Raw genomic sequence first — 54,902 nt, forward strand, 5'->3', positions numbered from 1 at the left:
GAGCACGGTCTCGCCGAGATCGTCGCCTCGTTCGTCGGCGCCGGTCACCTGCCCGAGTGGGCGTTCACCCCGGCGCGGGCGAGCGCTACTTGACGAGCGGGAAGAGGATCGTCTCGCGGATGCCGAGACCGGTGATCGCCATCAGCAGGCGGTCGATGCCCATGCCCATGCCGCCCGTCGGGGGCATGCCGTGCTCGAGCGCGCGCAGGAACTCCTCGTCGATGCGCATGGCCTCGACGTCCCCGCGGGCGGCGAGCTTCGCCTGCTCGACGAAGCGCTCGCGCTGGATGACGGGGTCGACGAGCTCGGAGTACCCGGTGGCCAGCTCGAAGCCGCGGACGTAGAGGTCCCACTTCTCGACCACGCCGGGGATCGACCGGTGCTCGCGGACCAGGGGGCTGGTGTCGAGCGGGAAGTCCATGACGAAGGTCGGGCGCACGAGATCGCGCTTGACGAAGTGCTCCCACAGCTCCTCGACGAGCTTGCCGTGGATGGGGTGCGGGGGAAGGTCGACGCCGGCCGACTCGGCGAGCGCGACGAGCTCGTCGAAGGGCGTCTCGGGGGTGATCGTCCGACCGGCGGCCTCCGAGAGCGAGGGGTACATCGACAGGCGGTCCCACTGCCCGCCCAGGTCGTACTCCGTGCCGTCGGCCCACGTGACGGTGGTGGTGCCGGCGACGGCGGTCGCGGCATCCTGGATCAGCTGCTGGGTGAGGTCGGCGATGCCGTTGTAGTCGCTGTAGGCCTCATACGCCTCGAGCATCGCGAACTCGGGGCTGTGGGTGGAGTCGGCGCCTTCGTTGCGGAAGTTGCGGTTGATCTCGAAGACGCGGTCGATGCCGCCGACGACGGCGCGCTTGAGGAAGAGCTCGGGCGCGATCCGGAGGTACAGGTCGGCATCGAAGGCGTTCGAGCGTGTGACGAACGGCCGTGCGGAGGCCCCACCGTGCTGCACCTGCAGCATCGGCGTCTCGACCTCGACGAACCCGCGCTCTGCGAAGGTGCGGCGGAGGCTGGCGTTGACGGCGGAGCGGGCGAGCACCGTCTCGCGAGCCCGGTCGCGCACGATGAGGTCGAGGAAGCGGCTGCGCACCCGGCTCTCCTCGCTGAGTTCGGCGTACATGTTCGGCAGCGGCAGGATCGCCTTGGCGGCGATCCGCCACTCGGCCACCATGATCGACAGCTCGCCCCGGCGACTCGAGATGACCTCGCCCGACACGAACACGTGGTCGCCCAGGTCGACGAGCTCCTTCCACGCCTGCAGCGAGTCCTCGCCGACCGCGGCGAGCGAGACCATGGCCTGGATGCGACTGCCGTCGCCGGCCTGGAGCGTGGCGAAGCACAGCTTGCCGGTGTTGCGGCTGAAGACGATGCGGCCGGCGACGCCCGCGGTCACGCCGGTCTCGGCTCCCGCTTCGAGGTCGCCGAAACGCCGTCGCAGCGCGGGGATGGTGTCGGTGACCGGCACCGCCACCGGGTAGGCACCGCCCGCGGCGTCGGCCCGCTCGTCGATCAGCCGCTCGCGCTTGGCCAGACGGACCGCCTTCTGCTCGAAGACCTCTTCCTCGGTGGGTTCGGTATCGGCGGGCGCGGCGGGATCGGTCATGGGGTGAGCTCCTCGAAAAGTCCGGGCAAGTCTACCGGCGCGGGCTCGTGACCCTTGATGGCAGCAGGTCGCTCGCCAGGGTGCGCATTCCGCCCGCGAAGCGGGCGTACGCGCCGATCCGCGCTTGACCGAACACGGCGCGCAGCCGCCCCCCGGCGCCCCGGGGCATCGCGCGTGCCGTCAAGAACGCTTCGAGCGCCTCGAGCTCCTCTACCCGCGCCGGGTTCCACCCGGCATCGGGGTGCTCTCGAACGCGGCTCAGCACGAGCGTGATGCGCGCGAGATGGCGTCGCACCCGGTCCGCGCGGTCCCGACCTTCGAGATCCTCGGCCGCGGGCCCCTCGGACATCTGGCCGGCGTGTCGTCGATATCGGAGAAGGGGTCGGGGATCCGCCACGATCTCTCCAAGGAGCCTGGCGATGATCGCCAGCCAGGCGTCGGCGAAGAAGTACGGATACGCGCCTTCGCGATCCTCCGGTACGGGCAGTGCGAGCTCGACCACCTCCGAGCGGACCGCCATCGTCCCGTTGCTGATCGTGCCGCCGTGGAGCAGCCGGCGGACGCCTCCGCCCGCCTCAAGGTGCGCGAGCGCGGCGGCGTCGAGCGACACGAGCTCGGACAGCAGCACGCCCGTGTCGAGCTCGTTCTCGTCCATGAGCTCCGCGTCCGAGAACCACAGCGCAGCCGCCGGACGGGTCCGGAAGGCGTCTTCGATCGCCGCGAGCTTTCCGGCCGGCCACACGTCGTCGTGGTCGCACGGGGCGACCACCTCGGCGAGCGTCGCCGCCCGCGCGAGAGCGGCACTCACGTTTCGGGCGAACCCCTGCCGGGTGATGTTGACGATGACCTCTACCGGGAAGGGCGCGTCGCGGGCGAAACGCTCGAGGATGTCGAGCGTTCCGTCTTCGGAGGCATCATCGCTGACGACGAGGACGTCGGGCACGCGCTCCTGGGCGGCGAGGGATTCCAGCTGCCGGCCGAGGTGACGCGCACCGTTGCAGGTGGTCATGGCGACGGCGATGCGCATCTCATCCTCCCGAGGATCGTCAGACCAGGCCCGCGGGGGGCTCCGCGGGCCCGGAAGGCGGGTCGGCCAGTGCGTGGTCGATCGTGGAGTGCACGAGCGCCGATAGGTACAGGCCGGGGCTCGGAACGCCGACCTGGGCGAGGAGCCCTGCGGCCTGCCCGACGATCGATCGCGAGAACTCGGTGGCGGTGGCGATCGCCTCCGCATACGCCGCACGGTCTGCCTCCGCCACGACGACCGGCTCGCACCCGAGCTCGACTGCGAGGGCCTGGGCGATGGGCAGCACGGGCCCGGGTGCCGTGACGGCGGCGAAGGCGTTGGTCAGCTGGCGCAGATCCATCGACGTCCCGGTGAAGGCGATGGCCGGGTGGATGGCGAGCGGGATGGCTCCGCGCGCGACGGCGGGGGCGAGGATGCCGGTGCCGTGGGCCGCATCGGTGTGGAGCACGAGCTGTCCCGGCTGCCACGCGCCCACGTCGGCGAGGCCGGCGATCAGGCCCGCGAGCTCCGCGGAGGGCACGGCCACGATGACGAGCTCGCTGCGACGGGCGACCTCGACGGCGTCGAGCACCGGCACGCCCGGAAGGATCGCCTCGACCCGCTCGGGGTCCGAGCCCGCGGTGACGCCGACCAGGGCATGCCCGGCGCCGGCGAGCGCCGCCGCGATCACCGGCCCGACCCGGCCGGCGCCGATGACGCCGACGCCGAGGCGTCCATCGCGGTTCATGTCGCGCTCTCTTCGGTGGCCCACCATCGGTGGGTCCGATCGCTGCCGGCTGCGCGCACGGCGCCGTCGGCCGCCGCGCCGAAGGCGGCCAGGGCGACGTCGCGATCGACCGCCGCCAGGTCGGTGGTGACCGGCCCCGCGACGACGTTGCCGCGCAGCGACGCCACGCGCAGCATCCGATCGACCGGGCCCTGGTGGACGGCGAGGCTCTGCAGGCGGGCGAGCGGCAGGATGGCCAGCGTCCGCCAGATCGCGCCGCGGCGAAGCAGCAGCGCGTCGGCGGTGAGGCGGAAGCCGTTGCGACGCCACGACAGCGGACGGATCGGCCAGGCTCGTCGGGGCGAGGTCGTGAACGAGTCGGCGGCGCCGGTGCCCCGCACTCCCTCGTGCACGATGAGCGGCCATTCCGTCTCGGGCACGTGCGGCAGGACGAGACGCAGCACCGCCTCGACATCGGCCGTCGTGCCTACCGGCAGCACGGTGGTGAACTGATCGGTGCTGCCGTCCGACGCGCTCCGGCCCGAGAGGCGGTTGATGCGCACGGACCACCAGCCGGCGGGGCGCCAGAGGATCGACTGCGACACCTCGATGGCGTGGATGCGGCCGGGTGGCACGATCTCGGTCACGGTGGTCAGCAGGCCGAACGTGATGCGCACACCGTCCTCGGTGGGCGCGATGGAGTACCGGAGCGACCGGGTGATGGAGCGCACCCAGTAGGCCCCGACGCCGATGATGGCCGGGATGAACCCGAACAGCAGCCACGGGGTGCTGTTCGCCACGCCGATGACGACGGCGACGAGCCCGGCCAGCAGCCACAGCGTGGTCGGACTGAGGACGTGCGAGGCGATGAGGCGCCCGACCGGGATGCGCACGACCGAGGCGGGCTCGGCGACGGGGGCCTCCTCGCCTTCGATGAGACCGGTGATGCCACGGCTCACGGTGTGGCCCAGGGCGGCCACTCCGCGGGATTCGGCCGTCGCGGCATCCACCCCCGCGGCCCCCAGCCGGCGACCGGAGGCCAGGCGGAGGATGTCGGCGCGGATCGTCTCGGCGTTCGCGGTCGAGAGGTACTCGAGCTTGACGTTCGCGTCGGCGCCGGCGCCCACGACCTCGAGCTTGGCCAGCCCCACGAGGCGCGCGATCATCGGCCGGGTCAGGTTGACGCCCTGCACGCGGTCGAGCGGTGCCCGCCGCTGGGTGCGGAAGAGCACGCCGCTTCGCACCTCGACGTCGTCACCGGTGATGCGGAAGGAGTGGAACCGCCACGAGAGGTAGAACAGGCCCACGAGCACGGCGAGGACGACCAGCACGGCGACGAACGCGACGATGTAGAGGTCGTTCTCGATGACGAAGTCGATGGGGTCGTCGCCGTTGAAGTCGGTGAACTCGTCGCCCGACTCGGGGATCAGCCACGGCAGGAATGTCGCGGTCAGGCGGTCGCGCAGGTTCGCGACGATCACGCCGGCCACGACCAGGAGGGTCAGCCCGCCCCGCAGCAGCGGTGTGAGGGGGTGCAGGCGATGCCACTCCCCGTCGCTGAGCGGAGACCGTACGAGCGCGGGCGGCGGGGCCGGCGCCGGCGCGGGCGCTGATTCGGGGGGCGGCGGGGCGACGTCGGTCATAGTCCGGTGCGCCGACTCTCGGCCACCGCCACGAGGTGGTCGCGGAGCGTCTCGGCGGTGCCCTGCGCGAGCCCGGGGATGACGACTCCGGTAGACGCGGCCGCCGTGACGAACTTCAGCTGCGCGATCCCGAATCCGCGGTCGAGCGGGCCGTGCGTGATGTCGACCAGCTGCATGCGCCCGTACGGCACGGCCACCATCCGCTGCCACAGGATGCCGCGGCGGAACACGAGGTCATCGTCGCGCAACTGATAGCCGATGGCGCGGGCCTGGCGCGGCAGGATCGCGAGCGTCCACACCATGATCACCGTCATGACCCCGCCCGGGATCCATGCCCACCACTGCTGCAGCCCCAGGGTGAGGACGAGCATGGCGGCGACGACGAGCAGCAGGAATGAACCCGTCGAGATCAGCTGCACCCGCACGTACTTCGGCGAGATCTGGTGCCAGACACCGTTCTCGAGCACAAGCCGGTGGGGCGAGCGCGGTTCGACCAGCCGCGGGAAGGTGCCGTCGTCCAGCCCGGCCGGCGCGGGAGCGGCGGCCGGGGCGGCGCCGGCGGCGGGGTCGGGGGCGGCGGAGGAAGCCGCGGGCACGTCGCCGGTGTCGATCAGCGCAGGCGGCGACGCGGATTCCGGCGCCGCCGATGCCTCCCGCGCTGCGGGCTCAGTCGTGGGGCTCGGGGGCGATCCCACCGGCTGCGCGTCCGGGCTGTTCGTCATCGTCGTCCTTCCGGATCGTGCAGAGGTGCTCGGCGTAGAGGGCGGCGGCGACGAGGATGCCGCCGGCCGCGGCCGTGCCCACGATCGCCACCATCGAGCCTACCGAGGGCGGCACGGGGCGGGTCAGCAGGAACAGGGCGAGCCCCAGCGCGAGTCCGGCCACGGAGGCCCCGACGATGCTCGACGCCTTCGCCAGCATCGCGACGCGGACCGCGCGGAACGGGTCGATCCGCGCCGGCGCGTCGCCGCGCGCCGCGCGGTGGATCGGATACGCCAGCGCCACGACAGCGCCGCCGAGCGCGATCAGCAGGATCGGCAGCGTCACGGCGGGGGTGAAGGTCGGCCGCCCCGACGCGGTCAGCATCTGGTCGAGCGCGAACCCCACCGCGGTGCCGATGACGGCCGCCACGAGCAGCACGCCGGCGCCCGTGCGCTTCACGAGCGCCCCTCGAGCCGCGCGAGCAGCTCGTCGACGCGGCCCGCGCCGGGGAGGACCGCGTCGGGGTCGACGGCCAGCCACGGCACGAGCACGAACGCCCGCTCCGCGGCCCGCGGGTGCGGCAGGACGAGCCCGGGTCCCGAGCTGCGCGCATCGCCGAAGGCGATCAAGTCGAGGTCGAGCGTGCGGTCTCCCCAGCGCTCCGCGCGCTCGCGCCCATGACGGGCCTCGATCGCGTGCAGGAACCCGAGCAGCACGGACGGTGCGAGGCGGGTGGTGAGCAGGGCGACGGAATTCAGGTAGGCGGGAGCCCCGGCATCCGGCCCGTCGGGCTTCATCGCGACCGATTCGATGGGCTCGGCGGCGACGACCTCGGTGGTCAGGGGCATGCGCGCGAGATCCTGCACGGCGGCGGTTATGGTCGCGCGACGGTCGCCCAGGTTCGCCCCGAGCGCGACGACGGCGTGCCCGGCCGGTAGCCCGTGCACCGTGCCCTCGCGGTCGATGCCGTGCGCGAGCCGGCGGCTCATCGCCCACCCCGCTCGCGGCGGATCGTGACGGCGACATCGCCGAACGCGACGGGGATGGGCGCCTGCGGCTTGTGGACGCCCACCTGCACCGCATCCACCAGGGGATGCTTCAGCACGACGCCGGCGATGCGGGCGGCGAGCGTCTCGAGGAGGTTCACCGGTTCGCCGGCGACCACGGCCGCGACCTGCTCGGCGAGCTCGCCGTAGTGGACCGTGTCGGCGACGTCGTCGGATGCCGCAGCCGGCGTCGTGTCGAGATCGAGCACGAGGTCGACGACGAACTCCTGCCCGTCCCGGCGCTCGTGGTCGTAGACCCCGTGGTGGCCGACGACGGTCAGCCCGGTCAGCGTGATCTGGTCGGTGCCCATCGGCTCTCCCCCTCCCATGCGCGGCGGACCGCCAGCGCGTCGCGCGATGCGCTGATGTCGTGGACGCGCAGGCCCCATGCCCCGGCCTGTGCGGCCAGGACCGTGGTGACGGCGGTGGCGAGATCGCGGCGATCCTCGTCGACCGAGGCGGGGTCGGACGGATCAAGCGTCTCGGCCAGGAACCTCTTGCGGCTCGTCCCGACCAGCACGCGGGGGCCGAGGCGCGTGATGCGCTCGGTCGCGCGCAGCACCGCCCAGTTCTGCTCGCCGCGTTTGCCGAAGCCGATGCCGGGGTCGACGATCACGCGGGCGGGCGGGATGCCGGCGGCTCCGGCGGCGTCGATGCGCGACGCCAGCTCGCCGACCACCTCGCCCGCGACGTCGGCGTACTCGGCCGCCGCGTACATGTCGGCGGAATGCCCCCGCCAGTGCCCGAGGACGATGTCGGCACCGGTGGCCGCGACGACGGACAGCATCTCGGGATCGGCGAGCCCGCCCGAGACGTCGTTGACGATGCGGGCACCCGCGTCGACGGCAGCCCGAGCGGTCGAGGCGTTCATGGTGTCGACGCTCACGACGGCGCCCGCCTCGGCGAGCGCGCGCACCACCGGGAGGATCCGCTCCTGCTCGACGGCGGGCTCGACCCGCTCGGCGCCCGGGCGGGTCGATTCGCCGCCGATGTCGAGGATGTGGGCCCCCGCGCGGCACAGGGCGAGGCCGTGGGCGACGGCGGCGTCGTGATCGAAGAAGCGCCCCCCGTCGCTGAACGAGTCGGGGGTCACGTTGACGATCCCCATGAGAAGGGTCATGGTCGGGGTGCTCCCAGCAAGGCGATGAGTTCGGCGCGGGCGGAGGGTTCGGCCAGTTCGCCCCGCGCGGCGATGGTCACGGTCGAGGCGTCGGACTGGCGGTCGCCGCGCATGGTTACGCACTCGTGCGACGCCTCGAGGACGACGAGCACACCGCGCGTGTCGAGGGCGCTCGCGATCGCGTCGGCTATCTGCTCGCCCAGGCGCTCCTGCACCTGCGGGCGCGAGGCGAGGATGTCGACGACCTTCGGCAGCGCGCCCAGGCCGACGACCTGCTCCCCCGGCAGGTAGGCCAGGTGGGCGGTGCCGCGGAACGGCAGCAGGTGGTGCTCGCACACCGAGCGGAAGCGGATGCCGCGGAGCATCACCGCGCCCGACGGCAGCGTCTCGGGGGCGGGTCCCCGCGTCACCGAGATCGTGCTGGCCAGTGGCGCCCCCGGATCCTCACCGACACCGCCGAAGAAATCGGCGTACGTGTCGGCGACCCGGTCGGGGGTCAACCGCAGGCCCGGACGATCCGGGTCCTCGCCGATCGCCTCGAGCAGCTCTCGCACGAGCGCGGCGACGCGCTGTCGGTCTACGGCCACGGGCCGAGCCTACGCGGTCGCGGGGCGCGCCTGACCGCTCGTGCGGCGCTGGGTCGCGCGCTGCGCGGCGGGCTGCTCCGCTTCGACGGATGCCGCGATCCCCGCGGCCTCCTCGACACGGCGCGGCACATCGACCGGCGGCAGCGTCGAGACCGGACGTTCGTCGCTCGAGAGCCACTGCGGGCGCGGCGGGAGCTTCTTCACGTCTCGGAAGATCTCGGCCAGCTCGAGGTGATCGAGGGTCTCCTTCTCGAGGAGGTTCAGCGCGAGGCGGTCGAGAACCTCGCGGTTGGCGTTGATGACCTCGTACGCCTCGTCGTGGGCCTGCTCGATGAGCGCGCGCACCTGCGAGTCGACCTGCTCCGCGACGCGCTCCGAGAAGTCGCGGCCGTGGCCCATGTCGCGGCCCATGAAGACCTCACCCGAGGACTGCCCGAGCTTGACCGGCCCGACGTCGGTGGTCATGCCGTACTCGGTGACCATCTTCCGGGCGATGCCGGTGGCCTTCTCGATGTCGTTGGAGGCACCGGTGGTGGGGTCGTGGAAGACGATCTCCTCGGCCACCCGGCCGCCCATCGCGTACGCGAGCTGGTCCTGCAGCTCGTTGCGGGTGACGGAGTACTTGTCGTCCAGCGGCAGCACCATCGTGTACCCGAGGGCCTTGCCGCGCGGGAGGATCGTCACCTTCGTGACCGGGTCGGTGTGGTTCATCGCCGCGGCCGCGAGGGCGTGTCCGCCCTCGTGGTAGGCCGTGATGAGCTTCTCTTTGTCCTTCATCACCCGCGTGCGGCGCTGGGGACCCGCCAGCACGCGATCGATCGCCTCGTCGAGCGCGCGGTTGTCGATCAGCTGGGCGTTCGAGCGCGCCGTCAGCAGGGCGGCCTCGTTCAGGACGTTGGCGAGGTCGGCTCCGGTGAACCCCGGGGTCTTGCGGGCGACGACCTCGAGGTCGACCCCGTCCGCGAGGGGCTTGCCTCGGCCGTGCACCTCGAGGATCTTCTTGCGGCCCTTCAGGTCGGGCGCGTCCACCCCGATTTGGCGGTCGAAGCGGCCCGGACGCAGCAGTGCCGGGTCGAGGATGTCGGGGCGGTTGGTCGCCGCGATCACGATCACGTTGACCTTGGGGTCGAACCCGTCCATCTCGACGAGCATCTGGTTCAGCGTCTGCTCGCGCTCGTCGTGGCCGCCGCCCATGCCGGCGCCGCGGTGGCGGCCGACGGCGTCGATCTCGTCGATGAAGATGATGGCGGGCGAGCTCTCCTTGGCCTGGTTGAACAGGTCACGGACGCGGCTCGCGCCGACGCCGACGAACATCTCCACGAAGTCCGAGCCCGAGATCGAGTAAAACGGCACGCCGGCCTCGCCGGCGACGGCGCGCGCGAGGAGGGTCTTGCCCGTTCCGGGAGGGCCGTACAGCAGCACGCCCTTGGGGATGCGGGCGCCGACGGCCTGGAACTTCGACGGGTCCTTCAGGAAGTCCTTGATCTCTTCGAGCTCTTCGATCGCCTCGTCCGAGCCGGCCACGTCCTGGAAGGTGACCTGCGGCATCTCCTTCGTCACGAGCTTGGCCCGCGACTTGCCGAACTGCATGACCTTCGAACCGCCGCCCTGCACGTTCGAGAGCAGGAACCAGAAGAGCAGACCGAGCAGCAGGATCGGGATCATCAGCGACAGGAACCCGTCGAACCACGTCGCGCGCGGCACGGCGTCGTTGAAGCCGTCCTCGGGATCGGCGGCGTTGATCGCCTCGACGACCTCGTCGGCGCGCGCGGTCACGTAGTAGAACTGCACCTCGGTGGAGCCCTCGAAGGGCTCGGCGAGCGTCATGTCGACGCGCTGGTCACCGTCGGTGGTGAGGACCTCGGTCACCGCACCGCGATCGAGCAGCTCGAGACCCTGCTGGGTGGAGATCTGCTTGGCCCCGTTGAGGCTCGAGATGAGCGTGAAGCCCACGATCAGGAACACCGCGATCAGCAGCACGTAGAGAAGCGGATTGCGCGTGATCTTCTTGAAGTCCATGGTGCGGGCGATGCCCGATCCCTTCGTCGACAGCCGTCGCGGGCGGGATGCCCCGGCGACAGTGGGTTTCAGGGTATCGCGGGTCACCTAGGGGTCATCTGTGCATTCGCCGACGGCGTACACCGCGGCATCCGCTCACGAATAGACGTGCGGGGCGAGCACGGCGACATCGCGCAGATTGCGGTACCGCTCGTCGTAGTCGAGGCCGTAGCCGACGACGAAGTCGGTGGGGATGTCGAAACCGACGTACTTGCACTCCACGTGCACCTTGGCCGCCTCGGGCTTGCGCAGCAGCGCGAAGACCTCGATCGACGCGGCGCCGCGCGAGGCGAAGTTGTCGAGCAGCCAGCTGAGGGTGAGGCCGGAGTCGATGATGTCCTCGACGATGAGGACGTGCTTGCCGGTGAGGTCGGTGTCGAGGTCCTTGCGGATCTGGACGACGCCGCTGGACTTCGTCCCCGCCCCGTACGACGACACCGCCATCCAGTCCATGGGCACGAGGGTCGGGAGGGCCCGCGCGAAGTCGGCCATCACCATGACGGCGCCCTTGAGGACCCCGACCAGCAGCAGGTCCTTGCCCTCGTAGTCCGTCGCCACCCGCGCGGCGATCTCGTCGAGCTTCGCCAGGATCTGCTCCTCGGTCACGAGGACGTCGTTCAGGTCGCTTTCGATGTCGGTCGCGCGCATGGCTTCGAGTCTAGGAGTCGGCGGCGGCGAACTCGATGCGTCCGCCGATGCGCCGGGCGCGGCATCCGGGCAGGTCGATCGGCCCCTGCCCCGACCAGTCCGTGACCAGGCGGGCGACCTCGAGGGTCTGGGTGCGCGAGAGGTACTGGTGGAACTCGCTGGCGACGACGTGGCGGATGATGCGGTGTCGCAGCGCCGCCGGGTTGGCCGCCAGGGCCGCTGCGGACACCGAGATGCCCGCCTCGGCGTGCTCGACGATGTCCTCGATCGTCTCGTCGATCATCTCGTCGAACGCCTCGGCGTCCTCGCGCAGCTGCGCGGCCGTGCGGGCCAGGGCCTCGGCGACGCCGGGGCCGAGCTCGTCCTCGAGGACGGGCAGCACGGTGCGGCGGACGCGCACCCGGGCGAAGGCGGGGTCGAGGTTATGCGGGTCGTCCCAGGGGTCTAGACCCCCGGCCGCGCAGGCGGCTCGCGTCGTGGTGCGGCGGACCTCGAGCAGCGGACGCAGCAGCGGGATGCCGTCGAGGTCGGAGCGGGGCGCCATGCCCTGCAGGCTCGCCGCACCCGAGCCCCGGGCGAGGCCCAGCAGCACCGTCTCGGCCTGGTCGTCGAGGGTGTGGCCCGTGAGGATCGCCGCTGCGTCGAGGTCGTGCGCCACGGCGGCGAGCGCGGCGTAGCGGGCGGTGCGGGCGGCGGCCTCGGGGCCCCCGGCCGAACCGACGTCGACGCGGACGACACGGGCATCGAGCCCGAGGGCACGGGCCTGAGCGGCAGCCGTGGCGGCGACCTCGGCCGATCCGGGCTGCAGGCCGTGGTCGACCGTCACCGCCGCGGCGGCGAGCTGCCGCTTGGGCGCTTCGAACGCGACGGCCGCGGCGAGCGCGAGCGAGTCGGGCCCGCCCGACAGCGCGACGAGGATGCGGCCGCCGGGCTCGAGGGGCTGCAGCGCGGCGCGGACGGCTCGGCGCACCTCGGCGCCGGCGGGGCGCAGGCCCGGGCGGTGGTCGGTCACCCTGCCACGGTACCGGCGGCGCGGGCGGGTCGCCCGGGGTCCGGCGGGTCGCCCGGCGGAGCGGGCGAGTAACCGGCGGCGCGGACGGGTCGCCCGGGGGTTGCGGCGGGTCGCCCGGCGGAGCGGGCGAGTAACCGGCGGCGCGGACGGGTCGCCCGGGGGTTGCGGCGGGTCGCCCGGCGGATCACAACTCCTGCACCCGGGCGCGGGCGCGCGGCGTTCTTCCGCGTGATTCCGCGGCGGGCGACGGCAGGCCCCGCGAGAACTGCAGGAGTTATGCGCCCGCACTAGGCTTGTCGCGGCACCCCACCGTCTTCGAAGGAGCACCAGTATGGGCGCGTACGACGCCGTCATCGAGATCCCCCGCGGCAGCCGCATCAAGTACGAGGTCGATCACGGTACCGGCCGCGTCTTCCTCGACCGCATCCTGTACACGCCGATGGGCTACCCGAGCAACTACGGCTTCTTCGAGAACACCCTCGGCGAGGACGGCGACCCGCTCGACGTGCTCGTGCTCCTGGACCACGACCTCGCGCCCGGCATCCTGGCGAAGGTCCGCCCGGTCGGCGTGCTGAAGATGACCGACGAGGCCGGCGGCGACGACAAGGTCGTCGCGGTGCTGGCGAAGGACCCGCGCTGGGCGCACATCCAGGACGTCACGGATCTGTCGGAGTTCACCAAGAACGAGATCAACCACTTCTTCGAGCACTACAAGGACCTCGAGCCCGGCAAGTGGGTCAAGGTCGACGAGTGGGCCGGTGCCGACGAGGCGGAGCGTCTCGTGACCGAGGCGTTCGAGCGCTTCGAGCAGCACGAGGGCGAGACGCGCACGCAGGGCGAGGGCGAAGCGCCCAACACGCTGTAGCCTCCGACCATGACCCGGCAGGGGGCGGTACGTCGGCGACTGGCCTCGGCGCGCGAGGCCGTCGCCTCACGGCTCTGGCCGGTGCCGCTGGCCGCCGTCGTCCTGGCCGTCATCCTCGGCATCGCACTCCCCCTCGTGGACCGCGCCGTCGACGACGACCTTCCGGCGTCGGTGGCGGATCTCGTCTTCTCGGGCGGGGTGGATGCCGCACGCGCGGTCCTGTCGGCTATCGCGGGCTCGCTCATCACGGCGGCGTCGCTGACCTTCTCGCTCACCGTCGTGGCGCTGCAGCTCGCCAGCAGTCAGGCGTCGCCGCGGCTGTTGCGGATGTTCTCGTCCGACGGGATGGTCCACGCCACGCTCGCGCTGTTCCTCGGAACCTTCGCGTACGCGCTGACGGTCCTCCGCACCGTCGAGGACGCGACGGAGGATGCCGAGGAGTTCGTGCCGCGCCTGGCGGTGACGGCGGCCTCGCTGCTCACGCTCGCGAGCGTGGTGGTGCTCACCTTCTTCCTGGCGCACCTCGCCCGGCAGCTGCGGGTCGAGACGATGATGCGCGACGTCCACCGCGAGGCGTCCCGGACGATCGCGCTCCAGGCCGACGCCGAACCGGGCGTCGCCGTCCCGGCGTCGGCGGCGGGAGCCGCGTCGATACCGGCACGACCGGCAGACGCGCGGCGGGTCATGGCGCCGACATCCGGATTCCTGACCGGGGTGGACCGCGCCGAGCTGGTGCGCCTGGCCACTGAAGCGGACATCGTGGTGCGTGAGCTGCGCACCATCGGCAGCGCCGTGGTCGAGGGCACGCCGCTGGTGGAGTGGTGGCCGGTTTCGGCCGCCTCGGCGGATCGAGACGGGATCGAGGAGCGCATCTCGGCAGCCTTCGCCGCGGCGTACGAGCGGACCGCGAACCAGGACGTCGGCTTCGGTCTGCGCCAGCTCGCCGACATCGCCGCGAAGGCGCTCTCGCCCGGCGTGAACGACCCGACCACCGCCGTGCACGCGCTCGGACACATCGCCTCACTGCTCGGCGACCTCGCCGACGGCGAGCGTCCCGCGCTCGGCTACGCGGATCAGCGCGGTGCGGTGCGACTCATCCCGGCTGCGGACGACTTCGGCGCGCTGGTCGAGATCGGGGTGCAGCAGGTCCGTCGCTACGGAGCCGGGGATCCGGATGTCGTGAGTCGTCTGTTCGGCGTCATCGAGGACGTGGCGTGGCGGGTGCGTCATCCCGAGCATCGGGCGGTGCTTCGCAGTCAGCTCGAGCGGCTGGAGCGGTCGGTCGCCGACGCGGACTACGACGAGCACGAACGGGCAAGGTTCGCGCGCGACGCGGAGAGCGCGCGCACGGCGCTCGATGCGACGCTCTAGAGGCTGACGCCCCGGGCCGACATGAACGGCGACGGGTTGGTGGGCCGGCCCCACTCGTACACCTCGAAGTGCAGGTGGCATCCGAAGGAGTTTCCGGTACGGCCTTCGCTGGCGATCAGCTGACCGGCGCCGACGCGCTGGCCGTACCCGACGAAGATGCCGCCGTCGCGGATGTGGGCGTAGCCGGTGGCCAGCCCGTTGCCGTGGTCGATCTTGATGTAGTTGCCGTAGCCGCCGTTGTAGCCGGCGTACACGACGGTGCCGCCCGCGGCGGCGTAGATGCCGGCGCCGCAGCCGGCGGCGAGGTCGACGCCGAGGTGCCACGTGCTCGAGCAGTAGCTCGACGTGCACTGGCCCGAGCGAGGGCCGTAGCCCGACGAGAAGTAGCCGGACGAGGGCCGCGCCCAGCCGGACCCGGCGACGGAACCGCCGTTGCCGCCGCTGGAACCGCCACCGCCGCCGCCGGACGATCCGCCCCCACCACCGCCACCGCCGGCGGCCGCAGCCGCGGCAGCCGCCGCCGCGGCGGCACGTTCGCGGGCGAGGCGCTCGGCTTCTTCACGAGCGCGACGCGCGGCTTCTTCGCGAGCGCGACGAGCCGCCTCTTCGCGCACGCGGACGCCCTCCTGGTAGTCCGCGATGGTCTTCGACGTGGTGTCCTTCAGCGCGGCCAGCTGCGCCTCGAGGGTGCCGAGGAACTGGGTCTGGCGCTCGAGCGCGGCCTCGGCCTCTTCGGCGGCCTTCCGCGCGGCGGCCATCTTCTCTTCGGCGACCTGCTGCAGTCGGTCGCGCTCGTCCCGCGCGACGACGGCCTGATCGGTGAGGCTCTGGGCGGTGTCGCGGGCGGTGACCGCCTCTGCGTAGATGTCGTTGTTGCGGGCGATGAGACGGTCCATCGTGCCCAGGCGTGCGAGCAGGTCGTCGGCCGACGCCGCGGAACCCGCGAAGAACAGCTCGAGCGACGTGTCATCGCCGCCGTTGCGATAGAGCTGCGCGGCGACACGGCCGGCCTTGTTGGCCGACTCCAGCGCCAGGGCGGCCTGGTCATCGGCCTGCACCTGCAACTGGTCGGCGCGATACGAGGCGTCGAAGAACTCCTGCTGAGCCACGTAGAACTCGTCGGCGGCCTTCTTCGCCGCCGCCTGCTTGGCCGCGACGTCCGCCTTGAGGGACTCGATGAGTCCCTGGATCCTCGAGATCTCGCCGGCCTTGGCCGCCTCGTTCTTCCGCGCCCGCTGGACGTCGTCCCACGTGGGGTAGTCCGCGGCGAACGCGGCCGGGAGCAGGGGAGTCGCGATGGCGCCGATGACGGCGGCGCCGAGGATGCCGAGGCCGAGCGCGCTGCGCCGGGACATGGTCGGCAACCTGAGTCGCTGGGGGCCGTCGGCGGGCGCGCAGCCGCAGTCGTCGAGGTCGTGCCATGAGCTCACAGACCCCTCCTTCCGCGCGACAATGTGTTTCACATTAGCAACACGAGTCACATCCGCAACCCTGCGGCGCGCATACGAAGGCGCCCCAGACGCTCTTCGCGTGTGGGCACGTTACCGCGATGCCCCCCTGCGCACCAGGGGGACGCGCGCTCGATTGGCGAATCGCGGAATGATCTCGTATGCTTGAGCGTCGGCAAGCGAGAGCCCACCGGGTTCATCTCGGCCCCATCGTTTAGCGGCCTAGGACGCCGCCCTTTCACGGCGGTAGCACGGGTTCGAATCCCGTTGGGGTCACTCTTGCCGGACACAACTGAATATGCATGGCCCTGTAGCGCAGTTGGTTAGCGTGCCGCCCTGTCACGGCGGAGGTCGCGGGTTCAAGTCCCGTCAGGGTCGCTCCGAGCGACAAGCCCTTCTCGGAGGGCTTTTCGTTTAGGACGCGGCATCCGCGGATGTTGCGCGGCTCTGTAGCTCAGTTGGTAGAGCGCACGACTGAAAATCGTGAGGTCACGGGATCGACGCCCGTCGGAGCCACTGGCCCTTCTTCAGGCTTCTACTGGAGGAGGGCCTTTTATTTTGCCCGGTCAGGGGCTACAACCGCCTCCCGTCATGCACGCCGAACGAGATGAAACGCCCAGATCGGATGTCACTGGCGACCGCCCGAGAGGCGTCTGGGCCGGTCTGGGGCCGGTTACTGGATCAATTCCGGAGATCGACTGGGATTGTCGCAAACTCTCCATCGACGTTGACTGGCGACAACATGTCAGTCTGACTTGCCCGTCAGACTCAGCCTCTCGCGCGCTCAAAGATCGTCGTCCCGCCTAGCGCTGTCAAGCAGTTGCGCGCTAGTGGTCACGCCGGGAGGCAACTTGCGGGAGTTTGACCGACATCCGCTTCACGCTTCCGACGGGAGACCTCCCCGCACGCGTTGGAGGAGAAGCTGCGCACTCGGCGACGAACAGGGCGAACAGGGCGAACAGGGCGAACAGATGGCGCCTACCGCGGGACGCACCTGACTGACAACATTCCGGGTATCGCGCGTTTCCTGCTTGTATTCTCGGATGATCTTCTCCAGTGAATGGATTGTCGTGTCTTCTGCTGTCAAACGTCCGGCCGAGCGCGAACTTTGGTCATCCACCCGATTCGTCCTTTGGGCTTTTTCGTTTAACGCATTGTGTCTGGTGGTGCTACTGGCGAATCTGCTCACCGGCAACGCCTGGTGGAAGGTTGCTGTGCCGATCGCTGTCGTTTGCCTTGTTTTGGGGGGACTGGCGGGCTTCCTAGCCAGACGACGGCGGCTCAAAGAGCGATAGAAGCGAACCCAGGCTCCTTAGCGCTGTCACCCTGTTGGGTTGGCTTTTTGGAGGCGGCTATCTGGCCCAGCATGAGTGGACTGTGCCGGTCGTGGCCTGGGCGACAGTCGGAATAGTTTCCAGAAGCGCTCGCGTCACCGTCTCCGAGGCGGGGTATTCCACGACTCGCCAACCCACGACGCCGAAGTCTTCGTCCAGGGCTTTGATGGCGCAGGCGAAGGCTGTGTTCGTAGGTGGGGTGACTTGGAACGACACGGTCACAGTGCGTGCGTCGACCAGCTCGAAACCGGTCTCGTCGTATCCGACATCGTCAGCGGAGTTCGAGACGGTCAACCATGAGAGCGCCACGACGGCCGCGGCGGCCGCAACCGTGAGGATGATCCACCACGCGCGGCGGCGGGCGGGGTGCGAAGCGCGGCCGTAGCGTTCGTCGAGCTGTTCCTTTGTTGTCATGCGGCGCCTCCTGCGCGGATCTCGATAGATCCTTTCGATGAGGCGATCATTTGCGGTCGCGAGTGTCGCGCACGGCGAGCTCGCGCAGGCGTGCGTTGTACGTATCCAGTTCGGCTTCGCCGGTGCGGTCAGCGTGCCGGTCGCGGCGCTTCGTCTCGCGTGCGTCGCTACGGCTCCACTGGATCGCGACGGTGATCGCGAGGACGAGGGTCGGGATCTCGCCGATCGACCAGGCGATGCCGCCGCCGATGTACTGATCTTCCAGCGGTGTGGCTCCCCAGGTGCGGCCCATCGCTCCGAACCACTCGGCGACCATCAGCCCCGATTGCATCATGATGGCGATGCCGAAGAAGGCGTGCATCGCCATTATTCCGATCAGCAGCAGTAGCCGGCCGGGGTATGGCAGCCGCCACGGCACCGGGTCTATGCCGATCAATGATTGGACGAACAGGTAGCCGGTGATGAGGAAGTGGGCGATCATCCATTGGTGGCCGAGGTGGTCGTACAGCGACCAACGGAACAGGTCGGTGTAATAGAAGATCCACAGCGACCCGATGAACAGGCCGGCCGCGACAAATGGGTTCGTCAACAGGCGCGCGACTGGGGAGTGCACGGCCCACAGGATCCACTCACGGCCGCCGCGGGTGCCGTCGTCACGCTTGCGGATCGCTCGGGCGGCGAGCGTCACCGGAGCTCCAGCCACCAGCAACACCGGGATCGCCATCGTGAGCAGCATGTGCCCAACCATGTGCATGCTGAACAGGTAATCCTGGTAGACGTTGATTACACCACCGGTGACCCACACCAGCAGTACCATCCCCGCGACCCACACGATCGTGCGGTGGACTGGCCACGCATCGCCACGGCGCCGCAACCGCCACACCCCGGCGAGGTAGAAGAAGACCGCGAAGCCAGCGACCACCGCCCACAACAGGTCAACGTTCCATGCGGTGACCCACCGTTCGATTGTGAGCTCCGGGGGCAACGGTGCACCGGTGAGGCGTTCTGCCGGTGACGGGATCTCGGGAAGTGGGGCTGGGTTCGGAGGCGGGGTGCGCGCCAACGCTGCCGCGGCGCCGCTGGCCACACCCATCAGCGCTAGCTCGAAGGCGATCAGTGTCCAGAAGACGCGGGATGCCGCACCGGAGTCGCGCATCCTGCCGATCAGGCGAGCGCGATACCACACCCCGAAGAGTCCGAGCCCGATGAGCGCGAGGACCTTGACGCCCAAGATCGCGCCATAGGGAGAAAGCAACGCAGACCACTCCTGCAGTCCGATAGCCGCACGGACCGTGCCGGACACCGCGACGAGCACGAACGCGACCAGAGCAATGCTCGAGTACCGGGCGACGACATCCGGGATGCGGCGCCGATCAAGGACCGGACGGATCGCGACAAGCAAGAGCAGCCCGCCGAGCCACACCGCGGCGCCGATGATATGCAGAATGAGCGCCATCATCGCCTCGTGGTGGAAGGCATCGTCGCCGGAGTGTCCCTGCGTCCCCATCGGCACGAGCGAGGCCACCGCGAGCAGCGCAACGACGAACGTGCCGACCCAGGATCGTACGGCGAAGGTGAGCACGGTCAGTGCTGCGCCTGCAACCGTCGTGATCAGCCAGGTGCGGCCCACCTCAAGCTCAACGAGGAACCGACCGAGCTGCGCACCGAACTGCGGTCCTGCGTCGAGCGCGGGGTTGAACACGCTTAGAAACGTGAGGAATCCGGTTGCGCCCGCCGCGACGGTGAACACGGCGGCGGAAATCGAGGCGGTGTCAAGGGCGACGTCGAACTGGCGCTCACCGGCGCGGAGCGTGAAAAGCGCGGTCACGAGAACGCCGACCATACCCGCGGCAGCGAGATTCACCAACAGCTTTGCGACGGGAAGCCCCCAGCGTGCGATCGGGCCGGCGTCGTCCAATGACAGCTCCGCGGCACCGCCGCCGAACCCCAACGCCCAGACCATGACGACGAGTGCGACCGCGACAAGGATCGTCGGCCCAATAGCCCGCAGTCTTCGGTACTTTACATCTGTGGTGGGCGGCATCAGTTGTCCCTCGCGTGCACAGGATTACCGCGCGCTCGCCTGCACGGTTCTTTGGGTGTCAGGGTCACGGGGATTCTTTCGTTTGGATCATGCGCAGCCAGGCGGAGCGGTCGCTACACCAGCCGCGGGTGAGCGATATCGTGTGCTATTCGCAGTCGATTCGCGCCTGCATTAACTTCATCGCGTCGATTTCGGCGGTCTGTCCGTTCTTGATATTTTCTGCGACGGTCAGGGCACGCGAATCTGAGCCGAGTTGGATGAGCGCCTCGGCCATCGGGATGGCGCCTTCGTGGTGGCGAATGAGCAGCCCGAGGAAGAGGCAATCGGCTTGCTGCCCTGTCGCGTCCTGCAGAGCGGTGATTTCGTCAGCTGAAGCCATCCCCATTTCAATGCGTGCCTCTTCCTCTGTCATGGCCGCACCGTCAGACATGTCGTGACCGCTTCCGGCCGGAGAGGCATCCATCCACTTCATCATCGGGCTACCCGATTGTGACAGTCCCCACTGCACGAGCCAGTCGTACATCTCGCCGCGCTGGCCCGCCTGCCCGGTGGCGATGTCGTAGGCGAGGATCCTCAGTTCGTCGTCGGCAGTCTTTCGGTATATCTCCATGGCCATCTCGATGGCCTGCGCGTGATGCACCTGCATGTCACGTGAGAAGCCAGCTTCAGGAGAGTCCGCACCAGGAGTACCGGCGCCCTGCGACCCAAAGGTCGAGAAGCGTCCCATGGCGAACGCGAGCACGCCGATCGCGAGCAGGACAAGGATGACGTTCCACCACCGACGCCGTCCTCGAGCTGGGGCCGCATGCATGTTCTCGCTGCGGTTCATTGCTTTCCGGGGGCGTCGTACGCGCCAGTGCAGGCGGCGTTCGGCTCGGGGGCGTTCTGACTGCGCCAGTACTCCTCGAAGAACTCACCTATTCGCTCATCATCGGCCGAGTCAACCTTCAGCTGCTGGTTCCAATTGGACATCACGATCGGCGCCTCCAGACCCTCATAGGGGGAAAGAACGACATAGGTCGAGGGCAACTGGCTCTTGAGCGCTGCTAGTTCATCGCCCGCGACCTGGTCGGGGTTATAGGTGACCCACACGGCGCTGTGCTCCATGGAGTGGACCGCGTTCTCATTCGGCACCGGTTGGTCATAGACGCCGCAGTTCAGCCAGACAGCATTGTGTGGCCCGCCCGCCGGGGGGCTTTGCTCATATTCCACAACACCCTCGACGTGCTCAGCCGTATTCTCGAAGGTCTCGACACCTTCGATAGTGGCCCCCTCACTACCGGCCTCGTACTGTCGTGGAGGTGACGGCGCGAGCACTACTGACGCGACAACGAGGCCAATGATCACCACAGCCGCCGTCGAACCGACGACCCACCAGACCAGTTTGCTCCGACGGCGTTTGGCGAGCTGCTTCTGATACTCGGCTAATTTCTCCTGGCGTTTCTGCTCGCGCTGTTGCTTGACGGTCAACTGACCGTGCTGAGCGTTGTTGGCCGGATTAGACCGATTTGGAGTCATATGCGCGCTTTCGGTTCTTAGGTCGGGCGGATTCACGGAAGAGGACTCAGCTGAGCCCGGAGTAGGCGTGAAGTCCTTTGAAGAACATGTTGACAATCGTGAAGTTGAACAGCACCGCAACGAACCCGATGATGGACAGCCACGCAGATCGGCTGCCCCGCCAGCCCCTTGTCGCGCGGGCGTGGATGTAGCCGGCGTAGAGCACCCAGATCACGAACGTCCACACTTCCTTGGTGTCAAAGCCCCAGTAGCGACCCCAGGAATCGTTCGCCCAGATCGAGCCGGCGATGAGAGTGAATGTCCAAAACACGAATCCCACGATCGCGAACCGGTAGGCGAGTGATTCGAGCGCGTCGGCAGGGGGCAGAGTGCGCAGGAACCCGGGGCCGGAGGGGCGGGCGGTTTCCGAGGATGCTCCGGCGCGGCGTTCACGGCGTGCTTGCAGGAGCTGGGTGATGGAGAGTCCGCATGCGATTGCGAACAGGGCGGTGGCGAGCGAGGCGACGAAGACGTGGATGACCAGCCACACGCTCTTGAGTGGGTCCATCAGCGGGACGACGTCGACGTAGAACGTGATCGTCGCCCCGCCAAGGAGCAGCACCACCATGCCGATGAGGAAAGCGCCCAGGAACCGGAGGTCGAAGCGGCGGAGCACCGCCAGGTACACCGCGACAATCAGCACGGTGCCGGTCAGCGCGAACTCATACATGTTCGCCCACGGCACCCGTTCGGCGGCGATCCCGCGCAGAATGGTGCCAGCGAGGTGGAACAGGAACGCGAGGACCGTCAGGGAAGTCCCGATCCGCGCCCATATCAGCCGCTGTCGCTGCGAGGGAGGCGTGTGCATGCTGTCGAGCGGCTCCGCCGGAGTGGTCTCGGTCTGAGAGTTCGCGGCTGCGGCGGCGCCGACCAGGAGCGGCTCCCGCTGCGGGATGTTGGCGGGGACGGAGCGTTGGGCGAGGTCGATGGTGTAGGCGATGAACGCAAGCAGGTAGGTGGCGATCGCCGTCCACACCAGCAGCAACGAGATGCCGTCGAGGGAGAGCGCGTCGGGTCCGGTCATGGCAGGGTCGTCCTCTTCATCATTGCGGTCACGGGGTGGGGAAGAGCGTGGGGTGGCAGATGCGTGAGGGGCATCGGTCAGCCTGCGTTCGCTTCCAGCCAGGCCAGCGAATCGACGGCGGTTCCGTCGAGGTAGACCTCGAAGTGCAGATGGTTCGCAGTGGAGCGGCCGGTGCTGCCGACGAGACCGACCAGCTGGCCGGCAGAGACCGACTGGCCGGCGGTGACCTGTCGGCTTCCGGTCTGCATGTGCGGGTATACCGTGCTGATCTGCTGCCCGTTCAGAACGGATTCCACCACGACGGTGACGCCGTACGCGTTGTAGCTGTCTTGCGAGATCCGCACGACGCCGTCGACGGACGCGTAGACGGGGGTTCCGCCGGCGGCGACCATGTCGGTACCCATGTGCGCGCCGCCTCGAGCGCCGAACCTGTCGGTCACGGTGAAGGGACCGCCCACCGGCCAGCGCACGGTCCCGCTGCCCGGGCTCACCATGCTGTAGTCGAACGGCACCGAGGCGACGCGGGCCGCGTCGCGGGCGCGGGCTGCGGCTGCTTCTGCCGCCTTCTTCTGGTCGATCTCTGCCTGGGTGGTTGCGGCGTAGCTTTCTCGGGAGAGCTGTCCTGTGGCTGAGTCGGAGGCCACGACGAGGGATTGTGCGTCGTCCGAGGCAACTCGCTGCAGTGTCGAGATCTCTGCGTCTGCCGGCTGCCAGGCAGCGTATGCGGGTAGCGCGGCGGTGGCGACCAGGCCGGTGACCATCGTGAGGACCGCCAGGGACCGCATCGGGCGGAGCGCATTGGACCCGCGGGGAGCGGACTTACCTGCGGTCGTGCGCCGTAGGGGTGGTGGGGGCAGGATGCCGGCATGTGGCAGGGATGCGGTGTGGCGCAGGCTGCGCCTGGTGGGGGCGCTCTGGGGGTGATCGCCGGCTGGTGAGGTGGGCTGGTCAGTCATGATGTCCTCCTTCGTTTCGGGCTAGATGGAGACGCCGCGGTCGGCGAGGAAGTTGATGGGGTTGACGGGTGACCCGTTGACGTACGCCTCGAAGTGCAGGTTGCAGCCGAACGCGTTTCCGGTGTTGCCTTCGCTGCCGATGAGGTCGCCGGCGTTCACGCGCTGGCCGTATCCCACGTTGAACCCGCCGTTGCGGATGTGGGCGTATCCGGTGCCGATCCCGCCGCCGTGGTCGATTTTGATGTAGTTGCCGTAGCCGCCGTTGTATCCGGCGTAGACGACGGTGCCGGCCGCGGCGGCGTAGATCCCGGCGCTGCAGCCACCGCTCAGGTCGGCCCCGTAGTGGTAGCTGGTCGAGCAGTACCCGTTGCCGCATTGCGAGCTGCGCGGCCCGAAATCCGATGTGCGGCGCCCGGATGTGGGCCGTGCCCACCCGGAACTGACCACTCCCCCTCCGTTGCCTGCGGCGGCGAGACGTTCAGCCTCTGCTCGTTCCGCCGCTCGGCGTTGCTCCTCGGCGATGCGGGCAGCTTCGACCCCGGCCTGATAATCGGCGATGGTCTTCGCCGTGGTGTCTTGGAGAGCGGCGAGTTGGGCTTGCAGCTGACCAAGGTTGAGTGTCTGGGCGTCGAGGGCTGCTTGCGCGGCATCGGCGGCCTGCTGCGATTCGGCCATCTTCTGCTCCGCTAACGTCTGCAGCCGGTCGCGCTCATCTCGGGCCACGACCGCCTGATCGGTCAAACTCTGGGCAGCATCGCGCGCGGTGATCGCGGTGGCATACACCCTCTGGTTGCGTTCCAGCAGTTTGTCCATCACGCCCAGCCGGGTGAGCAGGTCGTCCGCGCCCGCGGCGGAGCCCGAGAAGAACAGCTCGAGAGAGGTCTGGTCGCCGCCGTCTCGGTACAGCTGCGCGGCCACACGGCCGGCTTTGTTCGCCGCGTCGGTCGCGTTCGCTGCTTCCGCGTCGGCCTGGGACTGCAACGTGTCCGCTCGGACGGCCGCCCCGAAGTACTCCTGCTGGGCGGTGTAGAACGCGCCCGCGGCCTGCTCAGCGGCGGTGCGGGTGCGCGCCACCTCACCGGTGAGGCTTTGGATGAAACCCTGGATCCGCTGCACCTCGGCGGCCTTGGTCGCTTCGTTCGCTTTGGCTGCCTCCACGTCGTCCCAGGATGGATAGGTGGCCGCGAACGCTGCCGGCAGCAGTGGGCCACCCACGATCGCAGCGACCAGGCCAGCCGTCCCCACGCCCAGCAGGGTGCGTCGGCTGACACCCGCCCGCAGCGCTCGGCTCTCGGCAGGCGTCGGGGCGCACCCGCATTCCTCGACGCCCCATGCGCCTTCCCCCGTGGCATTGGTGGGGATCACTTGTAGCGTTCGCCGCGCGTGGTCGTGTTGGTATTCGGCATATCCCGTCCGTGCCGCGTTCATGGAAGACTCCTTCGGCCGGTCGGATGATTCGTGGCACTCGCCCGCGTGCGGGCACGGTGAGAGATGCCGGCGGCCGTGAGCGCAACACCGGAGGCGAGGACGATCAACCCGGTGAGCCAGGGACCGAGCACGGTCGATGGGGTGAGCCCGGTGCGCAGCGGGACGGTGCTGACCGCGGCGCCAGCGGTGTCGACGCCGACACTGTCGAGGGTGGTGCCGTCTGGGGCGATCACCTGACTGGTGCCCACCGTTGAGACGTTGACGACGGCGCGGCCCGTTTCGATGGCGCGCATGCGGGCGAATGCGAGTTGCTGGAGGTTCTCGTCGGTGCCACGGAAGTCGGCGTTGTTGGTCTGAAACACGAACAGCTGCGCACCCTGCTGGGCGCCGTCCCAGATGACGGTGTCGTAGATCACGTCGAAGCAGATCGCCAGCCCGACACCGACGTCTCCGACCTGCACGAGCGGGGGGTTGGTGCCGGGGGTGTATTCGCGTTGGATCAGACCGACCATGTCAGGGACGATCAGTTCGTAGAACCACCGGTCGGGCACGTATTCCCCGAACGGGACCGGGTTGACCTTGTCATGCCACTGCCGGTCCGCGGGATCTGCGGTCCACAGCAGAGACGTGTTGAAGATCCTGTCGCCGCGGGTAGTGGCGGCGTTCATCAGCAGCGGTGCTCCCGCTGCCTTCACGACACGGTCAAGCGCCGCAGCGGCGGCGGGGTCGCGGAGCGGGTCGGCGTCGACGCCGCCTTCCGGCCAGGCCAGCAGATCCATCGGCTGCCCGTGCAGAGGGCGCGTCGCGGTGGTCTGAGCGGCAAGGACGTCGCCGGGCGCCTTTACGTCGAAGTACCCGGTCGGGCCGTTGCCCTGCACCCACCCGACCCGGAATACCCCGGCCGCAGTGGTGGGGAACTGCGGCATCACAGCCAGGAGAACCATGACGACGCCGACGGGGAGCAGGCCGCGGGCGAATCGGAACCCGCCCGCACGCAGCCACTGCACCACGGCGGCGCATACCATCACCATCAGGAACGACAACCCGGTCACGCCCGTCCACGACGCGACCTCGACGAACGGCCCGCCCACCTGCGTCATCCCGATCCGCGCCCACGGGAACCCGGAGTATGGCCACGCTCCCATCACCACCTCGCGTACCGCCCACAGCCCCCCGACCAGCAGCGACACCGCGAGCAGCTGCACGGCGCCGCGTGGCCGGTGACGTGTGGTCCACCGGTAGGCGAGGGCGATCGGCACCGCGCCTACGCCGAACAAGATCGCTTCCAGCCCGGCGAGGGCAAGCCACGGCACCGGGCCGAGGAACTCCCCCACCCACACCAAGTGGGCGGTGTAGAACACGGTCCCGAAGACGGTGCCGACCAGCAGTGCACCGCCGATGCTGCGGCCGATCAGGGTCAGAAGGGCGACCGTGACGCTCACGAAAGTCATTGGCCACCACCCGACCGGCGCGGACGCCACATCCAGGAAGAACCCGGCAGCGGCGGCCGCCGCTACCGCAGCCCAGAGCGGCATCGACCATGACGGCGCACGCTGTGGCGTCCCGCGCTCCGGCGCAGCAGTCGGGGCTGGAGGGGGCAGGGTCGTGGGCATCGGTCAGGTGTCTTTCTGGTGCAGTCGGGTCAGGTAGTCGTTGTATGCGTCGAGTTCGGGGTCACCGTGAGCGTCGGCGCGGCGGTCGGCGGCGACGGCTTGGGCGGTGTCCTCGCGGAACCAGCGGTGCATCACGTAGATGAGCATCAGCAGGGTGGGAGCTTCGCCGTAGGACCAGGCCAGGCCGCCGGCGAGGCGTTGGTCTTCGATCGGGTCGATGCCCAGCGCGCTCGTCGGTCCGGCGAACCCTTGTACGAGGGTGCTGGTGGCCATCATCAGGAACACGCCGAAGAACGCGTGCAGGGCGGCTTCGGCGAACACGTCCAGAGCGCGTCCGCCGTGGCTCATCCGCACCGGGAGCGGGTCTGAGGACAGAATCGGGATCGTGAACAGCATCCCGGCAACCAGGAACCCGACCTCGAGAAGAGTATGGCCCGTGACGGTGGAAAGGATCGGGTCGGCGAAATCCGCCAGGTAGAGACCGTAGAACGCGGCCAGGTACAACGGGACCGCCAGCCACGGGCTGAGCAGCCACCGGGCGGTCCGGCTGCGCAGCCCCGCATGTGCTGCACGGAGTATCAGGAGGCCGGCGCCGTGGTGGGGGGTGGCGCGGAGCAGCAGGGTGCCGGGAGAGCCGAGAACCAGCAGCGGTGGGATTGTCATCATCAGGGTGAGCTGCTGGAACATGAACACCGAGAACAGCGCGTACCCGTATCCCTCGACTCCGAGCCCGGTGACCGCGGCGAGGGCGACGCAGCCGAGCAGGAAGCTGACCGTGCGCCATACCGGCCACTGACGCCGAAGCGACCACAGCCGCACCGCGCCGGCCAGGTAGGCGACGGCGAGTATGCCGGCCACGACTGGCAGCAGCGGCAGCGGTAACGGTCCAGGGCTGAGAAAGCCGAGCAGTGTCGGCGGTGCCCCGGGGATCCAGTCGTTCACGGTGTCATCTCGGTTGAGTGATCAGAAGTCGAAGAGGTCGCCGAGGAAACCCTCTCGACGGCGCTTCCCTCCTCGGTCGTGACGGGAATCGCCTCGGTTCGGGTGAGAGTCGCTGCGGCCGTGGTGGGAGTCGCGTGATGGTGGTGCGGGGTATTCCGGTGCGCGGGTGTCGGGGGCGCGGTCGATGATCTTGTCCAGTTCGCCGCGGTCCAGCCAGACGCCGCGGCATTGCGGGCAGTAGTCAATTTCGACACCGGAACGCTCGGTCACCACGAGCAAGGCATCGTCAATGGGACATTTCATCGGTTTCCTCCTTCGGGAAGGGTGTGGCTTGTGGTGCCGGTCAGCGCGGCGGCATGAGTGTCCGCAATGTCGCGGACGGCTTTGTGGAGGGTCGGGTCCTCGCCGCGCGCGAGGCCGGCGTATTCGACGCGGACGCCCGCAGGGGTGGTGTGGGCTTTGATCCACACGCGGCGGCGGGGTACGAACATCCCGGCAATCAGTCCCAATGTGGCGAGGGTGGCGAAGGCGAGCACCCAGGCACCGGAGGGGTCGTTTTGGATCTGCAGCGACGCGAACCGTTTCACCGGTTCACCGACCACCGCGGTGTCGTCCTCCCAGGTGATCGTCCCCCACCCGTTGGGAAGGTCAGCGGTCGCGCCGGGGGTGAGCTCGAGCGACGCGGCGCCGGTGTCGGCGCCGGTGTGCTGGGTGAGCCCGTCGACATCGAGGGTGTAGACGGACCGGGGGGTGCCGTCATCGATCCCGAGGTCACCGCTGAACACATTGAGAGTGAGCACCGGGTTGATCGCATCCGGGTACACCGATGTATACGCGCCGGACGGCAGCACACCCTGGGTGGGGTAGAAAAATCCGACCAGACCGAGCTGCTCAGGCATCCCGTCCGGGATCTTGATGACCCCCAGGGACGTCATGAATGAGTCCTGCGGCAGGAACGGCTGCGATTCGCTGTACACAACTTCCCCCTCCGAGTTCCGGATGGTGAGGGTGGGCGCGTACCCGTTTCCGAGCAGGTAGATCCGGTCACCTTCGACGGTGATCGGATAGTTGACGATGACGCTCTCGCTGCGGTCGTCCTGCCCGGGTTGGCGGATAGTCACGTTGGCGGAGAAGTTCCCTGCTTGCCCCGCGCCGGGGGTACCAGGTAGCTGATAGGTGACCTCGAACGCGTCGAGGGTCATCGAGTACGGGGCGAGGCCGGTCCCGTCGATGAATCGGCCTGGGTTGAAGGAGGAGTAATCGCTGAGGGCGTTCACGAACGTGGTGCCCTCCACCACGACCCGCTGTCCGGTGTATGCGAACCCGCCGCCGATGCCGACGGAGACCAGCACCCCGATCAGAGCGATGTGGAAGACCAGGTTCCCGGTTTCTCGCAGGTAGCCGCGCTCCGCCGAGACCGATGCCCATCCGCGGCCGTCGTACCTGTGCACCCGGTAGCCGGCGCGGCGCAGTTGCCGCTCCGCGAGCTCAACGGCCTCTTCCGCCGCATTCTGGGCCGCCGCCCCTGCGGGTACGGTGACTTCCCGGTAGTCGGGGAGGCGGGAGAGACGGGCGGGGTGCGGGGCGGCTGGGACCGGAGGGCTTTGTAGTGGTGCTTTGCGCGGGGTATCACGCAGCCGATGAGGGAGGTGAACAGCAACAGGTAGATCGCGGAGAACCAGGGCGACTGGTACACGTCGAACAACCCGATCGCGTCCGCGAGAGGGAACACGTCCGGGTTATCGCGTTCCCATTGGATGACGCCGTTGGGGTCGGCGGTGCGCTGTGGGAACAGCGACCCCGGTACGGCGGCGATCGCAAGGAACAGCAGCAGCACCAGGGCGGTACGCATGCTGGTCAGTTGCCGCCACGCCCACCTCGCCCAGCCCACGATGCCGAGCGCCGGGGAGGTCACGTCCGCGGCATTGTCACCGTCGGCGCTGTCGGCGTGGTCGCGAGGTCGGAGCGGATCGACGGCCTCGTTCGTCGTGTCGGTCTCAGAGCGGGAGGGGGACATTGATCACCACCTGTTGCAGTGCCGACATCAGCGCCGTCCACAGTCCGGTGACCATCAGCAGGCCGAGGAGGATGAGCATCACTCCGCCGATGATGTTCAGCGCGCGGATGTGGCGGCGCAGGAATGTCACGGACCGGGATGCCCATCCCCAGCCGGCTGCGAGGATCAGGAACGGGATCCCCAGGCCGAGAGAGTATGCCAGGCCGAGCAGGCCGGCGCGAGCCGGGTCGCCCAGGTTCCAGGACATCGAGATGATTGCCGCGAGGGTGGGGCCGATGCAGGGCGTCCACCCGACGCCGAGCGCGAAGCCGAGCAATGGCGCGCCGATCAACCCGGCCCGGCCTCGGGTGCGGGGGCGGAGGGTGCGTTGGGCGAGCCCGAACAGACCGAGGAAAACCAGCCCGAGAATGATGATGACGACCCCGAACACCCGGGTGAGGACGTTCGCGTACTGCAGCAACAGGAATCCGAGGGTGCCCCCGAGGATGGTGACTGCCACGAAGACGACGGTGAACCCAGCGATGAACAGGGCCACCCCGAGCAGCAGCCGTGCACGCTGTGCCCGCACCGCGACCCCTGACCCGTTTCCGACTGTCGGGGTGTCGGTGGTGGTGCTGCCGAGGTAGCCGAGGTAGCCGGGCACGAGCGGCAGCACGCACGGGGACAGGAACGACACCAGCCCGGCGAGCACCGCGACCGGGACAGCCACCCACAGGGCACCGTCGACGATCGCCGCCCCCGGGTTCACGGGGTCTCTTCCGCGAGAGTATCGGCGACGAGTGTGGAGAGGATTGAGGCGGTGGCCAGTTGTCCGATGATCCGGGCGGCGACTCTCCCGTCGCGGTCGATGACGAGCGTGGTGGGGGTGGCTTGGATGGGGGTGAGCTGTGCGAATGCGAGTTTGACCCGGCCGTCGTTGACGTCGATCACGCTGGGGTAGGTGATGTTGTTGTCGCGGGCGAAGGAGAGCGCGGTGGCGGGCTGGTCGTAGGTGTTCACCCCGAGGAACGCGACTCCCTGATCCTGGTAGTCCTGCCACACTTCCTCCAGGAGCGGCGCTTCCACGATGCACGGCCCGCACGCGGCGTACCAGAAGTTCACCACCAGCACCCCACCCCGGTAGTCGTCGCTGGTCACTGTCTCACCGGTCTCGGTGACACCCTCGAACACGACCGGGTCACCCCGTTCCGGCTCCGGGATCTCCACGACCTGGAAATCGCCGGCGATATAGCCCTTCTCGTCGCCTTCGCGGTATTGCTGCGCCAGGGAGTCATCCGCCGCGCAACCGGTCAGCAATGTCGCTGCGAACACCAGGGCGACAGCAGTCCGGGTCCGACCCGTGTGGGGGGTCATGGACGACGCACTTTGATCAGCGCACCGGCGACAAGGAACACCACCGCTGCGGCCGGTTGCGCAGCCGTCCACACCGGCCCCGCGAACGGGAACGGGAAGACCGGATTCCAGACCACCACGATCACCGCGAACACCGGCACCCACCACCACTGCCGCGCCTGCACCGCAAACCACGCCACAATCACACCCAGGATGGCGGTGAGGAACAGCACCGCCAGGAACCAGTCGTTACCCATGAGCGCGGGGGCAACGAACAAGGCAGCTGCAGCGAGCAGGCTGGGCGCGAACGCGTTGCGCTGATACGTCGAGGGGATTCGCTGTTTCGCCGTCATCGACCCGCCTCCACCGTGGCAGCTGGGGCCGTGGGATCATCCTTTGCCGTTGTTGTGCGGGTGCGGCGGTGACGGATCCAGAGACTTCCGGCCAGGACGAACACGCCGGCGCCGAGAGCGACGTCGGCGAGGTTGCCGATGAACCAGTTGGCGTAGGCGAGGAAGTCGGTGACATGGCCGCGGCCGAACGCGGGCGGGGCGAACAGCCGGTCGATCAGGTTGCCGATCGCGCCGCCCAGGATCAGCCCGATCCCGACCGCCCAGCCGGTGGTGCGGGCGCGCGTGGCGGCGACGATGAGCACAGCGGTCGCGGCCACCCCCAGCAGAGTAAGCAGCCACGTCGCCCCGGACCCGAGGGACAGGAGCGCTCCGGGGTTGAAAGCCAGTTGGAGACCGAGCAGATCACCCAGCAGCGGGATCCGCTCCTCCTCACTCAGGGAGGACAACGCGGCCGCCTTGCTGGCCTGATCAATCAGCACCACTCCTGCTGCCGCGATGCAGGCGACAGCGAACCTGCGTGCCTGGTCACGACTCATCAGTCAAGTCCTTCCCCGCGGTCGTGTCCCGGGCGGCTCGCGCGGCGTCGGCACGGTCGCGGCGTCGACGTTCCCTGCCGACCATCAACACGATGACGAGGGCGCCGCCGAGGACAACCACTCCCCCGACCACAGCGAGGATCGCGAAGGTATCGCCGCCCCCCGAGGTCTCGCCCCCGTATCCGTTGTCAGCGGGCGCTTCGGTCGCGGTCGCGGTCGGGGACGGTGCGGGGGTTTGCGGAGCCGTGCTCGGTGTGGCGGCGGGGCTACTCGGGACAGCGTCGGTGGGTGCGACGGTGTAGGTATAATCGCCGCTGATCGGGTGGCCATCACTGGAGACGACCTTCCACCGGACCGTGAACATGCCTGCCGGCGGGTCCGGGGCGAGGTGCTGAGTGATGGAGGTGCCATCCTCTGACGGTGCATCGGTGGCAATGTTTTGCCCATCTGAGGCGATCACCTCGACGGCAGCGGATTGCATCCCCGCGATGAGTTCACCGCTGAAGGAGAGAGTGATTTCCGTGGGCGATGAGGTGATGGTGGAGTTTGCCTCCGGGTAGGAGGAGACCAGTTCGTCGTGTGCTTGGGCGGGGGTCGCCACAGCCAACGTCAGTCCCGCTCCGAGGAGAAGGGTGGCCAGGGCGGTGATGAGTGAACGGCGGGGGTTACGCATGGGTGGTGTGTTCTCCGGGGTGGGATTGCGGTTCGATCTGGAACGTGGCGTGCTCGATGCTCACCGGGAAGTGCTCGGCGACACATTCCTGGAGCTCTTGCAGCAGCTCGGCGGACTGTTCCGGGGTGAGAGTGTCGTCGACGACGACGTGCGCGCTCAGAGTGGGGAGGTCCGTGGAAACTTGGGAGGCGTGCAGGTCGTGCACGGCGACCACCTGCGGGAGCTCGAGGATGTGTCGGCGTACCTCCGCCAGGTCAAGGCCCGGAGGGGTGGATTCGAGCAGGACGCTGCCGGATGCGCGGAGCAGGATGAAGGTGCGCGGGATGATCAGGAGAGCGATCAGGATGCCGGCGATCGCGTCTGCCTGGTACCAGCCGAGGGTGGCGATCAGGATGGCGCTGACGATGACGCCGACGGAGCCAAGTGCGTCATTGAACACCTCGAGGAACGCGGCGCGCATGTTCAGGTTGCGTGTGCGACCGCTCATCAGCACCAGCAGGGACGCGATGTTCGCGACCAGGCCGACGATCCCGAAGAACAACAGGCTGCCGGACGCGATCTCGGGCGGCTCGAACAGGCGACGTACGCCCTCAACCAGCGCGAAGATCCCCACACCGAGGAGCAGGGCGGCCTGGGCGAGTGCGGCGAGCACTTCCGCACGCCGCAGCCCGAACGTGTACCGGTCAGACGGGGGCCGGTTCATCAGATGCGCGGCGGTGACCGCCATCGCGAGGCCGATCACGTCGGTCAGCATGTGTGCGGCGTCCACGAGCAGCGCGAGGCTGCCGGTGATGACTGCGCCGATGACTTCGATCACGAACACCGATGCGGTGATTGAGAACGCGATCAGCAATCTGTTCCGAGGGGTGGCCTCGCCCGTGTCGTGGCTGTGTCCAGCGCCCATGTTGGTCCCTCTCTTACGGCCGGTTGATGATGTGGTGTGCGATCGCTGTCGCGTCCGCGAAGACCCCGGCGATGGTGTCGACACCGCGGCGGCTGTATTGCGGGAATCCCGCGACGAACAGGCCAGGTACGGGGGTCGTTGTGCGCCGCGGCCCACGGATGCGTGCCTCATTGGGGAGCCAGTCGTCTCCGGGGAGGTAGCCGGTCGCGAAGATCACCGAGCCCGGTGATGCCGTCGTCCCGTCCGCGAAGGTCACTGCGCCGCCCCGCGCATCGGTTACCGCGGGGACGACTCGCACCCCGGCCTGTTGCAGCCGTTCGTAACTGTCACCGAACACCGGCTCGGGACGAAGATCCCCGCCGAACAACGGCCGACGGCCGCCGGCGGCCAATGGGTAGTTGGCCAGGGGCCGGTGCGCGCGGCGGGTACGCACCGCCACGGTCACCGTGTGGGAAGCGGCAAGTTCCCGTGCGATCTGCAAACCGCTGTTGCCGCCGCCGACGATCAGCACATCCTGGGTGGGGATCTGGCGGGGATATTGGTAGCTGCTGGTATGGATCGCGACACCGGGGACGCTCAATGCGGTGGCCCATTCGGGAAGTCGGGGGTGGGCGGCAGCGCCCGTGGCGCACACGATGTTGCGGGTCTGCACCTCCCCCACGGTGGTGAACAGGTGCAGGGTGGTTCCGTCGCCACGTCGCTCGACCCCGGTGACGCGGATACCCCAGGCTGTTTCGACACCGATCCCCGCCTCGACCACCTTGAGGTAGTCGACCATCTCATCCACCCTGGGGTGCAGCCGTTGATCTCCCGGATGCCGCCGAGTCGGGAGAGCACTGTGTCGGGCGTCGCTGAGCAGCACCATCGAGTGCCATCTTGACGACCAGCTGCGCTGACCCGGAGCTGCCGCATCGATCACGACGAAATCCTGTTGTGGTCGCAGCCCTTCCGCGCTCAGCGCCGCAGCGACCGCAAGGCCCGACTGGCCGGCGCCAACGATGATCGCCCGACGGCGCGCAAGACTGGCAGGCATCACGGGGCCGTGCTCAGCGCTTGAATGATGGCGTCCTCGAGGTCGTTCCACTGCTGCAGCTCCAGTGGTTCCCCGTCCACGAAGAACGTCGGGGTGCTGGAAACACCCAGCGCCTGACCCTCGTTGAGGTCCATCTCCACCCGGGCCAGCGTTTCCGGGTCCGCGACGGCAGCGTCGTAGGCGGCCATGTCCAGCCCGAGCTCTTCCGCGAATCCGCGGAACAAATCAGCGCGGGATTCTTGTGACTCGCCCCACTCGGCCTGCGTCTCGAACAGCCGGTGATACATATCCTCGAACCGGTCCTGCCCGGCTGCGGCCTCCGCAGCAAGGGCCGCGTTGGTGGAGTTGGTGTGACCGGGGAGCGGGAAGTAGCGGACGACATAGGTGATCTGCCCGGCGAACTTCTCCCGAATGTCTTCGACGATTGGGTAGAACGCACCGCACGCTTCACATTCGAAGTCAAGGAACTCCACCACCGTGACCGCACCCTCACCCCCGTCGTCCAGAACATGCGAGTTCGGTCGCACCACCGATGCGGGCTCCCCCTCCCCTCCCGGGGAAGGCGTCGAGCGTTGATTGACAAGGACATAGATGACCGCCGCCAGGATCATGGCGACGACGACAGCGACAGTGATCAACGTCACTTTCACAGGGGTTTTCATGGGGGTACTCCGAACGGTCGCGACACGTGGGCATGAGAGAGATATCCCCGGCAGGCGCGCCGGAGAAGGTTGCCACCACAGGCGGGTGGCGTGCCAGGTGTCAGGTTCGGGAAATGCTCAACTGTGTCAGCGAAAACGCGGCGGCGCGGGGCGGTGCTGGCGCAGGCAACAGCGCTCTCAGCAACGGCAGCAGTCCTCGTTCAGGCTGCGGACGTCGGGTGCGATGCACCCACCGGGTCGCCACGATCAGCAGCAGCCCGCACAACACCCCAAGCACACACGCTGCGACGCCCAGCAGAGTGGGACTCGTCGTTCCCTGATCGATCACCGGTGCACCAGCGGCGATGGGCGCGATGTGCGCGTCCACATGCTCCGTGACGGACGACGCGGTTGGTGCGGCTGCCTCAGGCTCGGTGTGAGTCGCCATCCACGCGCCGACGATCAGCAGCAGCGCGAGAGCCACGCTCGTAATGATCCTCGTTATCAGCAGACGTTCGCTCAGAATCACAGCATCCTGTGTTCGAGCGGCCGAAATCATCCTTCGCAGTCTACCGTCCACGGATCAGGGGTCACCACACCCACGTCATACCGCCGAGAGCGCAGGCTCTGGCGCGGCTGGAACAACGTTGCGGGCCAGAGCAGGACGCCGGGCCGCGCGGACACCGTTGAGGATCACGACGACTTCGGCGATCTCGTGCACCAGCACGACACCAGCAAGGCCCAGCACGCCGAACAGGGCGAGCGGGAACAGGACGATGATGATCGCCAATGCCAGGACGATGTTTGCGGTCATGATCCGCCGACCCCGCTTCGCATGCGCTAGAGCGCCGGGGATGAGGCGCAGGTCATGCCCGGTGAAAGCGACGTCGGCGGACTCGATCGCGGCGGCAGACCCCTTCACTCCCATCGCGATCCCCACCGTCGCCGTCGCGAGAGCAGGGGCGTCGTTGATCCCATCCCCGACCATCGCCGTGGGGCGCAATGCTACGAGTGCGGCGATCGCGTCGGCCTTGTCTTTCGGCAGCTGCTCGGCACGCACGTCGGTGATTCCGGCTTCCTGGGCGATCGCGCGGGCGGTGCGGTCGTTGTCGCCCGTGAGCATGATGGTCTGGATGCCCTGATCGTGCAGCATCCGTACGGTCTCGGCGGATTCTGGACGCAGTTCGTCTCGCACTCCGATGAGTCCAGCGATCTGCCCGTCCGTCTCAACGACGACCACGGTCATGCCCTGAGCGGCCATAGTGTCGGCCGTGATGCGGAGGTCGCCGGGGTTGAGCCAGCGGGCGTTGCCGATACGAATCGTTCGGCCATTGATCTGGCCAGTGACGCCGTGGCCCGCCTCTTCGATCACGTTCATCGCAGCAGCAGTGCCGGGTGCGGCGGCGGTGATGGCCGCAGCGAGCGGGTGCGTGCTGGACGCCTCGACGGCCGCCGCCCAGGCGAGGAGGTCGTCCCGGGTGGCCCCGGCAGACGGTTGCACATCGACGACGGTCGGCTCGTTGCGGGTAAGGGTGCCGGTCTTATCCAGGGCCACAGCGCGAATCGTGCCGAGCTGCTCGAACGCCTCGCCGGATTTGATCACAACACCGAACTTCGAGGCCGCACCGATGGCGCTGATGACAGTGACGGGCACCGCGATCGCCAGGGCGCACGGGGACGCGGCTACCAGCACGACGAGGGCTCGTTCGATCCACGTCCACGGGTCGCCAACAAGCACACCGAACAGGGCAACGAGGGCCGCGAGGATCAGCACGGCTGGGACGAGGGGACGGGCGATGCGGTCAGCAAGGCGTGCCCGGTCGCCCTTGCGGGCGTGGGCTTGCTCGACGAGCGCGACGATCTGGGTAAGGGAGTTGTCCCGTCCATTCGCGGTGGCTTCGATCCGGAGGGTTACAGACCCGTTCACCGAGCCGGCGGTGACCTCGTCTGCGGGTCCGACCTCGACGGGGATGGACTCGCCGGTGACCGCGGAGGCGTCCAGGCTTGACCGGCCCTCCACGACGACACCGTCTGTGGCGATCCGTTCGCCAGCGCCGACGACGAGGATGTCCAGTTCACGGACGTCGGCTGCGGGGATCGTGACGTCGCCGCCCAGGCGGGAGATCCGCACGGTGGCGGGGATGAGGGACAGAAGCGCCCGTAGGCCTTCTTTGGCGCGGTCCATCGCCCGGTCTTCGAGGGCTTCGGCGAGAGAGAACAGGAACGCCAGTGCGGCGGCTTCGCCGATGTGGCCAAGCAGCACCGCTCCGACCGCGGCGATCGTCATCAACAGCCCGACACCGAGGCGGCCGCGCAGCAGCCGGCGGATCGCACCGGGGACAAACGTGTACGCGCCGGCGATCAGGGCGATCGCTTGGAAAATTAGGGCCGGGATCGGCACCCCGGTCCATTCCAGGATGTATCCGGTGAGGAGGAACACGCCCGCGATCGCGGAAGGCAGTAGTGCGGTGTCCCGCCACCACGGCGGACGCACCTCGATCTCTCCCGCATTCGTGTCGATGGGGATCGTGGCGGGGTCTGGTCCGCAGCATGCGTCGCCGTCGTCATGCTTCCGGGCCGCCGTGGGCGTATCGGCCGTCGTGCGGGCGTTGCCGGGGTCGCAGCAGGCGTCACCGGTGGTGAGCGGGTGGCTCAGTTCAATCCGGCGCACGGTGCGGGTCTTGCGTGGCTCGTCCGGTCCGCAGCATTCCTCGCTCACAGTGCGGCACCCATCGTGGTCATGGTGTCGCAGCAGAACGGCACGTCGCAGTTCTCGTCGGTGCAGGGTGCGCCGTCGTCGTAGGCGAGCACGGTGTCCACGAGCATCGAGATTGCGCGAGTCAGATGTGGGTCCGCGATCTCGTACCGGGTCTGGCGTCCTTCCGGAGTTGCGACGACGATGCCGCAGCCGCGGAGGCACGCGAGGTGGTTGGAGACGTTCGTCCGGGTCAAGCTCAGCGACTCCGACAACCGGGCAGGGTACCCGGGGGATTCAAGAAGCTCGAGGAGAATACGGGAACGGGTCGGATCGGCCATCGCGCGGCCGAGACGGTTCATCACATCAACACGAGACGCAATAGTCAGCATCTGCTGACTATACATCTGATAATGTCTAATAGACGAATAACCCGACCCACTGTGCACCCCCGAGCGTAGGACCATCCGCAATGATCCGCACCACCCCAGCTGACCGCGCTATCGATGTGCGCGCAGCGTGGCCGGTGGCCCGGGTGCTAGTAGGGCTGGGTCTGGTCCTCGCACTCCTAATGGGATGCTGGGCGGCGACGCATTTGGATGCTGAAGGCGGCCCGTCGGCGCCGATCGCGGGGTCGATCGGTGCTGATAGGCCGGCTACCGTTCTCGCAGGGATGACCGCGGGTGAGCACGCAGGTGACGCCGGAGATCTCGGCGCGGCGCTGTGCTTGTTGGGAGTGGCGTGCGCGTTGGCGCTCGTTGTCCTCGCCTGGCGGGCACCATCCCGCACGTACCGTCTCGAGCATGTCGCCGGGGCGGTACGTGAGCTGTTCGCGGTCCCGCCGTCCCAGAGGCCCGTGCTCACTCTTACCCAGCTGCGCGTTTCCCGAACCTGAGTCACGACTCAACCCCCTCGCACCCGTGAGAGCGTGCGAACTCTGGCGTTGCCAGATCGCACGCCTGTTGAGTCCTGACATTGGAGTACGTTGTGGCAAACCCGTTCCGGGTGACTTCGGTCACCCGCGCCGTACACCCGGCTGCCCATCGAAGATCCCGGCGCACGTTCCGCGCGGCTGGCGCAATGCTCGCTGTGACTGCCGTGCTCGCGGTCGCAGGGTGCACATCCCAGGATGGGCTTGCCGCGACGGTCAACAACGGCACCGGTTCCGCCAGCGTCGACGAGCGCATCGTCGAGATCCCCGAGACGGAGCGCAGCGAAACGGTGGCGTTCGCCGGCATTGATGAGCGCGGCAACCCGGTCAGCAACGACGACTTCGCCGGCGAAGTGTACGTCGTGAATTTCTGGTACGCCGCGTGCGGCCCGTGTCGGGTCGAGGCGCCCCTGTTGGAAGAGGTATGGCGGACTTACCAGCCCGAAGGGGTGGGCTTCATCGGGGTGAACATCTACGATCAGCCCGCCACCGCGCTGTCGTTTGCGGAGGACTACGGGATTACCTACCCGAGCGTGATCGACATCGTCGACGGGAAGACCAAGCTCGCCTTCGCCGCGGTCACCCCCATCCAGGCGACCCCGACGACCCTGGTCATGGACCGTCAGGGCAGGGTCGCCGCGCGGATCATCGGGCAATTGCCGGCCGCGTCGATCCTGTCCACCCTCGTCGCGGACGCGCTGGCGGAGAACGAATGAGCGCCGAAGGGTTCATCTTCGACGGCGCGCTATGGGTGGCCGTGCTCATCGCCATGCTCGCGGGCCTGATCTCCTTCGTCTCCCCATGCGTGCTTCCGCTTGTCCCCGGATACTTCGGCTACCTCGGGTCCTCCCTGTCCACCTCCGCGACACAAACCCAGGCCGCCGGCCGTGGGCGGCTGCTCGGCGGGGTGGCGTTGTTCGTTGCCGGGTTCACGCTCGTGTTCATGACCGTCACGGTGCTCGGCGGGGTGGCGGGACTGTTCTTCCTCGAATACGCGAACATCCTCACCCGGGTACTCGGGGTCGTCGTCATCGTTCTGGGCTTGGTGTTCATCGGTGCGTTCCCCCGTGCGCAACGCACACTCCGACCCCGTTTCCGCGGCAACCTGGGCCTGCTCAGCGCACCCCTGCTGGGCATTGCACTCGGGATCGGCTGGACCCCCTGCATCGGACCGACGTTGGCGGCGATCATGTCGGTGTCCTGGAATCTCGGCGACCCCGGCCGTGCCGCGCTACTGGGGCTGGCGTACTCCCTCGGCCTGGGTATCCCGTTCTTCCTGCTCGCGCTCGGACTGGGCTGGGCCACCCGGTCAGTCACCTTCCTCCGCCGTCACATCCGGGTGGTCAACATCATCGGCGGCAGCCTGCTGATCGCGCTGGGCGTGCTGATGGTCACCGGCATCTGGGGCATGTTGATGTCGGTTCTGCAGGGGGTGATGCTCAGTGTCACGCTCCCTCTCTGACCAGCCGTCCACCGACCCCTCCCGCCCCGCCGATCACATCGACCAGGACGAGCCGGACGCCGTCACCTCCCCGACGCTGGGGCCCATCGAGTGGCTACGGTGGGGGTGGCGACAACTGACCAGCATGCGCACCGCGATCCTGCTGCTGCTCCTGCTGGCCATCGCCTCGGTTCCCGGGTCAATTTTCCCCCAGCGCACCGCGGATCCCAACGGGGTCCTCCAATATTTCCGGACCAACCCCGACTTGGCGCCCATCCTCGACGGCCTCCAAGTGTTCGACCTGTACAACTCCGCCTGGTTCTCCGGCATCTACCTGCTGCTGTTCATCTCGCTGATCGGCTGCATCATTCCCCGCACCCGACACCACTGGAAAGCCCTCCGCACCCGCCCACCACGCACCCCGGCACGGCTCAGTCGGCTGAGCGCCCACCTTCTCGTCGACGTTCCGGCAAAGCCCGAGGACCCCGCCGCGGACGCGGCGGACACGATCACAGTCGCCGCCGCGGATCTGCGTCGCCGCGGATACCGTGTCGAGCGGTACGACACCGCCACGTCTTGGTCGGTGTCGGCCGAGCGCGGCTACCTGCGTGAGACGGGCAACCTGATCTTCCACGCCTCCCTCGTCGGGGTACTGGTCGCCGTGCTCGCCGCCGGCGGCTTCTCCTACACCGGGCAGCGAGTCATCGTCGAGGGAACCACGTTCGTCAACACCCTCAACGACTACTCCTCGTTCACCCCGGGCAGGTTCGTGGACGGCACGCAATTGGACCCGTACTCGCTGACCCTCGACAGCTTCGACGTCAGTTACGTGCCCCCGGGAGTGCCCGGGGGCGGTCAAGCCGGCGACTTCGCCGCGAACCTCACCATCCGAGACGCCCGCACCGGGACGGAGGACACTGAGAGCGTCCGCGTGAACTATCCCATCACCGTCGGCAATGACCGGGTCTACCTGCTCGGCAACGGCTACGCACCCACTATCACCGTCCGAAACCCCGAGGGCACGGTCGTGTACAGCGAGTCGCAGCCCTTCCTCCCGCAAGACAGCATGATGACCTCGCTCGGCATCATCAAGGTCCCAGACGGGCTCCCCGAACAGGTCGGGCTCGTCGGCTTCTTCTACCCCACCCAGGGTGCTCTTGACACCGGGGCGTTTACCTCCGTGTATCCCGATGTGGTGAACCCGGTCGTCACGTTCAACGTGTTCTCCGGCAGCCTCGGCATCGACGACGGGGTGCCCCGGTCGGTCTACACCCTCGACACCAGCGGGATGACCCAGCTCACCGGCGGCAGCAGCGGTGCCGACTCGATCCAGCTCACTCCCGGGCAGACCGCCGACCTGCCCAATGGGTGGGGCACGGTCACCTTCGAGGACGCCTCCGGCGGCACGAACCCCCTGGCGGCCGTAAAACGATTCGCGTCGCTCGACATCAAACGCGACACCGGCGCCACCTGGGTGCTCGCCTTCGCCACCCTCGCCACCCTCGGTCTGATCACCGGCCTTCTCGTTCCCCGACGCCGCGTGTTCATCAAAGCATCCGTCACCGGCGACCGGGACGAGCCCACCCTGCGCCTGGAATACGCCGGTCTCGCGCGCGGAGAGGACCCCCAGCTCCCCGACGCGATCACCGGGATCCGCGACACCCACCTCGCCGCCCGTGAACACCCCAGCCCACAGACACCCAGCCGAAGGAACCCACGATGAAGACCCCCATGAAAGTGACCCTCATCGCGATCGCCGCCGTGGTCGTGCTCGTCATCGGCGCCATCGTCTACACGGCCACTACCCGCCCCCAAGCGCCCGCAGACGACAACGCCGCTGTCGCACTCCCGGGCGCGCGCAGCAACTCCCACCTGCTAGACAGCGCCGGACCTGACGCGCCGACCCTGGTGGAGTTCCTTGACTTCGAATGTGAAGCGTGCGGGGCGTTCTACCCTTACATCGAAGAGATCCGTGAGCAGTACGACGGGCAGATCAACTATGTGTTCCGGTACTACCCGATCCCCAGCCACTACAACTCTATGAATGCCGCCCTCGCGGTGGAAGCGGCCGCGCAGCAGGACCGGGTGGAGGACATGTTCCACCGGATGTTCGAGACGCAGGCCGAGTGGGGCGAGCAGCAGGTCTCGGAAGCGGGCTTGTTCCGGAGCTTCGCCGAGGAGCTGGGCCTGGATATGGCCGCCTACGATGAGGCGGTCGCGGATCCCGCCACCCGGGAGCGGGTCGAGGAAGACTTCGCCGAGGGGCAGGACATGGGCGTGCAGGGCACGCCCACGTTCTTCCTCGACGGCGAACGACTCGAGCTCACCCAGTTGACCGATCTGACCAATGCTCTCGACCGCGCCCTCGCAGACTGACACGCCGACGCGCGTCGTGGCCCCCGCCGCTGCGCGACGGGGAGTGCCGCTGTGGGCCGCGATACTCCTCGCCGCGATCGCCGGTGGACTCCTGGACCTATCCTTCCCCGCAGTGGGGTGGTGGCCACTCACGTTCGTGAGCATCATCCTCGCGTTGTGCACGATTATCCGACGCAGCATCGGCGGTGCGTTCCTAGTCGGTGCGGCCTTCGGCGCCGCGTTTTACTTCATCCATCTGGTGTGGGTGGGCACCTACCTCGGCCCCGTCCCCTGGGTGGCGTTGGCCGGCCTGGAAGCGGTGCTGTTCGGGGTCGGGGCGATCCCGCTCGCCCTCGCCTACCGGTGGACCGACCGTGCCCGCGGACATGTCATCCTCTGGTTTGTCGGCGTGCCGCTGCTGGTGGCAGGGCTGTGGACCGTACGAGAACTGGTGATGGGGTCCTGGCCCTACTCCGGATTCCCATGGGCGCGGATTGGGATGACCCAAGCGAACGGACCGCTACCAGAGGCGGCATCATGGGTCGGGGTGACCGGGCTGAGCTTCCTCATTGTCGCCGCCTGCGCGAGCCTCGTGCAGTGGTGGCGAGCCGGTGGACTCCGACGCATGGCAGGCCTCCTGCCTGCCGCGGTGATCGTGACCGCCCTGCTGGTCGTTCCGCAGTTCCCGACCGGCGACGCCGGCCGGCTGGACATCGGCTGGGTACAGGGCAACGGGCCCTCCGGGTACTTCGATGACCGCACCCCCGGTGATGTGCTGGCCGCGCAGACAACAGCGACGGCCCCCCTGCTTGGGGAGGATATGGACCTGCTGGTGTGGCCCGAAGGGGCCGTCGACAGCGACCCCCTCACCGACCCTGCCACCGCCCGCCGCCTCACCGATCTCGCCGCACAGGCTGGCGCACCGCTGCTGGCCAACGCCGCCACCGCTCGCGGCAGTGACGTGTTCAACACCTCGATTCTGTGGGACGGGCAGGGCACTCCGTAGCTGCATGACAAGGTCAACCCCGTCCCGTTCGGCGAGTACGTCCCAGACCGCTGGTTCTACGAGCGGATCGTGCCCGACTTCATCGGCTTGATCCAACGCGAATACACCGCCGGCCAGAACCCTCCGTTCGTCACGGTCGACGACGTGACGGTCGGTCTGGCGATCTGCTTCGACGTCATCTACGACTCCGTCATCTGGGACGGCGCCCGCGAGGGCGCACAGGTCTACGTGTTCCAGACCAACAACGCCGACTTCCGCGGCACCGACGAGAATCTTCAACAGCTCACGTTCGCCCGGATGCGGGCTATCGAGACCGGACGCGCCGTGGTCAACGTCTCCACCGTCGGTACCAGCCAGGTCATCGCCCCGGACGGACAGATCATTGACGGCGCCGGAGTCGACAAAGCGGCCGCGGCGATCACCCGGGTCCCGCTGCGCGAAGGGCTCACCCCCGCCGTCGTGCTCGGCGGGGTCCTTACAGCTCTGATCGCCCTCGGCGCGATCACCGGTCTCACCATCGCCGGAATCGGACACCGACGCCACCACCACCGACCCCAAACCGCACGAGGAGCAAGTGATGCCTGACCCTGAATCCCTGACCCTGGACAGCGTCTCCCTGCTGTTGGTGTGGACCGCGATCGCCGTGTACCTGCTGGCCTTCGTCGCCTACGCGGTTGACCTCGCGCAACGCTCAGTACGCCGCGACGAACCTCAGCGGGTGCCCGCGCTCGTGACCGCGGGCGGCGCAGACACGCCGAGCGCCGGCGACGAACGCGCCGAGCTGAATGAGGTCCGCGCCCGGCCGGGCCAGCGGCAACGTCTGCTCTGGGCACGCATCGGCACCGTGCTTACCGGGTTCGCGTTCATCTTCCATCTCGCCGGCACCATCGGGCGAGGACTCGCCGCAGAACGAGTCCCGTGGGCGAACATGTACGAGTTCGCGCTCACCGGGACTTTGCTGATCGTCGCGGTCTACCTAGCCGTGCTCCGCCGATACGATCTACGCTTCCTGGGCTCGTTCCTCATCGGTATGGTCGCGTTGCTCCTGGGCGGTGCGACCTTGGCGTTCTACGTCGAAGTCACCCCGCTGATGGACCCCCTCAAGAGCGTCTGGCTCGTCATCCACGTTTTCGTCGCCTCCCTCGGCACCGCCCTGTTCGCGATTTCCTGCGGCCTCTCCGCCACACAACTGCTCCAGTCCCGCCGCGAACGACGGGCCGCAGCGCAGGGGGAGGACACTCAAGCGGCCCGGTCGGGCTACCTGCGCACGCTGCCGACCGCCGACACGCTGGAATCCCTGGCCTACCGGTTCGCGATTGTGGGGTTCATCTTTTGGACCTTCACTCTCATTGCTGGTTCGATCTGGGCAAACGACTCCTGGGGCCGGTATTGGGGGTTCGACACAAAGGAGGTTTGGACCTTCGTGATCTGGGTGCTCTATGCCGGATACATCCACGCCCGCGCGACACGAGGCTGGCGCGGTACCCGATCGGCGTGGCTGTCGATCATCGGGTTCACCGCCGTCCTGTTCAACTTCACCATCGTCAACATGTTCTTCAAAGGCCTGCACGCCTACTCCGGCCTCAGCTGACGACCAACGACCGCTCGACCATAAAGGACTCACCCCTCCATGCCCACACCATTGCTCGACCCCGGTTGGTATCCGCGTCCGCCGGCGGCGACGTACACCCGCCCTCGCCACGGCGTGTCCTCGGTCTCCGACGTGCGAAGCACACGATGAACGGCGGTCGAAGCCGGAGACTGGCCGTCGCGTGCCTGGTCGCACTGGCCATGGCTGTCGTCGACCAGGGTACGAAGGCCATCGCGCTCGCACAGCTGAGCGAGCAAGAACGAATTCCGCTGATCGGCGACCTACTGGGGTTGCAACTCGCCTTCAACCCCGGGACCGTCATGTCTCTCGGCTCGAACAGCACCTGGGTGTTCACTGTGATCGGGATCGTGGCGGGGATCGCGCTGTTCTATGCCGCATGGCGGGCGACATCCACGGCATGGGCGGTCGCAATCGGATTCGTCTGGGGTGGAGCAATCGGCAACCTCATCGACCGCCTCTTCGCCCCTCCCGGGTTCGGCCGCGGCCACGTCACCGACTTCCTCGCCTATGGCAACCTCTTCATCGGAAACATCGCCGACATCGCCATCGGAATCGGCGTCGGACTCGGCATCCTCCAGGTGCTCCTCAGCCACCGGTCCCAGACGCGCAGCGAACACCCGGGGGCAACCTCCCCCCAGGAGAAGTGACTTCGGCCCGATTACAGGTCATCCGGGTTAGACGATGCTCGCCAGCACATTCAGACGGAACTGCGCGAGCACCGCGACAACCAGGTAAGCGGCGAGCGTCACGAGCGTGATCCACGGCCACAACACCGCACCAACCCGCCGTGCCCGTTGACCGAAGACGCCCTCGCGCAGGTTCCGGACCGTCACGATGAAAAACAGGGGGAGCGTCGCCAGCCACACCACAAGACACCAGGGGCAGAGCGTCCCCAGCACATAAATGCTTTGCCCGATCAGCCACACCACGAACGCAAACGCACCCGCGACACCGATATTGAACAGCATCCAGAACCAGCGAGCGAAGTGCGGTACCGCCCACAGCGCGACTCCGACGCACACCACGAGCGCGAACCCGACCAGTCCGAGGAACGGATTGGGAACCCCAAACGCGGCCCCTTGAGCGCTCTCGAGGTTCGCAGAGCACTGCACCAGCACGGAGAAGTCGCAACTGAGGCCCGCATCGGGGCTCGTCAGCTTTTCGATCTTCTCAACGGACAGGGCCATCGATGCCGTCAACCCGACGGCGCCACACAGCGCGAGGAACAAGCCGAAGAAGAATTCACGGCGCATGAGCTGGGACAACTTTCACCATCGCTAGATACATACGGAACAGATGGCAATCATACAGTGATGCGTGTATGTTCATTGCGTGCTGACTATTACCGATCGTCTGGATGTGATGAACCGTCTCGGCCGCGCCATGGCGGACCCGACACGCTCACGCATTCTCATGACTCTGCTTGATGGCCCGATCTATCCCGCGGCACTCGCCCGTGAACTGGATCTCAGTCCGTCCAACGTCTCCAACCACCTGACCTGCCTTCGTGACTGTGGCATCGTTGTTGCGGAGCCCGAGGGTCGCCGAACTCGGTACGAGGTCGCAGATCCCCGTCTCACCCGGGCGCTCACCGCTCTGCTGGACACGACCTTGGCCGTGGACCATGCAGCCGGGTGCATCGATCCCTCCTGCGCGGCCCCGGAATGCTGCACGACGGAGGCGACGGCATGATCTTCCTCTCCATACTGCAAGCGATCGGCCTGTTCATTGTCACGAACATCGACGACATCATTGTGCTCTCGCTGTTCTTCGCCCGTGGCGCGGGACAACGGGGCACGACCGCTCGAATCCTGGTCGGGCAGTATCTGGGATTCGCAGGCATTCTCGGCGCGGCTGTACTCGTAGCTCTCGGCGCCGGAGCATTCCTGCCTCCAGAGGTCATCCCCTACTTCGGTCTGATCCCGTTGGGCCTGGGACTATGGGCGGCCTGGCAGGCATGGCGTCGACGTCACGACGACGACGATGACGATGAGGGCAAGATCGAGGGTAAAAAGGTCGCGGTCTGGGCCGTAGCGGGTGTCACCTTCGCAAACGGCGGGGACAACATCGGGGTCTACGTGCCGGTCTTCTTGAGTGTGGGACCCGCCGCCGTGGTCGCCTACTGTGTAGTGTTCCTCGCGCTCGTCGCAGTCCTGGTGTACGTAGCCAAGTTCATCGCTACCCGACGTCCGATCGCGGAAATCCTGGAGCGCTGGGAGCACACCCTGTTCCCGATCGTTCTGATCGGCCTCGGCATCTTCATCCTGATCAGTGGCGGCGCATTCGGGCTCTGATCACCAAAAGGAAGCAGGCCGAGCCGGGGACCTACGTTCCGATCATGAGCGTTCACCCGCAGTGGTTAGACGGGAATGAGCACAAACCCGTCCTCGGGTTGCGCCGGGAATCGCCGCAGGTCGACTCGAAAGTCCTGGCCGGGGACTGTGTACTCCGCAGTGGCCAGCCGTCCCACAGCGGAAGCGAGGAGGTCTACCGTCGCCGGTTCGCCCGGGCAGCGGTGGCCGTCCTCGTAAAAACCACCGCCTTGCGGCACAAGCGCGTTGTGGTGCGGCTCACCCGACATGAACCGGGTGGGAGCAAAGGTGCACGGATTTGGCCAGAGCTGAGGATCACGATTGGTGGCGAAAAGATCAAGGATCACCCAATCACCGCGCCTAAAACGGACACCGTCCCATTCCACATCGCGTGCGGCGGTCCCGCCGACCACGGGGAAAAACGGCGTAGTGCGGCGCACTTCCTGGGCGAAGGCGAGTCGGGACTCCTCGTTCTCGGCGACACGCGAGCGCCATTCGGGATGAAGATGCAACGCGAGAGCCGCGAACATGATGAAGCGCGCGATCGCAACGGTGGGTCGAAGCAGGTTTAGGAACTCCACGGCTGCAGTACGCTCGTCGAGCGACTGACCGTCTGCGTCCCGATGGCCTGCCACCCTGGCCGCGATGGTCTCCGGCGGCGCGTCGCGAAGCACCTGTCGCGCCCATGCTTCCGTGCGCAGCCGGAGCGCCCGTCCTCGCAGGTTTCGTGGCCCGAAGGAACCTGCGCCATCGATCATCCCTGCAAATTCGGACGCTCTTCGATCAAGGTCGCGGCCGCTGAGCGGAGTACCCGCCCAAGTGCACACCCCAGCGGTCAGAGCGCGCCCAGCCAACTCCAGCAGAGATACGCGGTTTCCGGACGCCGCGGCCCATTCTTTCTGCCACGCCTCCGCGACATGGCAATCCAGATCGAGGCGAGCTGACGCATCGAGCACGTCAATGAAAAGTGCCTTCCGATTCCGGTGCTCGCCCCCGGTGAGGGTCTGCACGCTTCCTTCGTCCTGCAATGAGTGCTTCACCGAGCGAGGCATCGCCCGATCCCGAGTAAATCGGTCACCCTCGTAGAAGAAGCGCACCCAGCCGCTGCCGCGGGCGAAAATCACACGTCTCCCGATCAGGCGAGTCGTGAACGCATCGCGTCCCACCGCATCGAACCCGTGCTGCCCGAACGCGTATCCGCGCACGAGGAACTCGAGCGTTCGATCGACGGGAAGAACGGGAAGCGCAGATCTCCTGTCCTCGGGCATGCTCTAACGGTATTCACGAAGTTGTTTGTGGCAAGGGACTTGACCTCCGCACTGCCGGGTGCTGCACCCGGCAGTGCCGGAAACGATCGATTCTGAGCAGGCCGAGCAACGCGCGGTGCGGGCCGCGAGATGTCGGGGAGGCTCCGGTGCTCAAAACCCTTGTCGAAACCCCATTCTGTGCAAAACCTCCACTATAGGTTTTTGAGCAAGTCGGGTAGACCAGAAGAGTAAGCAGGGAGGTCACGATGAGCGATCCGCGCATCGGCGGTTCGGCAATCGCCGCGCCTGGGCTCGAGCGGCCGATCGACGTGGGAAACGTCATGGCCGAAATCGAGAAGGGTCAGCAGCTCGCCGGCCACTTCCCGGATGCCGGCGCATTCGCCCGGGCGCGGCGCGTGCTGGTGGGGGAGATCTCCGAAGAAGACGCGATGCGAGAGATTCGCCAGGCGTTCCACCAGGCGTGAGCGTCGACGACAAGTACACCTACCCCGGTTCCGGGGGAGTGCCGCGCGACATCACAGCCTTCCCTGGTGCTGACGGCGGCGAGTAGCCCTATTCTCCAACAGCTTGTTGGAGAATAGGGCTCAGACTCGAGAGGAGCGCTATGAGCATCAAGAAGAGCGACATCTCGGCAAGCGAGCGCGAGTTGCGCAAACGGACGGTGGCCGACGCCGCCCACAGCTCCGCGATGGAGGGGCTCACCGCCGGCGCCGAGTACCGCGCCGACGCAGTCGCCTATGCTGCGGGAGAGTTCGATGTCGACGAGCTGGGACGCCGCACCCGGACTCGATGGGGTTTGCCCGCGTAATCGAACAGGCGGGTCATCAGCTTGGACCCCCTGACCCGCTCGGCCCGTCCTCTGCTTCGTCGGACAGTCGTTGCTTCGCCTTTGTCGCTGCACTCCCGACCGCGGCGGAGGCTGTGGCGACCATTGCGACCGGGGCCGCAGCAGCTGCGCCTCCAGCAGCGGCTTTCGCTCCGCCGCCTGCGGCGGCGCTAGATCCCGTCTTCGCAGCGCTCGCGGCCCCGGTCGGCGGCGTGGCCGCTCCCGCGGATTGTGACGCGAGCGGTGAGTGTGCCGACGCCCGCCCTCCGGCGCGTGCACCCGACGGCATCACGTGGCTAGCGGCGATCAAGGCGCTGCCTGCGCCTCCCCCGCCTGTCTGGCTCGAGATCACCGGAACCAGAAACCTCATCATCGCCGGAAGCGCCACAAGCGCCATGCCCATAAGAGCCACCCCGGCGATGTTTGCCCAGATCCCGGTCGGGTCAGCGGTCGGGCTATCGTCACGCAACAATCTGAACGCCATCGCGTAGATGATCGCCGCCGCCGGCTTATATGCGATGAACGCGAGCAACCACGCAATCGTCTTCTGAAACCAAGCTCGCCCGATGTCGGTATTCGTAGCGCTTGCCGCGAGGGGTAGGACTCCGGCTAGGAGGACGAGCATCGCGCCACGCAGAACCAGAAGTCCTACCTGGATGATCGCCGCGATGAGCGCGAGTGCTCCCACCACGATGAAGATCAGTAGGCCGGCGCCACCGGTCGCCGCGTTGGATGCTCCGATCATCAGTTTGAGGCTCTCGTCGACAGTCGAGCCCTCGGCGGCACCCGCCATAACTTCGGATGCGATGAGGTCTGCGATGCGCACGAGCATTGCGACACCTACGAGCCCGCCGGCCGACACCAACGCGAGGGTTAGCAACGACCCAAGCGCCTTCCGGGCGCCCTCCGCGCGCTGCTCCCAGGCCATTCGCGCTCCACCAATGATCAATCCGAGCACGGCGAGGGCAGCAACAACTCCGCTTATCGATTGCTGCACATATGCGACGGCTGGGGCAGCCAAGTTTCTCCCGCCCACACGGAGGAGTGCGGCAATAATTGCTCCCGCACCGCCAATCAGGAGCACCCCCAGTCCAATTGACCCGAGCCGACTGAATCGATCACCGTATCGCGTGCGCAGACCCATCGACCCGCCGTAAGCAATGAGCGAAAGGACGCACAGGACGAGTCCAAGCCACATGGCCCACCCGAGAAAGGTTTGCAATCCCGCGTCTGCCGACGATGGAGCGGCGACGCCGCTAGCCGACACGAGGTTCGGCGTCGGAATCGTGATCCACATTGAGGCAAGCGACTGGACCATTTGTAGGAGTCCGTCAGCGATCGCGCCCCCGATCGCTTCCAGCGTCTTTCCAGTCGCGCTGTTGGCCCACTCGCCGATGATATTACCGACGCCGCATGCCCAGTCACCGAAGTCGCAGTTCATGAGCCTGCGCTCCAGGGCGTCGTTCCGCCGAGATTCGCCACAGGAGAGAGGACGGTGTACGCGCCCGTGAGCGGGTCCACGACCAACTTCCAGTCCCCGTCGAACCATGCCAGCGGCACGGATCCTTGGATGAGCCGACCGTCCGCGGTGCGGACGACGATTGTAACCAAGGCTGCGCGTTCGTCTACCTCGTCAACTCGGTAGGCAGCGATCTGGACGGAGTTGTTCGTGCTGCCGCCGGTACCAGTTGCTGCAAGCGCAGCATCTCGACCAGGTCCCGGCATAGTTGCCTCGGCAGCAAGACGAAGGCGCAGATCGGCGCCCGCTGAACCTTGAATAACGAAGTTGGCTGCAGCCATGACCGCGCCCGCGGGGGTCGGCGCGAAACAGCGGCGGAACCCGTCCGACTCAATCACTCCCGGCCCAACATCAGCCTGCGAGGGGACATAGGAGGATCCGAGCGGCGACCACTTCGTGTCGCCGAGGTCGTCGCCGCTCAACGGCGCGCATATCGCGGAGGCAGCCGATGGAGCGGTCGAGGTGCTGGGCATCCTCTCCTCACCTTGGGTGCGCAGCCCCTGCATCGTGAAGACGAGCGCGATCGATGCCAACGCTCCGACGAAGACGGCCGAGGCGATCCACGACACAGATCGGAACGGACTTCTTGGACCAGTAGTTGTCTTGCGCATCATTCACTCCAATCGGTTTGCGATGTTGCATTGGGATTGGCGGGGCTGGCTTTGCGCCTACCTCGCTTCGCTCCTCGGCTTTCGAGGCCGAACTCGCGCAGGAACTCGTCGATACGCTCGACGAGGCCGCGAGTCGTGAGGAGCGCTTCCTCAGCGCCGGCCGGAAACCCACGTACTTCATGCGCGTACCGAGCGATCTGGTTCACGTTGTTGGCGGCGCTCAACGCCAGCCGCTCCAGGCGAAACAGGCCGGCGAGGATGGCTTGACGCTCCCCCGCGGTAGGCATCGTGGCCTCGCGCTGCTGAGCAGGTTCGAGTAGCGCGGACTCCACAAGCAGTCTCGCGACGGTGACGTTTCGTAGCTGAGCCTTGGATTCGAGGCGATCGCGGTCATCGGTCGTGACCTTGACGACGTATCGCTTGCTGCGCGCGACGTCTGTGTTGGGCTGCCGACGTGGGCCGTCATTTCCCGTCCCACTCACGGCTTCATCCCCGGCCCAGCGCAGCGAACGTTCCACCTTGTGGACGGATGTGCCCGCGAAGGGCACCTAACGCTATAGCTTGCTCGACACTTTCTGATGACGGAGCAGTTGGTCGATCGCATGACATTTCCTTTCGGGGGATGTAGCGGGCGTTGCCGCTACGGGGAAGCAGAAGCGCTACAACAGCGGCACCGATGTCGCGGATGTTGCGGCCGTAACACCGTCCGGTTCGAGGTATCGCGTCCACGCGTCGATGAGGTCTGACAACCGATAGCCGCGGACGATGTCCGTACCGACACGAACGCTGACGGGGCGCACATCGAATGGCGCGAGACGTCGCGAGAGAGTTCGAGCGTCGAGACCCGACCCATTGAGCGTGCGCCAAGGCGCTTCGTCGAGCGCGCTCAGCCGGTCGAGCAGGAATGCAGTCGGGACTGACTTCGGGTTATCGAGCGACCGAAAGACGTGCCGGATATCGTTCAACAGCCGACTGGCAAACGAAGACTCGACGCTCGACTGGTACTGCATAGCAGTGAGTTCGAGCGCCGCGCCGCGGGCGCGCGTCGGCCAATCCTCTCCGGCAAGGTGCGCAATACAGGTGAGGGGCTCCCACACGTCGGCGGCGCGATCGTGGACGGGCAAGTCTGGGCGCAACTCAGCGAGGACGTCGCCTTTGTCGGCCAGCCATTCGCTCAGCTCGTCGCGCACGCGACCGAGCCGCGCGCCCCCATCACGGCTCCGGAATGGTTTTACTACTTCTCCTGGACCTCGACGCTTGATCCGAATGACCACGGCGCGATCTTCGATCGTGTCGGGGAGGTCCCCAATTCCGGCTAACGCTGCCATTGCGAATGTGCGGTACTCCCTCGGCTGCAAGGATCGCCCCTCGACGCGGCCATAGACGACGCCGCGTTGGAATCCCGAGTTGAGAAGCCCGCGCAGATCCTCATTTCTCTCCGCCTGTCGCGGCGATCCGAACAACGCGTCTGCCTCGTCCAAGAGCAGGGTGGGTGGCACTTCATCCGCCAGCTCCACTCTCCTGAAGAGGTAAGCAACTGACGCGTTCACGAGCCGTATTGGGTCGTGCGACATACCGTCGATGACCTCCAACACTCTCGTCTTGCCGCTGCGCTTCTCGACCGACTTGATGACAAGCCGTGGAGCGAAGTCGAATGCTCCGGACACGTGGGTGAGTGCCGTCCAGAGAGTTATTGCGTCCAGCGCGGTTGCCGACGGCAGTACGCAGTAGTCCTGCAACGCCGACCGCACCGCATGGAGGACGACGGCACCCCTGCTCATCAGGAGGTCCCCCGCTGAAGCAAGAGTTGACCCATGGCGGCCAGAATGCGATCGGTGCCGAACGCCAGTACGCAGTACCGCGCCGCATCTCTGTTGGACTCAAAGATGCGCGCAGCGAGAAGTATCTGTCTCTCGACGTGCACGTCGTCGAGTCGCATCAGCGACCGCCTCCGGACTGCGTTTGCATCTGAGAGTCGATCCATGCCTGCACCTGCTCGCGGACGTAACGAACCGTCTTCGGTGTCAATTTGACGAACTGCGGCCCCTGCCCCTTGTAACGAAGCTGAGCCAGTGCGCCGATAGATAGACCCGTCCACTGGCTCACCTCTTGGGGAGTCATGAGCACCGATTGATATTCCATGTGATCGCCTCCGATTGTTGTGATCGAGTGCGATCAGACTCCCGCCGCTCTATGTCGAATTGACAGAGTAGAGTCCCTACAGAGGTCGATATGACAGAAAAGTTTGCAGCGCAGTTCGGCGCACGCATCAAGCGCATGCGAAAGGCGGCCGGCTATAGGTCGACCGCAGACCTAGTCGAGATCATCCGAAACGCCGCGCTGACCGCGAGCGTGCTCCAGAACATTGAGAGCGGCCGGAAGGCGGAGGTATCCGTCGTGCATCTGTTGGAGATCGCTAGAGCCCTGGAGGTCTCTCCAGTAGTCCTGCTCGTCGACTTCGCTGAACCCGACGCTCCCCTGTCAATCGCTGGTCTCGGTACGAACTTCGATCGCATGACGGCGATCGAATTTGACGCGTGGATGCAGGGGCGGAACGACGACCTACGTGATGTTCAACTGGGCCTCCCTGAGCAGGTCTACCAGCTGCTGAATGCCCGCACCGTCGATCAATTGCGTTGGATCCGACGTCTGCGTCTTGAGCGAGTCGAGAAGGCCGTGAGGATGAAGAAGCGCTACGACTCGCCGGCCGAGTTCCAAGCCCTCGTGCGGTCAGTGCACGAGGTTGAGAGCCAGTTGCGCAGTGCTCTACGCGCCGGCCGCGAGATGGGCATTGAGTATGATCCCGAACTCGATCCTGAGCCCCACTATGCGACCACACAGCCCGAGCCTGACCACGTCGCCGCTCCCACGGCACTGCGAAAACCCCGATACGTCGATGCTGACCGCTGAAGAAACGCCCGTCCTTCGATGGCAAGGGGTTGCGGAGCAACCTGCGGCAGCCCTACAACCTCACGAGCGTCACGTCGGCGCGAGTCCGCCGCCTGAGCTATCTTCGAGAAGAAGATAGACGGTTGGCGGTGGGAGGATCATGAGGCTAGCCTCCGTGCGCCCCCATCGCGGGCGCACCTACACCCCTCTGAGGTACCCAGGCGGCAAGAACCGCCTAACCGGCTTCCTTCGTAACGTCATCCAAAGCGGTGGCTGGGATCAGCGAACCTACGCTGAACCGTACGGGGGCGGCGCAGGGGCAGCGATAAGCCTGCTCATCGATTGCGTGGTGCCTCGGATCGCCATCAACGATCTTGATCCTGCAATCTTTGCCTTCTGGAAAACAGCCACAGAGGACAGCGCCTGGATGCAGGAACGGGTGCAGGAAGTTCCGCTCACCCTCGACGAGTGGGGCCACCAACGCCGCGTATATCGAGGCGAGGTCGACGCGACGCGGCGCGAGCTCGGATTCGCGACACTGTACCTAAACCGGACGAATCGGTCCGGCGTCATGAACGCGGGGGTCATTGGCGGAAAGTCCCAGAGCGGCACCTACAAAATTGACGCCCGGTTCAACCGAGCATCGCTTGCGGAGCGCATCAAGGTGCTGGGGGATCTGCGCGAGCAGATCGACGTGACGCAGGAGGACGGCACGACCTTTATTCAGCGACACTTTCTCGCGGACACGTCGTTCGTTTACGCGGATCCTCCGTACTTCGAGAAGGGTTCGTTTCTCT

General features: G+C 67.5%; 60 protein-coding genes, 3 tRNA genes and 1 pseudogene (2 of these 64 running past the window's edge). 21 read left to right on the top strand and 43 right to left on the bottom strand.

The window, feature by feature from the left end; genetic code table 11:
- Positions 1-93, top strand: partial view of a DUF4192 family protein gene (locus NFR93_RS13730; protein WP_251454311.1) — the final stretch only. 1,023 nt of this gene lie to the left of the window's left edge; only the last 93 of its 1,116 coding nucleotides appear in the window; its start codon lies beyond the left edge, outside the window; it ends in the stop codon at positions 91-93.
- On the opposite strand, the gene lysS is transcribed toward NFR93_RS13730, so the two are convergent.
- The 13 genes from lysS to tilS form a co-directional block, all read right to left on the bottom strand.
- On the bottom strand, positions 86-1,606 hold the full coding sequence (gene lysS, locus NFR93_RS13735; RefSeq protein WP_251454314.1) for a lysine--tRNA ligase: 1,521 nt from the start codon (positions 1,604-1,606) through the stop codon (positions 86-88). The two genes, NFR93_RS13730 and lysS, sit on opposite strands and share 8 nt — an antisense overlap.
- Positions 1,607-1,637: 31 nt before the next feature.
- Positions 1,638-2,633, bottom strand: a complete 996-nt coding sequence (locus NFR93_RS13740) for a glycosyltransferase (RefSeq protein WP_251454317.1) — start codon at positions 2,631-2,633, stop codon at positions 1,638-1,640.
- Positions 2,634-2,652: 19 nt separating this feature from the next.
- Complete coding sequence (locus NFR93_RS13745; protein WP_251454320.1) at positions 2,653-3,360, bottom strand: DUF2520 domain-containing protein; 708 nt, start codon at positions 3,358-3,360, stop codon at positions 2,653-2,655.
- Positions 3,357-4,982 carry a PH domain-containing protein gene (locus NFR93_RS13750; RefSeq protein ID WP_251454323.1) on the bottom strand — a complete coding sequence of 542 codons (1,626 nt, stop codon included), beginning with the start codon at positions 4,980-4,982 and terminating at the stop codon, positions 3,357-3,359. Before NFR93_RS13750 ends, NFR93_RS13745 begins: the two co-directional genes overlap by 4 nt.
- The gene (locus NFR93_RS13755; RefSeq protein ID WP_502846305.1) at positions 4,979-5,479 is read right to left on the bottom strand and encodes a PH domain-containing protein; all 501 of its coding nucleotides are present in this window, start codon (positions 5,477-5,479) and stop codon (positions 4,979-4,981) included. The genes NFR93_RS13750 and NFR93_RS13755 overlap by 4 nt, the downstream gene beginning before the upstream one ends.
- 169 nt (positions 5,480-5,648) lie before the next feature.
- Complete coding sequence (locus NFR93_RS13760; RefSeq protein ID WP_251454324.1) at positions 5,649-6,143, bottom strand: DUF3180 domain-containing protein; 495 nt, start codon at positions 6,141-6,143, stop codon at positions 5,649-5,651.
- Positions 6,140-6,673, bottom strand: coding sequence for a 2-amino-4-hydroxy-6-hydroxymethyldihydropteridine diphosphokinase (gene folK, locus NFR93_RS13765; RefSeq protein WP_251454327.1), 534 nt, complete (start codon positions 6,671-6,673; stop codon positions 6,140-6,142). The genes NFR93_RS13760 and folK overlap by 4 nt, the downstream gene beginning before the upstream one ends.
- Positions 6,670-7,041, bottom strand: coding sequence for a dihydroneopterin aldolase (folB, locus tag NFR93_RS13770; protein WP_251454330.1), 372 nt, complete (start codon positions 7,039-7,041; stop codon positions 6,670-6,672). The genes folK and folB overlap by 4 nt, the downstream gene beginning before the upstream one ends.
- On the bottom strand, positions 7,017-7,850 hold the full coding sequence (gene folP / locus NFR93_RS13775) for a dihydropteroate synthase (protein WP_251454333.1): 834 nt from the start codon (positions 7,848-7,850) through the stop codon (positions 7,017-7,019). Before folP ends, folB begins: the two co-directional genes overlap by 25 nt.
- Positions 7,847-8,437, bottom strand: a complete 591-nt coding sequence (gene folE, locus NFR93_RS13780) for a GTP cyclohydrolase I (protein ID WP_251454336.1) — start codon at positions 8,435-8,437, stop codon at positions 7,847-7,849. Before folE ends, folP begins: the two co-directional genes overlap by 4 nt.
- A gap of 9 nt (positions 8,438-8,446) precedes the next feature.
- Entirely contained in the window at positions 8,447-10,456 is a 2,010-nt protein-coding gene (ftsH, locus tag NFR93_RS13785) for an ATP-dependent zinc metalloprotease FtsH (RefSeq protein ID WP_251454602.1), read from the bottom strand.
- 135 nt (positions 10,457-10,591) lie between these two features.
- Positions 10,592-11,143, bottom strand: a complete 552-nt coding sequence (hpt, locus tag NFR93_RS13790; protein WP_251454339.1) for a hypoxanthine phosphoribosyltransferase — start codon at positions 11,141-11,143, stop codon at positions 10,592-10,594.
- A gap of 10 nt (positions 11,144-11,153) precedes the next feature.
- Positions 11,154-12,155 carry a tRNA lysidine(34) synthetase TilS gene (tilS, locus tag NFR93_RS13795; RefSeq protein WP_251454342.1) on the bottom strand — a complete coding sequence of 334 codons (1,002 nt, stop codon included), beginning with the start codon at positions 12,153-12,155 and terminating at the stop codon, positions 11,154-11,156.
- A gap of 331 nt (positions 12,156-12,486) precedes the next feature.
- On the opposite strand from tilS, the gene ppa reads away from it, so the two are divergent.
- Entirely contained in the window at positions 12,487-13,020 is a 534-nt protein-coding gene (gene ppa, locus NFR93_RS13800; RefSeq protein ID WP_251454345.1) for an inorganic diphosphatase, read from the top strand.
- A 9-nt stretch (positions 13,021-13,029) separates the two neighbouring features.
- Positions 13,030-14,391, top strand: coding sequence for a DUF2254 domain-containing protein (locus NFR93_RS13805; RefSeq protein WP_251454348.1), 1,362 nt, complete (start codon positions 13,030-13,032; stop codon positions 14,389-14,391).
- Here the strand turns inward: NFR93_RS13805 and NFR93_RS13810 are convergent.
- Positions 14,388-15,821 carry a M23 family metallopeptidase gene (locus tag NFR93_RS13810; protein ID WP_251454351.1) on the bottom strand — a complete coding sequence of 478 codons (1,434 nt, stop codon included), beginning with the start codon at positions 15,819-15,821 and terminating at the stop codon, positions 14,388-14,390. The two genes, NFR93_RS13805 and NFR93_RS13810, sit on opposite strands and share 4 nt — an antisense overlap.
- 221 nt (positions 15,822-16,042) lie before the next feature.
- Here NFR93_RS13810 and NFR93_RS13815 point away from each other — a divergent pair.
- The 4 genes from NFR93_RS13815 (at position 16,043) to NFR93_RS13830 (ending at position 17,134) form a co-directional block, all read left to right on the top strand.
- Positions 16,043-16,115, top strand: a tRNA-Glu gene (locus tag NFR93_RS13815).
- A 28-nt stretch (positions 16,116-16,143) separates the two neighbouring features.
- Positions 16,144-16,217, top strand: a tRNA-Asp gene (locus NFR93_RS13820).
- 65 nt (positions 16,218-16,282) lie between these two features.
- Positions 16,283-16,355 (top strand) — tRNA-Phe (locus NFR93_RS13825).
- A 527-nt stretch (positions 16,356-16,882) separates the two neighbouring features.
- Entirely contained in the window at positions 16,883-17,134 is a 252-nt protein-coding gene (locus tag NFR93_RS13830; protein ID WP_251454354.1) for a hypothetical protein, read from the top strand.
- A gap of 57 nt (positions 17,135-17,191) precedes the next feature.
- Here the strand turns inward: NFR93_RS13830 and NFR93_RS13835 are convergent, their stop codons facing one another.
- The 22 genes and pseudogenes from NFR93_RS13835 to cmtR (NFR93_RS13940) form a co-directional block, all read right to left on the bottom strand.
- Entirely contained in the window at positions 17,192-17,587 is a 396-nt protein-coding gene (locus tag NFR93_RS13835; RefSeq protein ID WP_251454357.1) for a DUF4307 domain-containing protein, read from the bottom strand.
- 46 nt (positions 17,588-17,633) lie between these two features.
- Positions 17,634-19,631 carry a bifunctional copper resistance protein CopD/cytochrome c oxidase assembly protein gene (locus NFR93_RS13840; protein ID WP_251454360.1) on the bottom strand — a complete coding sequence of 666 codons (1,998 nt, stop codon included), beginning with the start codon at positions 19,629-19,631 and terminating at the stop codon, positions 17,634-17,636.
- Positions 19,632-19,776: 145 nt separating this feature from the next.
- A complete protein-coding gene (locus NFR93_RS13845) occupies positions 19,777-20,460 on the bottom strand; it encodes a DUF305 domain-containing protein (RefSeq protein WP_251454363.1) in 684 nt (227 codons plus the stop codon).
- The gene (locus NFR93_RS13850; RefSeq protein WP_251454605.1) at positions 20,457-21,149 is read right to left on the bottom strand and encodes a thioredoxin-like domain-containing protein; all 693 of its coding nucleotides are present in this window, start codon (positions 21,147-21,149) and stop codon (positions 20,457-20,459) included. Before NFR93_RS13850 ends, NFR93_RS13845 begins: the two co-directional genes overlap by 4 nt.
- A 46-nt stretch (positions 21,150-21,195) precedes the next feature.
- Entirely contained in the window at positions 21,196-22,212 is a 1,017-nt protein-coding gene (gene ccsB, locus NFR93_RS13855) for a c-type cytochrome biogenesis protein CcsB (RefSeq protein ID WP_251454365.1), read from the bottom strand.
- A 77-nt stretch (positions 22,213-22,289) separates the two neighbouring features.
- The gene (locus tag NFR93_RS13860) at positions 22,290-23,168 is read right to left on the bottom strand and encodes a M23 family metallopeptidase (protein ID WP_251454367.1); all 879 of its coding nucleotides are present in this window, start codon (positions 23,166-23,168) and stop codon (positions 22,290-22,292) included.
- A 21-nt stretch (positions 23,169-23,189) separates the two neighbouring features.
- Entirely contained in the window at positions 23,190-24,596 is a 1,407-nt protein-coding gene (locus tag NFR93_RS13865) for a M23 family metallopeptidase (protein WP_251454369.1), read from the bottom strand.
- Positions 24,593-26,131, bottom strand: a complete 1,539-nt coding sequence (gene lnt / locus NFR93_RS13870) for an apolipoprotein N-acyltransferase (protein ID WP_502846299.1) — start codon at positions 26,129-26,131, stop codon at positions 24,593-24,595. The genes NFR93_RS13865 and lnt overlap by 4 nt, the downstream gene beginning before the upstream one ends.
- An 81-nt stretch (positions 26,132-26,212) precedes the next feature.
- A complete protein-coding gene (locus tag NFR93_RS13875) occupies positions 26,213-27,139 on the bottom strand; it encodes a cytochrome c oxidase assembly protein (protein ID WP_251454608.1) in 927 nt (308 codons plus the stop codon).
- Positions 27,140-27,172: 33 nt separating this feature from the next.
- Positions 27,173-27,454 carry a TFIIB-type zinc ribbon-containing protein gene (locus tag NFR93_RS13880; protein ID WP_251454373.1) on the bottom strand — a complete coding sequence of 94 codons (282 nt, stop codon included), beginning with the start codon at positions 27,452-27,454 and terminating at the stop codon, positions 27,173-27,175.
- Positions 27,451-29,168: pseudogene (gene resB / locus NFR93_RS13885) on the bottom strand (cytochrome c biogenesis protein ResB). The gene NFR93_RS13880 and the pseudogene resB (NFR93_RS13885) overlap by 4 nt, the downstream one beginning before the upstream one ends.
- Entirely contained in the window at positions 29,149-29,916 is a 768-nt protein-coding gene (locus tag NFR93_RS13890; protein ID WP_251454376.1) for a cytochrome c biogenesis CcdA family protein, read from the bottom strand. The pseudogene resB (NFR93_RS13885) and the gene NFR93_RS13890 overlap by 20 nt, the downstream one beginning before the upstream one ends.
- The gene (locus NFR93_RS13895) at positions 29,913-30,521 is read right to left on the bottom strand and encodes a TlpA family protein disulfide reductase (protein WP_251454380.1); all 609 of its coding nucleotides are present in this window, start codon (positions 30,519-30,521) and stop codon (positions 29,913-29,915) included. The genes NFR93_RS13890 and NFR93_RS13895 overlap by 4 nt, the downstream gene beginning before the upstream one ends.
- Positions 30,518-30,853 carry a DUF6804 family protein gene (locus NFR93_RS13900; RefSeq protein ID WP_251454383.1) on the bottom strand — a complete coding sequence of 112 codons (336 nt, stop codon included), beginning with the start codon at positions 30,851-30,853 and terminating at the stop codon, positions 30,518-30,520. Before NFR93_RS13900 ends, NFR93_RS13895 begins: the two co-directional genes overlap by 4 nt.
- Entirely contained in the window at positions 30,850-31,389 is a 540-nt protein-coding gene (locus NFR93_RS13905; RefSeq protein ID WP_251454386.1) for a signal peptidase II, read from the bottom strand. Before NFR93_RS13905 ends, NFR93_RS13900 begins: the two co-directional genes overlap by 4 nt.
- Positions 31,379-32,062 (bottom strand): copper resistance CopC family protein, encoded by a 684-nt coding sequence (locus tag NFR93_RS13910; protein ID WP_251454389.1) that lies wholly within the window; start codon positions 32,060-32,062, stop codon positions 31,379-31,381. Before NFR93_RS13910 ends, NFR93_RS13905 begins: the two co-directional genes overlap by 11 nt.
- Positions 32,055-32,966, bottom strand: a complete 912-nt coding sequence (locus tag NFR93_RS13915) for a cation diffusion facilitator family transporter (RefSeq protein WP_251454611.1) — start codon at positions 32,964-32,966, stop codon at positions 32,055-32,057. Before NFR93_RS13915 ends, NFR93_RS13910 begins: the two co-directional genes overlap by 8 nt.
- A gap of 13 nt (positions 32,967-32,979) precedes the next feature.
- Positions 32,980-33,999: a flavin-containing monooxygenase gene (locus NFR93_RS13920; RefSeq protein WP_251454627.1), complete on the bottom strand. Its 1,020-nt coding sequence runs from the start codon at positions 33,997-33,999 to the stop codon at positions 32,980-32,982.
- Positions 33,999-34,661, bottom strand: a complete 663-nt coding sequence (locus NFR93_RS13925) for a DsbA family protein (protein ID WP_251454392.1) — start codon at positions 34,659-34,661, stop codon at positions 33,999-34,001. Before NFR93_RS13925 ends, NFR93_RS13920 begins: the two co-directional genes overlap by 1 nt.
- Positions 34,662-34,761: 100 nt before the next feature.
- Positions 34,762-35,199, bottom strand: a complete 438-nt coding sequence (locus NFR93_RS13930; protein WP_251454395.1) for a hypothetical protein — start codon at positions 35,197-35,199, stop codon at positions 34,762-34,764.
- 45 nt (positions 35,200-35,244) lie between these two features.
- Positions 35,245-37,134, bottom strand: a complete 1,890-nt coding sequence (locus NFR93_RS13935) for a heavy metal translocating P-type ATPase (protein ID WP_251454630.1) — start codon at positions 37,132-37,134, stop codon at positions 35,245-35,247.
- A gap of 221 nt (positions 37,135-37,355) precedes the next feature.
- Positions 37,356-37,727, bottom strand: a complete 372-nt coding sequence (gene cmtR / locus NFR93_RS13940; protein WP_251454648.1) for a Cd(II)/Pb(II)-sensing metalloregulatory transcriptional regulator CmtR — start codon at positions 37,725-37,727, stop codon at positions 37,356-37,358.
- 688 nt (positions 37,728-38,415) lie between these two features.
- Between cmtR (NFR93_RS13940) and NFR93_RS13945 the strand changes: the two genes are divergently transcribed.
- The 8 genes from NFR93_RS13945 (at position 38,416) to lspA (ending at position 45,327) form a co-directional block, all read left to right on the top strand.
- Positions 38,416-38,982, top strand: a complete 567-nt coding sequence (locus NFR93_RS13945; RefSeq protein ID WP_251454651.1) for a TlpA family protein disulfide reductase — start codon at positions 38,416-38,418, stop codon at positions 38,980-38,982.
- Complete coding sequence (locus NFR93_RS13950) at positions 38,979-39,728, top strand: cytochrome c biogenesis CcdA family protein (RefSeq protein ID WP_251454398.1); 750 nt, start codon at positions 38,979-38,981, stop codon at positions 39,726-39,728. Before NFR93_RS13945 ends, NFR93_RS13950 begins: the two co-directional genes overlap by 4 nt.
- The gene (gene resB, locus NFR93_RS13955; protein WP_251454401.1) at positions 39,709-41,430 is read left to right on the top strand and encodes a cytochrome c biogenesis protein ResB; all 1,722 of its coding nucleotides are present in this window, start codon (positions 39,709-39,711) and stop codon (positions 41,428-41,430) included. Before NFR93_RS13950 ends, resB (NFR93_RS13955) begins: the two co-directional genes overlap by 20 nt.
- Positions 41,427-42,083, top strand: coding sequence for a DsbA family protein (locus tag NFR93_RS13960; protein WP_251454406.1), 657 nt, complete (start codon positions 41,427-41,429; stop codon positions 42,081-42,083). Before resB (NFR93_RS13955) ends, NFR93_RS13960 begins: the two co-directional genes overlap by 4 nt.
- Complete coding sequence (locus tag NFR93_RS13965; RefSeq protein WP_285814607.1) at positions 42,055-43,068, top strand: hypothetical protein; 1,014 nt, start codon at positions 42,055-42,057, stop codon at positions 43,066-43,068. Before NFR93_RS13960 ends, NFR93_RS13965 begins: the two co-directional genes overlap by 29 nt.
- A complete protein-coding gene (locus tag NFR93_RS13970) occupies positions 43,069-43,653 on the top strand; it encodes a nitrilase-related carbon-nitrogen hydrolase (protein ID WP_251454653.1) in 585 nt (194 codons plus the stop codon).
- Entirely contained in the window at positions 43,646-44,659 is a 1,014-nt protein-coding gene (ccsB, locus tag NFR93_RS13975; protein WP_251454412.1) for a c-type cytochrome biogenesis protein CcsB, read from the top strand. The genes NFR93_RS13970 and ccsB (NFR93_RS13975) overlap by 8 nt, the downstream gene beginning before the upstream one ends.
- Positions 44,660-44,805: 146 nt before the next feature.
- A complete protein-coding gene (lspA, locus tag NFR93_RS13980; protein ID WP_251454417.1) occupies positions 44,806-45,327 on the top strand; it encodes a signal peptidase II in 522 nt (173 codons plus the stop codon).
- A 27-nt stretch (positions 45,328-45,354) separates the two neighbouring features.
- Here the strand turns inward: lspA and NFR93_RS13985 are convergent, their stop codons facing one another.
- A complete protein-coding gene (locus NFR93_RS13985) occupies positions 45,355-45,945 on the bottom strand; it encodes a vitamin K epoxide reductase family protein (protein ID WP_251454420.1) in 591 nt (196 codons plus the stop codon).
- Between the two features lie 67 nt (positions 45,946-46,012).
- On the opposite strand from NFR93_RS13985, the gene cmtR (NFR93_RS13990) reads away from it, so the two are divergent.
- Positions 46,013-46,372 (top strand): Cd(II)/Pb(II)-sensing metalloregulatory transcriptional regulator CmtR, encoded by a 360-nt coding sequence (cmtR, locus tag NFR93_RS13990; protein WP_242086956.1) that lies wholly within the window; start codon positions 46,013-46,015, stop codon positions 46,370-46,372.
- Positions 46,369-46,974 (top strand): cadmium resistance transporter, encoded by a 606-nt coding sequence (locus NFR93_RS13995; protein WP_251454423.1) that lies wholly within the window; start codon positions 46,369-46,371, stop codon positions 46,972-46,974. Before cmtR (NFR93_RS13990) ends, NFR93_RS13995 begins: the two co-directional genes overlap by 4 nt.
- A gap of 65 nt (positions 46,975-47,039) precedes the next feature.
- Here the strand turns inward: NFR93_RS13995 and NFR93_RS14000 are convergent, their stop codons facing one another.
- On the bottom strand, positions 47,040-48,260 hold the full coding sequence (locus NFR93_RS14000) for a cytochrome P450 (RefSeq protein ID WP_251454426.1): 1,221 nt from the start codon (positions 48,258-48,260) through the stop codon (positions 47,040-47,042).
- A gap of 245 nt (positions 48,261-48,505) precedes the next feature.
- On the opposite strand from NFR93_RS14000, the gene NFR93_RS14005 reads away from it, so the two are divergent.
- Entirely contained in the window at positions 48,506-48,724 is a 219-nt protein-coding gene (locus NFR93_RS14005; RefSeq protein ID WP_251454429.1) for a hypothetical protein, read from the top strand.
- Positions 48,725-48,864: 140 nt separating this feature from the next.
- Complete coding sequence (locus NFR93_RS14010) at positions 48,865-49,068, top strand: antitoxin VbhA family protein (RefSeq protein ID WP_251454431.1); 204 nt, start codon at positions 48,865-48,867, stop codon at positions 49,066-49,068.
- A 16-nt stretch (positions 49,069-49,084) separates the two neighbouring features.
- Here NFR93_RS14010 and NFR93_RS14015 read toward each other — a convergent pair whose 3' ends face one another.
- The 5 genes from NFR93_RS14015 to NFR93_RS14035 form a co-directional block, all read right to left on the bottom strand.
- The gene (locus tag NFR93_RS14015; RefSeq protein ID WP_251454434.1) at positions 49,085-50,527 is read right to left on the bottom strand and encodes a hypothetical protein; all 1,443 of its coding nucleotides are present in this window, start codon (positions 50,525-50,527) and stop codon (positions 49,085-49,087) included.
- On the bottom strand, positions 50,524-51,174 hold the full coding sequence (locus NFR93_RS14020; RefSeq protein WP_251454437.1) for a DUF8175 domain-containg protein: 651 nt from the start codon (positions 51,172-51,174) through the stop codon (positions 50,524-50,526). Before NFR93_RS14020 ends, NFR93_RS14015 begins: the two co-directional genes overlap by 4 nt.
- A gap of 41 nt (positions 51,175-51,215) precedes the next feature.
- Entirely contained in the window at positions 51,216-51,764 is a 549-nt protein-coding gene (gene mobC, locus NFR93_RS14025; protein WP_251454440.1) for a plasmid mobilization relaxosome protein MobC, read from the bottom strand.
- A 111-nt stretch (positions 51,765-51,875) separates the two neighbouring features.
- Positions 51,876-52,997, bottom strand: coding sequence for a DUF3631 domain-containing protein (locus tag NFR93_RS14030; protein ID WP_251454443.1), 1,122 nt, complete (start codon positions 52,995-52,997; stop codon positions 51,876-51,878).
- 157 nt (positions 52,998-53,154) lie between these two features.
- A complete protein-coding gene (locus NFR93_RS14035) occupies positions 53,155-53,358 on the bottom strand; it encodes a helix-turn-helix transcriptional regulator (RefSeq protein ID WP_251454446.1) in 204 nt (67 codons plus the stop codon).
- A 90-nt stretch (positions 53,359-53,448) separates the two neighbouring features.
- Here NFR93_RS14035 and NFR93_RS14040 point away from each other — a divergent pair, with 90 nt between their 5' ends.
- Both NFR93_RS14040 and NFR93_RS14045 read left to right on the top strand, forming a co-directional pair.
- On the top strand, positions 53,449-54,126 hold the full coding sequence (locus NFR93_RS14040; RefSeq protein WP_251454450.1) for a helix-turn-helix domain-containing protein: 678 nt from the start codon (positions 53,449-53,451) through the stop codon (positions 54,124-54,126).
- Positions 54,127-54,280: 154 nt separating this feature from the next.
- A protein-coding gene (locus NFR93_RS14045; RefSeq protein WP_251454453.1) for a DNA adenine methylase crosses the window boundary here: on the top strand, positions 54,281-54,902 show its 5' portion. It continues 242 nt past the right edge of the window; 622 of the gene's 864 nt are visible here — the first part of the coding sequence; its start codon is at positions 54,281-54,283; its stop codon lies beyond the right edge, outside the window.

Source organism: Microbacterium sp. Marseille-Q6648 (assembly GCF_943181415.1).
Lineage (GTDB): Bacteria > Actinomycetota > Actinomycetes > Actinomycetales > Microbacteriaceae > Microbacterium.

Coding starts and splice junctions, on each gene's coding strand:
- NFR93_RS13805 (WP_251454348.1), top strand. CDS start 13,030: ATGACCCGGCAGGGGGCGGTACGTCGGCGACTGGCCTCGGCGCGCGAG.
- NFR93_RS13995 (WP_251454423.1), top strand. CDS start 46,369: ATGATCTTCCTCTCCATACTGCAAGCGATCGGCCTGTTCATTGTCACG.
- NFR93_RS13915 (WP_251454611.1), bottom strand. CDS start 32,966: ATGGGCGCTGGACACAGCCACGACACGGGCGAGGCCACCCCTCGGAAC.
- NFR93_RS14005 (WP_251454429.1), top strand. CDS start 48,506: ATGAGCGATCCGCGCATCGGCGGTTCGGCAATCGCCGCGCCTGGGCTC.
- NFR93_RS13840 (WP_251454360.1), bottom strand. CDS start 19,631: ATGCCGCCCACCACAGATGTAAAGTACCGAAGACTGCGGGCTATTGGG.
- NFR93_RS13750 (WP_251454323.1), bottom strand. CDS start 4,982: ATGACCGACGTCGCCCCGCCGCCCCCCGAATCAGCGCCCGCGCCGGCG.
- ppa (WP_251454345.1), top strand. CDS start 12,487: ATGGGCGCGTACGACGCCGTCATCGAGATCCCCCGCGGCAGCCGCATC.
- NFR93_RS13960 (WP_251454406.1), top strand. CDS start 41,427: ATGAAGACCCCCATGAAAGTGACCCTCATCGCGATCGCCGCCGTGGTC.
- NFR93_RS13900 (WP_251454383.1), bottom strand. CDS start 30,853: ATGACGGCGAAACAGCGAATCCCCTCGACGTATCAGCGCAACGCGTTC.
- NFR93_RS13835 (WP_251454357.1), bottom strand. CDS start 17,587: ATGACAACAAAGGAACAGCTCGACGAACGCTACGGCCGCGCTTCGCAC.
- NFR93_RS13930 (WP_251454395.1), bottom strand. CDS start 35,199: ATGATTTCGGCCGCTCGAACACAGGATGCTGTGATTCTGAGCGAACGT.
- NFR93_RS14040 (WP_251454450.1), top strand. CDS start 53,449: ATGACAGAAAAGTTTGCAGCGCAGTTCGGCGCACGCATCAAGCGCATG.
- NFR93_RS13945 (WP_251454651.1), top strand. CDS start 38,416: ATGCTCGCTGTGACTGCCGTGCTCGCGGTCGCAGGGTGCACATCCCAG.
- lysS (WP_251454314.1), bottom strand. CDS start 1,606: ATGACCGATCCCGCCGCGCCCGCCGATACCGAACCCACCGAGGAAGAG.
- folB (WP_251454330.1), bottom strand. CDS start 7,041: ATGGGCACCGACCAGATCACGCTGACCGGGCTGACCGTCGTCGGCCAC.
- NFR93_RS13860 (WP_251454367.1), bottom strand. CDS start 23,168: ATGACTGACCAGCCCACCTCACCAGCCGGCGATCACCCCCAGAGCGCC.
- lspA (WP_251454417.1), top strand. CDS start 44,806: ATGAACGGCGGTCGAAGCCGGAGACTGGCCGTCGCGTGCCTGGTCGCA.
- ccsB (WP_251454365.1), bottom strand. CDS start 22,212: ATGACCGGACCCGACGCGCTCTCCCTCGACGGCATCTCGTTGCTGCTG.
- NFR93_RS13740 (WP_251454317.1), bottom strand. CDS start 2,633: ATGCGCATCGCCGTCGCCATGACCACCTGCAACGGTGCGCGTCACCTC.
- NFR93_RS14030 (WP_251454443.1), bottom strand. CDS start 52,997: ATGAGCAGGGGTGCCGTCGTCCTCCATGCGGTGCGGTCGGCGTTGCAG.
- NFR93_RS13920 (WP_251454627.1), bottom strand. CDS start 33,999: ATGCCTGCCAGTCTTGCGCGCCGTCGGGCGATCATCGTTGGCGCCGGC.
- NFR93_RS14000 (WP_251454426.1), bottom strand. CDS start 48,260: ATGCCCGAGGACAGGAGATCTGCGCTTCCCGTTCTTCCCGTCGATCGA.
- ftsH (WP_251454602.1), bottom strand. CDS start 10,456: ATGGACTTCAAGAAGATCACGCGCAATCCGCTTCTCTACGTGCTGCTG.
- NFR93_RS13830 (WP_251454354.1), top strand. CDS start 16,883: ATGATCTTCTCCAGTGAATGGATTGTCGTGTCTTCTGCTGTCAAACGT.
- NFR93_RS13845 (WP_251454363.1), bottom strand. CDS start 20,460: ATGAACCGCAGCGAGAACATGCATGCGGCCCCAGCTCGAGGACGGCGT.
- NFR93_RS13950 (WP_251454398.1), top strand. CDS start 38,979: ATGAGCGCCGAAGGGTTCATCTTCGACGGCGCGCTATGGGTGGCCGTG.
- NFR93_RS13880 (WP_251454373.1), bottom strand. CDS start 27,454: ATGAAATGTCCCATTGACGATGCCTTGCTCGTGGTGACCGAGCGTTCC.
- lnt (WP_502846299.1), bottom strand. CDS start 26,131: ATGCCGCTCTGGGCTGCGGTAGCGGCGGCCGCCGCTGCCGGGTTCTTC.
- NFR93_RS14035 (WP_251454446.1), bottom strand. CDS start 53,358: ATGGAATATCAATCGGTGCTCATGACTCCCCAAGAGGTGAGCCAGTGG.
- NFR93_RS13965 (WP_285814607.1), top strand. CDS start 42,055: ATGCTCTCGACCGCGCCCTCGCAGACTGACACGCCGACGCGCGTCGTG.
- folP (WP_251454333.1), bottom strand. CDS start 7,850: ATGACCCTTCTCATGGGGATCGTCAACGTGACCCCCGACTCGTTCAGC.
- cmtR (WP_251454648.1), bottom strand. CDS start 37,727: ATGCTGACTATTGCGTCTCGTGTTGATGTGATGAACCGTCTCGGCCGC.
- NFR93_RS13865 (WP_251454369.1), bottom strand. CDS start 24,596: ATGAACGCGGCACGGACGGGATATGCCGAATACCAACACGACCACGCG.
- NFR93_RS14015 (WP_251454434.1), bottom strand. CDS start 50,527: ATGAACTGCGACTTCGGTGACTGGGCATGCGGCGTCGGTAATATCATC.
- NFR93_RS13925 (WP_251454392.1), bottom strand. CDS start 34,661: ATGAAAACCCCTGTGAAAGTGACGTTGATCACTGTCGCTGTCGTCGTC.
- NFR93_RS14010 (WP_251454431.1), top strand. CDS start 48,865: ATGAGCATCAAGAAGAGCGACATCTCGGCAAGCGAGCGCGAGTTGCGC.
- NFR93_RS13905 (WP_251454386.1), bottom strand. CDS start 31,389: ATGAGTCGTGACCAGGCACGCAGGTTCGCTGTCGCCTGCATCGCGGCA.
- ccsB (WP_251454412.1), top strand. CDS start 43,646: ATGCCTGACCCTGAATCCCTGACCCTGGACAGCGTCTCCCTGCTGTTG.
- NFR93_RS13745 (WP_251454320.1), bottom strand. CDS start 3,360: ATGAACCGCGATGGACGCCTCGGCGTCGGCGTCATCGGCGCCGGCCGG.
- NFR93_RS13910 (WP_251454389.1), bottom strand. CDS start 32,062: ATGCGTAACCCCCGCCGTTCACTCATCACCGCCCTGGCCACCCTTCTC.
- NFR93_RS13850 (WP_251454605.1), bottom strand. CDS start 21,149: ATGACTCCAAATCGGTCTAATCCGGCCAACAACGCTCAGCACGGTCAG.
- NFR93_RS13895 (WP_251454380.1), bottom strand. CDS start 30,521: ATGACCCCCCACACGGGTCGGACCCGGACTGCTGTCGCCCTGGTGTTC.
- hpt (WP_251454339.1), bottom strand. CDS start 11,143: ATGCGCGCGACCGACATCGAAAGCGACCTGAACGACGTCCTCGTGACC.
- folK (WP_251454327.1), bottom strand. CDS start 6,673: ATGAGCCGCCGGCTCGCGCACGGCATCGACCGCGAGGGCACGGTGCAC.